This is a genomic window from Patulibacter defluvii (assembly GCF_034096925.1).
GTDB lineage: Bacteria > Actinomycetota > Thermoleophilia > Solirubrobacterales > Solirubrobacteraceae > Patulibacter > Patulibacter defluvii.
Map to the genome: position 1 here is coordinate 56,631 of NZ_JAWZSQ010000001.1, position 57,671 is coordinate 114,301.

General features: G+C 73.2%; 45 protein-coding genes and 1 tRNA gene (2 of these 46 cut by a window edge). 29 read left to right on the forward strand and 17 right to left on the reverse strand.

Translation table 11 applies throughout. The annotated features are described in order from the left end of the window. A protein-coding gene (locus SH587_RS00265; protein ID WP_320668532.1) for a (2Fe-2S)-binding protein crosses the window boundary here: on the reverse strand, positions 1 to 544 show its 5' portion. Its footprint begins 212 nt before the window's first position; 544 of the gene's 756 nt are visible here — the first part of the coding sequence; the start codon lies at positions 542 to 544; its stop codon lies beyond the left edge, outside the window. 136 nt (positions 545 to 680) lie between these two features. On the opposite strand from SH587_RS00265, the gene ahbA reads away from it, so the two are divergent. The 11 genes from ahbA (at position 681) to SH587_RS00320 (ending at position 9,747) form a co-directional block, all read left to right on the forward strand. After that, on the forward strand, positions 681 to 1,772 hold the full coding sequence (gene ahbA / locus SH587_RS00270) for a siroheme decarboxylase subunit alpha (RefSeq protein ID WP_320668533.1): 1,092 nt from the start codon (positions 681 to 683) through the stop codon (positions 1,770 to 1,772). Positions 1,773 to 1,776: 4 nt separating this feature from the next. Then, complete coding sequence (gene hemL, locus SH587_RS00275; protein ID WP_320668534.1) at positions 1,777 to 3,060, forward strand: glutamate-1-semialdehyde 2,1-aminomutase; 1,284 nt, start codon at positions 1,777 to 1,779, stop codon at positions 3,058 to 3,060. Continuing rightward, positions 3,057 to 3,629 (forward strand): hypothetical protein, encoded by a 573-nt coding sequence (locus SH587_RS00280; protein ID WP_320668535.1) that lies wholly within the window; start codon positions 3,057 to 3,059, stop codon positions 3,627 to 3,629. The genes hemL and SH587_RS00280 overlap by 4 nt, the downstream gene beginning before the upstream one ends. A gap of 125 nt (positions 3,630 to 3,754) precedes the next feature. Continuing rightward, the gene (locus SH587_RS00285; protein WP_320668536.1) at positions 3,755 to 4,426 is read left to right on the forward strand and encodes a QcrA and Rieske domain-containing protein; all 672 of its coding nucleotides are present in this window, start codon (positions 3,755 to 3,757) and stop codon (positions 4,424 to 4,426) included. A gap of 11 nt (positions 4,427 to 4,437) precedes the next feature. Beyond that, positions 4,438 to 5,244 (forward strand): cytochrome b, encoded by an 807-nt coding sequence (locus SH587_RS00290; RefSeq protein WP_320668537.1) that lies wholly within the window; start codon positions 4,438 to 4,440, stop codon positions 5,242 to 5,244. Beyond that, positions 5,241 to 5,996: a c-type cytochrome gene (locus SH587_RS00295; RefSeq protein WP_320668538.1), complete on the forward strand. Its 756-nt coding sequence runs from the start codon at positions 5,241 to 5,243 to the stop codon at positions 5,994 to 5,996. Before SH587_RS00290 ends, SH587_RS00295 begins: the two co-directional genes overlap by 4 nt. Positions 5,997 to 6,026: 30 nt before the next feature. Then, positions 6,027 to 7,067: a polyprenyl synthetase family protein gene (locus tag SH587_RS00300; protein ID WP_320668539.1), complete on the forward strand. Its 1,041-nt coding sequence runs from the start codon at positions 6,027 to 6,029 to the stop codon at positions 7,065 to 7,067. A 119-nt stretch (positions 7,068 to 7,186) separates the two neighbouring features. Further along, positions 7,187 to 7,414, forward strand: coding sequence for a twin-arginine translocase TatA/TatE family subunit (tatA, locus tag SH587_RS00305; RefSeq protein WP_320668540.1), 228 nt, complete (start codon positions 7,187 to 7,189; stop codon positions 7,412 to 7,414). A gap of 15 nt (positions 7,415 to 7,429) precedes the next feature. After that, positions 7,430 to 8,836 (forward strand): twin-arginine translocase subunit TatC, encoded by a 1,407-nt coding sequence (tatC, locus tag SH587_RS00310; protein ID WP_320668541.1) that lies wholly within the window; start codon positions 7,430 to 7,432, stop codon positions 8,834 to 8,836. A gap of 54 nt (positions 8,837 to 8,890) precedes the next feature. Then, positions 8,891 to 9,625, forward strand: coding sequence for a hypothetical protein (locus tag SH587_RS00315; protein WP_320668542.1), 735 nt, complete (start codon positions 8,891 to 8,893; stop codon positions 9,623 to 9,625). Positions 9,626 to 9,673: 48 nt separating this feature from the next. Next, positions 9,674 to 9,747: transfer RNA gene (locus tag SH587_RS00320), tRNA-Lys, on the forward strand. 130 nt (positions 9,748 to 9,877) lie between these two features. Here the strand turns inward: SH587_RS00320 and SH587_RS00325 are convergent. Genes SH587_RS00325 through SH587_RS00345 form a run of 5 tightly spaced genes read right to left on the reverse strand, consistent with a single transcriptional unit; the run spans position 9,878 to position 14,586 of the window. Next, the gene (locus SH587_RS00325; RefSeq protein WP_320668543.1) at positions 9,878 to 11,293 is read right to left on the reverse strand and encodes an ATP-binding protein; all 1,416 of its coding nucleotides are present in this window, start codon (positions 11,291 to 11,293) and stop codon (positions 9,878 to 9,880) included. 50 nt (positions 11,294 to 11,343) lie between these two features. Further along, a complete protein-coding gene (locus tag SH587_RS00330; protein ID WP_320668544.1) occupies positions 11,344 to 12,426 on the reverse strand; it encodes a glycosyltransferase in 1,083 nt (360 codons plus the stop codon). Beyond that, positions 12,423 to 12,950, reverse strand: coding sequence for a hypothetical protein (locus tag SH587_RS00335; RefSeq protein ID WP_320668545.1), 528 nt, complete (start codon positions 12,948 to 12,950; stop codon positions 12,423 to 12,425). Before SH587_RS00335 ends, SH587_RS00330 begins: the two co-directional genes overlap by 4 nt. Continuing rightward, a complete protein-coding gene (locus SH587_RS00340; RefSeq protein ID WP_320668546.1) occupies positions 12,947 to 13,783 on the reverse strand; it encodes an ABC transporter ATP-binding protein in 837 nt (278 codons plus the stop codon). The genes SH587_RS00335 and SH587_RS00340 overlap by 4 nt, the downstream gene beginning before the upstream one ends. Continuing rightward, complete coding sequence (locus tag SH587_RS00345; protein ID WP_320668547.1) at positions 13,783 to 14,586, reverse strand: ABC transporter permease; 804 nt, start codon at positions 14,584 to 14,586, stop codon at positions 13,783 to 13,785. Before SH587_RS00345 ends, SH587_RS00340 begins: the two co-directional genes overlap by 1 nt. A 119-nt stretch (positions 14,587 to 14,705) precedes the next feature. Here SH587_RS00345 and SH587_RS00350 point away from each other — a divergent pair, with 119 nt between their 5' ends. After that, a complete protein-coding gene (locus SH587_RS00350) occupies positions 14,706 to 16,226 on the forward strand; it encodes a hypothetical protein (RefSeq protein ID WP_320668548.1) in 1,521 nt (506 codons plus the stop codon). A 24-nt stretch (positions 16,227 to 16,250) separates the two neighbouring features. Here SH587_RS00350 and SH587_RS00355 read toward each other — a convergent pair whose 3' ends face one another. The 3 genes from SH587_RS00355 to SH587_RS00365 all read right to left on the reverse strand — a co-directional run bounded on the left by SH587_RS00355 (position 16,251) and on the right by SH587_RS00365 (position 19,072). Beyond that, positions 16,251 to 17,813 (reverse strand): sugar transferase, encoded by a 1,563-nt coding sequence (locus tag SH587_RS00355; RefSeq protein ID WP_320668549.1) that lies wholly within the window; start codon positions 17,811 to 17,813, stop codon positions 16,251 to 16,253. 106 nt (positions 17,814 to 17,919) lie between these two features. Continuing rightward, positions 17,920 to 18,867, reverse strand: a complete 948-nt coding sequence (locus SH587_RS00360; protein WP_320668550.1) for a UDP-glucuronic acid decarboxylase family protein — start codon at positions 18,865 to 18,867, stop codon at positions 17,920 to 17,922. Between the two features lie 28 nt (positions 18,868 to 18,895). Next, the gene (locus SH587_RS00365) at positions 18,896 to 19,072 is read right to left on the reverse strand and encodes a nucleoside/nucleotide kinase family protein (RefSeq protein WP_320668551.1); all 177 of its coding nucleotides are present in this window, start codon (positions 19,070 to 19,072) and stop codon (positions 18,896 to 18,898) included. Positions 19,073 to 19,167: 95 nt separating this feature from the next. Here SH587_RS00365 and SH587_RS00370 point away from each other — a divergent pair, with 95 nt between their 5' ends. Together SH587_RS00370 and SH587_RS00375 are read left to right on the forward strand one after the other, a co-directional pair. Beyond that, a complete protein-coding gene (locus SH587_RS00370) occupies positions 19,168 to 19,704 on the forward strand; it encodes a ferritin (protein ID WP_320668552.1) in 537 nt (178 codons plus the stop codon). Continuing rightward, positions 19,701 to 21,299 (forward strand): glycosyltransferase family protein, encoded by a 1,599-nt coding sequence (locus tag SH587_RS00375; protein WP_320668553.1) that lies wholly within the window; start codon positions 19,701 to 19,703, stop codon positions 21,297 to 21,299. The genes SH587_RS00370 and SH587_RS00375 overlap by 4 nt, the downstream gene beginning before the upstream one ends. Here the strand turns inward: SH587_RS00375 and SH587_RS00380 are convergent. Then, complete coding sequence (locus SH587_RS00380; RefSeq protein ID WP_320668554.1) at positions 21,296 to 21,964, reverse strand: hypothetical protein; 669 nt, start codon at positions 21,962 to 21,964, stop codon at positions 21,296 to 21,298. The two genes, SH587_RS00375 and SH587_RS00380, sit on opposite strands and share 4 nt — an antisense overlap. Positions 21,965 to 22,046: 82 nt before the next feature. Here SH587_RS00380 and SH587_RS00385 point away from each other — a divergent pair, with 82 nt between their 5' ends. Then, entirely contained in the window at positions 22,047 to 22,523 is a 477-nt protein-coding gene (locus SH587_RS00385; RefSeq protein WP_320668555.1) for a DUF2269 family protein, read from the forward strand. A 52-nt stretch (positions 22,524 to 22,575) separates the two neighbouring features. Here SH587_RS00385 and SH587_RS00390 read toward each other — a convergent pair whose 3' ends face one another. Further along, complete coding sequence (locus tag SH587_RS00390) at positions 22,576 to 26,775, reverse strand: phosphodiester glycosidase family protein (protein WP_320668556.1); 4,200 nt, start codon at positions 26,773 to 26,775, stop codon at positions 22,576 to 22,578. A 262-nt stretch (positions 26,776 to 27,037) separates the two neighbouring features. On the opposite strand from SH587_RS00390, the gene SH587_RS00395 reads away from it, so the two are divergent. From SH587_RS00395 to metX, 4 genes are all read left to right on the forward strand, one after another. After that, positions 27,038 to 28,612, forward strand: a complete 1,575-nt coding sequence (locus tag SH587_RS00395; RefSeq protein ID WP_320668557.1) for an acyl-CoA carboxylase subunit beta — start codon at positions 27,038 to 27,040, stop codon at positions 28,610 to 28,612. A gap of 129 nt (positions 28,613 to 28,741) precedes the next feature. Beyond that, positions 28,742 to 29,254: an OsmC family protein gene (locus tag SH587_RS00400; RefSeq protein ID WP_320668558.1), complete on the forward strand. Its 513-nt coding sequence runs from the start codon at positions 28,742 to 28,744 to the stop codon at positions 29,252 to 29,254. A gap of 137 nt (positions 29,255 to 29,391) precedes the next feature. Further along, positions 29,392 to 30,699 (forward strand): O-acetylhomoserine aminocarboxypropyltransferase/cysteine synthase family protein, encoded by a 1,308-nt coding sequence (locus SH587_RS00405; protein ID WP_320668559.1) that lies wholly within the window; start codon positions 29,392 to 29,394, stop codon positions 30,697 to 30,699. A 76-nt stretch (positions 30,700 to 30,775) separates the two neighbouring features. After that, a complete protein-coding gene (gene metX / locus SH587_RS00410) occupies positions 30,776 to 31,957 on the forward strand; it encodes a homoserine O-acetyltransferase MetX (protein WP_320668560.1) in 1,182 nt (393 codons plus the stop codon). Here metX and SH587_RS00415 read toward each other — a convergent pair. Both SH587_RS00415 and SH587_RS00420 read right to left on the reverse strand, forming a co-directional pair. Continuing rightward, entirely contained in the window at positions 31,880 to 32,215 is a 336-nt protein-coding gene (locus tag SH587_RS00415) for a hypothetical protein (RefSeq protein WP_320668561.1), read from the reverse strand. The two genes, metX and SH587_RS00415, sit on opposite strands and share 78 nt — an antisense overlap. Before the next feature lie 258 nt (positions 32,216 to 32,473). Then, positions 32,474 to 33,427 (reverse strand): ornithine cyclodeaminase family protein, encoded by a 954-nt coding sequence (locus tag SH587_RS00420; protein ID WP_320668562.1) that lies wholly within the window; start codon positions 33,425 to 33,427, stop codon positions 32,474 to 32,476. Between the two features lie 100 nt (positions 33,428 to 33,527). Here SH587_RS00420 and SH587_RS00425 point away from each other — a divergent pair, with 100 nt between their 5' ends. Beyond that, the gene (locus SH587_RS00425) at positions 33,528 to 33,740 is read left to right on the forward strand and encodes a DUF8022 family protein (protein WP_320668563.1); all 213 of its coding nucleotides are present in this window, start codon (positions 33,528 to 33,530) and stop codon (positions 33,738 to 33,740) included. Positions 33,741 to 33,748: 8 nt separating this feature from the next. Next, positions 33,749 to 34,645 (forward strand): FkbM family methyltransferase, encoded by an 897-nt coding sequence (locus tag SH587_RS00430; protein WP_320668564.1) that lies wholly within the window; start codon positions 33,749 to 33,751, stop codon positions 34,643 to 34,645. A gap of 126 nt (positions 34,646 to 34,771) precedes the next feature. On the opposite strand, the gene SH587_RS00435 is transcribed toward SH587_RS00430, so the two are convergent. Further along, positions 34,772 to 35,656 (reverse strand): PHP domain-containing protein, encoded by an 885-nt coding sequence (locus SH587_RS00435; protein ID WP_320668565.1) that lies wholly within the window; start codon positions 35,654 to 35,656, stop codon positions 34,772 to 34,774. A 201-nt stretch (positions 35,657 to 35,857) separates the two neighbouring features. Here SH587_RS00435 and SH587_RS00440 point away from each other — a divergent pair, with 201 nt between their 5' ends. The 6 genes from SH587_RS00440 (at position 35,858) to SH587_RS00465 (ending at position 43,537) form a co-directional block, all read left to right on the forward strand. Next, positions 35,858 to 37,696: an assimilatory sulfite reductase (NADPH) flavoprotein subunit gene (locus SH587_RS00440; protein ID WP_320668566.1), complete on the forward strand. Its 1,839-nt coding sequence runs from the start codon at positions 35,858 to 35,860 to the stop codon at positions 37,694 to 37,696. A gap of 15 nt (positions 37,697 to 37,711) precedes the next feature. Further along, the gene (locus SH587_RS00445) at positions 37,712 to 39,460 is read left to right on the forward strand and encodes an NADPH-dependent assimilatory sulfite reductase hemoprotein subunit (RefSeq protein WP_320668567.1); all 1,749 of its coding nucleotides are present in this window, start codon (positions 37,712 to 37,714) and stop codon (positions 39,458 to 39,460) included. Positions 39,461 to 39,684: 224 nt separating this feature from the next. Continuing rightward, complete coding sequence (locus SH587_RS00450) at positions 39,685 to 40,386, forward strand: phosphoadenylyl-sulfate reductase (protein WP_320668568.1); 702 nt, start codon at positions 39,685 to 39,687, stop codon at positions 40,384 to 40,386. A gap of 15 nt (positions 40,387 to 40,401) precedes the next feature. Then, positions 40,402 to 41,289, forward strand: a complete 888-nt coding sequence (locus SH587_RS00455) for a sulfite exporter TauE/SafE family protein (protein ID WP_320668569.1) — start codon at positions 40,402 to 40,404, stop codon at positions 41,287 to 41,289. Beyond that, positions 41,286 to 42,221, forward strand: a complete 936-nt coding sequence (gene cysD, locus SH587_RS00460) for a sulfate adenylyltransferase subunit CysD (RefSeq protein ID WP_320668570.1) — start codon at positions 41,286 to 41,288, stop codon at positions 42,219 to 42,221. Before SH587_RS00455 ends, cysD begins: the two co-directional genes overlap by 4 nt. 2 nt (positions 42,222 to 42,223) lie before the next feature. Further along, positions 42,224 to 43,537, forward strand: a complete 1,314-nt coding sequence (locus tag SH587_RS00465) for a sulfate adenylyltransferase subunit 1 (RefSeq protein ID WP_320668571.1) — start codon at positions 42,224 to 42,226, stop codon at positions 43,535 to 43,537. Between the two features lie 57 nt (positions 43,538 to 43,594). On the opposite strand, the gene SH587_RS00470 is transcribed toward SH587_RS00465, so the two are convergent. Further along, entirely contained in the window at positions 43,595 to 45,841 is a 2,247-nt protein-coding gene (locus SH587_RS00470; RefSeq protein WP_320668572.1) for a putative bifunctional diguanylate cyclase/phosphodiesterase, read from the reverse strand. A gap of 156 nt (positions 45,842 to 45,997) precedes the next feature. Between SH587_RS00470 and SH587_RS00475 the strand changes: the two genes are divergently transcribed. Together SH587_RS00475 and SH587_RS00480 are read left to right on the forward strand one after the other, a co-directional pair. Continuing rightward, complete coding sequence (locus SH587_RS00475) at positions 45,998 to 47,788, forward strand: acetyl-CoA carboxylase biotin carboxylase subunit (protein ID WP_320668573.1); 1,791 nt, start codon at positions 45,998 to 46,000, stop codon at positions 47,786 to 47,788. A 151-nt stretch (positions 47,789 to 47,939) separates the two neighbouring features. Further along, positions 47,940 to 48,887, forward strand: coding sequence for a VOC family protein (locus SH587_RS00480; protein ID WP_320668574.1), 948 nt, complete (start codon positions 47,940 to 47,942; stop codon positions 48,885 to 48,887). Between the two features lie 87 nt (positions 48,888 to 48,974). Here the strand turns inward: SH587_RS00480 and SH587_RS00485 are convergent, their stop codons facing one another. Both SH587_RS00485 and SH587_RS00490 read right to left on the reverse strand, forming a co-directional pair. Then, positions 48,975 to 53,666, reverse strand: a complete 4,692-nt coding sequence (locus tag SH587_RS00485) for a hypothetical protein (RefSeq protein WP_320668575.1) — start codon at positions 53,664 to 53,666, stop codon at positions 48,975 to 48,977. Positions 53,667 to 53,978: 312 nt separating this feature from the next. Beyond that, on the reverse strand, positions 53,979 to 57,671 hold the 3' portion of the coding sequence (locus SH587_RS00490) for a hypothetical protein (RefSeq protein ID WP_320668576.1). Its footprint extends 537 nt past the window's final position; only the last 3,693 of its 4,230 coding nucleotides appear in the window; its start codon lies off the right edge, out of view — the gene reads right to left on this strand; the stop codon is at positions 53,979 to 53,981.

Genomic DNA, 57,671 nt, shown 5'->3' on the forward strand with positions numbered 1-57,671 from the left:
GCGCCTGCACCACCCGGTCGCCGACCGACCGCCAGGCCACCCGCCGGCGGCGCAGCCCGGCCGCGTCGACGGCGGCCACGATCGGCTCGCAGACCGCCACCAGCTCGTCGCGGGCGGCGGCGGCCAGCGCGGCCTCGTCGACCGCCACCCGGGCGTCGTCGTGGTCGCGGTCGGGGTCGTCGGGCAGGCAGTGGAAGCCGCCGCTCCGCGGCGCCACCGCGGCGGCCTGGCCCTCGGGGCCGATCCGGACCGCGACCGCGTCCGGCGCCAGCCGCGGCACCCGCCGGGCCTCCAGCAGCGTCCCCGCGACCAGCTCGGCCGCCCACCAGGCGCGGGCCTCGACCATCCACAGCGCCCCGGCCCGCCGCCCGGGCGCGTTGCGCGAGGCCGGATCGAGCTGGGCGGCGAACCGCGCCGGGTCGGCGGCGACCGCGTCGGCCGGCTCCCAGCCCGGCTCGTCGGGGTCGTCGAGCGTCACCGTCGACCCGGTCAGGGCGGCGACGTCGTCGAGCGTGCGCACGAGCGGCGGGCGACCGCGTTCCATGTCGGGCACCCTAACTTGTCCCCCTCGCGATTCGGCCCGCGGCGGGCATCCCTACCATGGAGTCACGTGCCCCGGTCCGTCGCGCACCCTCCGTGCGCACGCCCCACGACCGGACGCGCTCGACGCGAGGAGCCTCATGGCCACCAGTGACAAGACGGCGATCCCGAAGGTCCGCAGCCGCAAGGACGGCGCGGCGGTCCCGCTCGACGAGACCGACAAGCGCCTGCTCGACCTGCTCCAGGGGGCCTTCCCGCTGGTCCCGCGCCCCTACGCCGAGATCGCCACCAAGGCCGGCATCGCCGAGGACGAGGTCATCGCCCGCACCGCCCGGCTGGTGCAGGACCGGATCATCCGCCAGGTCACCCCGATCTACGACACCCGCGCCTTCGGCTACGGCTCGATGCTGGTGGCGGCCAAGGTCGACGCCGAGAACCCGTGGCGGGCGGCCAAGGTCATCAACGGCCACCCGGGCGTCAGCCACAACTACCTGCGCAACCACGACTTCAACATGTGGTTCACGCTGGCGGTCGAGGAGGACTCCAACCTCGGCCTCCAGGGCACGCTCGACGTCCTCCAGGAGCTGACCGGCGCCGAGTCGATCCGCCAGCTGCCGACGCTGCAGCTGTTCAAGATCCGGATGGACCTGGAGCTGACCGGCGACACCAAGTCGCTGGCGACCGCGGGCGAGGCCGTCGCCCCGGCCGAGACCGAGCGCCAGCCCTACGACGAGTTCGACAAGAAGGTCGTCCGCGCCACCCAGGGCGACCTGCCGGTGATCGCCGAGCCGTTCCAGCCGGCCGCCGACCAGCTGGGGATCTCCGTCGCGGCGCTGCTGGAGCACCTGGAGGGGATGACCGAGCGGCGGCTGCTGCGGCGGGTCGCGGCGATCCTCTTCCACCGCCGGGCCGGCTTCAGCGCCAACGGGATGGGCGTCTGGCAGGTCGACCCCGACCGGATCGAGGAGATCGGCATCCGGATGGCGGCCTACCGCGGGATCAGCCACTGCTACCAGCGGCCGACCTACGCCGACTGGAAGTACCAGGTCTTCACGATGGCCCACGGCCGCTCGAAGGAGGAGTGCGACGCGATCCTCGACGCGATCGCCGACGAGGTCGAGGGGATCGAGGACCGCGCGACGCTCTACAGCTCGACCGAGTTCAAGAAGATCCGGCTGCTCTACTTCACCGAGGCCTTCAAGGCCTGGGAACGCGAGCACGCCGGCGTCTGAGACCGTGACGATCTCGCTGACCGACGCCAAGTCCGCCGAGCTGTTCGCCCGCGCCGCGCGGGTGCTGCCCGGTGGCGTCAACTCCCCGGTCCGGGCGATGCGCTCGATCGGGCGCGACCCGCTCTTCGTCGAGCGCGCCGAGGGGGTCGACCTGGTCGACGTCGACGGCAACCGCTTCGTCGACTGGGTCTGCTCGTGGGGACCGCTGATCCACGGCCACGCCCACCCGCGGATCCTCGACGCGATCCAGCGGACGGCGACCTCCGGCACCACCTTCGGCGCCCCGACCGCGCTCGAGGTCGAGCTGGCCGAGGAGGTCGCCCGCCGCGTCCCCTCGGTCGAGATGCTGCGGATGACCTCGTCCGGCACCGAGGCCTCGATGAGCGCGATCCGGCTGGCCCGCGCCGCCACCGGCCGCGAGGTGATCGTCAAGTTCGCCGGCGCCTACCACGGCCACGTCGACGGGCTGCTGGCCGACGCCGGCTCGGGCCTGGCCACGCAGGGCATCCCCGCCTCGCCGGGGGTCCTGGAGTCGGCCACGCGGGCGACCGTGATCGTGCCCTGGAACGACGTCGCCGCCGTCGAGCAGGCGTTCGCCCGCCACGAGGTCGCGGCCCTGATCGCCGAGCCCTACCCGGCCAACATGGGCCTGGTGATGCCGGAGCCGGGCTTCCTGGCCCGCCTCCGCGAGCTGACCGAGGCCCACGGCGCGCTGCTGATCTTCGACGAGGTGATCACCGGCTTCCGGGTCGCCCCGGGCGGCGCCCAGGAGCTGTCCGACGTCACCCCCGACCTGACCGTGATGGGCAAGGTCATCGGCGGCGGCCTGCCGGCGGCGGCCTTCGGCGGCTCGCGCGCGCTGATGGAGCGGCTGGCGCCGGTCGGCGACGTCTACCAGGCGGGCACGCTGTCCGGGAACCCGCTGGCCGTCGCCGCCGGGCTCGAGTCGCTGCGGATGCTCGACGAGACCGCCTACCTGCGGCTGAGCGAGACGACCGAGGCGCTGGCCAGCGGCCTCCGCGAGGCGGCCGGCGACCGGCCGGTCCAGATCGCCACCGTCGGTGGCCTGGTGACCGTCTTCTTCAGCGACGAGCCGGTCCGCGACTACGCCGGCGCCCGTCGCTGCGACCACGAGGCCTACGCCCGCTGGTGCCGGGGCCTGCTGGCCCGCGGCGTCTACGCGCCGCCCTCGGGCTACGAGGCCTGGTTCGTCTCGCTGGCCCACGAGCCGGAGCACGTCGCCCGCACCGTCGAGGCCGCCGCGGCGGCCTTCGAGGTCGCCTGGTGAGCGCCCTGGCCGCGCTCGCCACCGCGCTGCGGGACGAGGGCGGCCTGGTCGCGGCCGCGACCGTCGATCCAGCCGACGACGCCGATCGCTCCGCCTCCGACGGCGTCCGCGGCCCGCGCGCCGAGGTCGCCGGCGACGCGCTGCGGCTGGCGGTCGAGGCGACCCGCGAGGCCGAGCTGCTGCACCACGCGCCCGAGCGGGCCCGCGTGGTCCGGACCGACGACCGCGACCTGGCGCTGCTGGCCGGCGACCGGCTCTACGCGCTCGGGCTCGAGCGGCTGGCCGCCGACGGGCTGGTCGACGAGGTCCGGATCCTGGCCGACGTCGTCGCGCTGGTCGCGCGCTTGCACGCCGGCGAGGCGTGGGCGCTCGGTGCCGGCCACGACGGCGGGACCGGCGCGCCGGACGCCGCCGCGGCGCGCACCGCCGCGCTCTGGATCTGCGCCGGTGCCGCTCTGGGACGGGGTTCCCGGTCGCCCGCGGCCGCCCTCCTGCGGACCGCCCGCACGGGGGCGACGCCGACCCCGGACGCGCTCCGCGCCGCCGCGGCCGCCGTCAACGAGGGCTGAGGAACCCCCGCAAAGCGCGGTCCCGGGGCCCTCGATCGACGAGGTCCCATCGCCGGACGCGCGTGGCCGATACGATCCCGGCGTCCCACGCGGCCCCCGTGGGTTCACGCAGGAGCCTCTCACACGTGTCCGATCGCCCAGCGAAGAGCAAGTACACCCTCGACCGCGGCATTCCCGGTGCGTTCGAGGGCGAGACCGTCACCCGTCGCCGGATGATGGTGCTCGCCGCCAACGCGACCGGCGGCATCGCCATCGGCGCCGTCGCCCTCTCGTCGGCCGGCTTCGCGGTCGGACAGCCGTTCGTCGAGGTCGACACCGGCTGGCACGACATGGGCCCGCTCGACGAGATCCCGAACGACACCTACGTGCCGCGCGTGATCACGCTCGATCCGAAGACGGGCCAGGTCGGCAAGAGCACCGTCTACCTGCGGCAGCGGAACCCCGCCGTCGACAAGGAGCCGGCCGACCAGTACAACAAGGTCGTCGCGATCAGCTCCCGCTGCATGCACATGGGCTGCCCGGCCCGCTATGTGCAGGCCGCCCAGCACTTCGTCTGCCCCTGTCACGGCGGGGTCTACGACTTCCGCGGCGAGGTCGCCGCCGGTCCCCCGGTCCGCCCGCTGGATCGCTTCTACACCCGCGTGACCGACGCCGGTCGGGTCGAGGTCGGGCGCCGCTTCTCGGTCAACTCCGAGCTGAAGCGGTTCTCGCCGCGTCCGCCCGGGCAGCCGCTGGACGGCATCGGCCAGTACCTGTACCCGTCGCGTCCGACCCAGCGCAAGCTGCCCGGCACCTGATCCCTCTCACCATGGCGAAGATCAAGCTCCTCCCGTCGCCGCCCGCGGCGCTGCGGCCGCAGCCGAAGCGGCCCGACGACCCGGCGGTCGACGACAAGCCCAAGGACCTCGTCAAGGAGGCGGCGATCAGCGCCGCCGACTGGGTCGACGAGCGGACCTCGCTCTCGGGGACCGTCCGCTGGGTGATGTTCCGGCCGATCCCCAAGGGGACGAACTGGTTCTACACCCTGGGCACGGCGACGATGGTCGCCTTCATCAACCAGGTCATCACCGGCCTCGTGCTGGCGATGTACTACGACCCGTCCGCCACCCGCGCGTACGAGTCGATGAAGTACATCAACAACGAGGTCTTCCTCGGCGAGTTCGTGCACGGCATGCACCGCTGGGGCTCGACCGTGATGGTGATCCTGATCTTCCTCCACATGGCGAGGACGTTCTTCTTCGGGGCCTACAAGTACCCCCGCGAGCTGAACTGGGTGATCGGCGTCGCGCTGCTGGTGCTGACGCTCGCCATGTCGGTCACCGGCTACCTGCTGCCGTTCGACCAGCGCGCCTACTGGGCCTCGGTGGTGGCGATGAACATCGCCGGCAACGCCCCGCTGCTCGGGCCGTTCACGCCCGACATCGCGCTCGGCGGTCCGGACGTCACAGCCGTCACGCTGTCGCGGTTCTACATCATCCACATGATGCTGATCCCGGGCCTGATCATCGGCCTGATCACCGCCCATCTCTACCTGGTCATCAAGCTCGGCACGACGGCGCCGCCGTGGGTCCGCGCCGACAAGGTCGGCGCCGAGCTGAAGGAGCACGACGCATGAATCAGCGCGAGAAGGAGGAGTACCTCCGCGAATACTCCGTCCTGAAGGCGCAGGGGAAGCCGTTCTTCCCCTACATCATCGTCAAGGACGGCGTGATGATGATCGTCGTCATCGGGACGATCATGCTGCTGTCGATCGTCCTCGGCGGCGAGCTGACGGCGAAGGCCGACGCGACGACGACCACCTACGCGCCGCGTCCCGAGTGGTACTACTTCTGGGCCTTCGAGCTGCTGCGCGTGATCAAGCCGCCGCAGTTGGTCTCGCTCGCGGCCGTCGGGGTTCCGACGATCGCGATGCTGCTGCTGTTCCTGCTGCCGTTCTACGACCGCAACCCGGAGCGGCATCCGCTGCGGCGTCCGATCGCCACCACCGCCGGCATCTTCGTGATCGGCGCGATGTTCTTCCTCTCGTACCTCGGTGCCGAGGCCGAGCCGCCGTCGCGGGTCGACATGGAGCCGCCGGCCGCGGTCACCGCCGCGGGCGGGGCGTCGCTGGAGAAGTGGGAGGCGGGCCGCAAGCTCGTCGCGCAGTCCTCCTGCGGCGGCTGTCACAAGATCGGCGCCAACGGCAACGACGGTCCCGGTCCCCAGCTGACGCAGATCGGCGACCGGCTGAAGGAGGGCGCGATCCGCGAGACGCTGATCAACCCGACGCTGCCGATGCCGTCGTTCGCGAAGCTCGGGCCCGAGAAGCTCGACGAGATCGCGTACTTCCTCAGCACGCTGAAGAGCTCCGGCGGCGGGGGCCACTAGGCCCCGGTACCCGCCCGCCCGGCGGCGGTCGTGAACGACGCTGCGACCGCGACGCCGGACGGACCCGATCCGGCCGGCGTCGCCATCCCCGCGGTGGTGGCGCCGATCGTCGCCGTCGCCGGCGACCACGTGCCGCCGCTGCTCGGCCGGATCGAGCGGCGGCTGCGGCAGGTCGCCGCGCCCGGCGCCGCGAGCGACCCGCTCGACGCGGCCGGCGCCGCGACGGTCGCCGCCGGCGGCAAGCGGCTGCGGCCGCTGCTGGCGCTGGTCGTGGCCGGCCCGGCGATCACGGCCGACCCCGCCGCCCAGGACGCGATCGTCCGCGCCGGCGTCGCGCTCGAGCTGACCCACACGGCCACGCTCGTCCACGACGACGTGCTCGACGCCGCGGCGCTGCGGCGCGGTCGCCCGACCACCTTCCACGCCCACGGCCGGGCCGCGGCCACCTGCCTCGGTGACGCGCTCTTCGCCGCCGCCTTCGGCGAGCTGGCCGGCGGCGACGACGAGCGGGCGGTGCGGGTGCTGGCCGCGGCCAGCCGGGCGCTGGCCCAGGGCGAGCTGCTGCAGCGGGCCGACGCCTGGCGCGCCGACGTCGGCGAGGACCGCTACATGACCCGCTGCCGGCTGAAGACCGGCGCGCTGTTCGACGCCGCCGCCCGGCTCGGGGCGCTGGTGGCGGGCAACGAGCCGGAGGCCTTCGCCGCCTTCGCCTCGGCGGTCGGGGTCGCCTTCCAGCTCTTCGACGACGTGCTCGACGTCGTCGGCCCGCCCGAGGTGACCGGCAAGCCGCGCGGCACCGACCTGCTCGACGGCACCGCCACGCTGCCGCTGCTGGTCGCCCGCGAGCGCGACGAGCAGCTGCGGGCGCTCGACGTCCGCTCGATCGTCACGCCCGAGCAGGCGGCCGCGGTCTGCGACCGGATCGTCGCCTGCGGCGCCACCGACGAGACCGAGCGGCGGGCCCGGGCGCTGGTCGAGGACGCCCTGGCGGCGCTGCCGACGGCCCTCGACGACGGCCGCGAGGGGGCGCTGCGGCTGATCGCCCGCGGCGTCGTCGACCGCCGTCTCTGAGCCTCTCCGGGGCCTCCGACGGCCGCCCGTCGGGGTGGTCGGCATCCGATCGTCGTCGATCGTCGTTCCCTTGGTGACCGCTTCGTGGAAGGATTCATCCCATGCCCCTTGGAATCGGCGTGCCCGAGCTCCTCATCATCCTGCTCGTCGTGCTGGTGATCTTCGGGCCGAAGAAGCTGCCCGGTCTGGGCAAGCAGCTCGGCACCGGGATGCGCGAGTTCAAGGACTCGATCTCCGGCAACGACAAGGACGACGCCAAGCCGACGGCCCAGGCGCTCGACGCCGCGCCGGAGGAGACCGTCGACGCGCAGCCGGTCGAGCAGCGCCAGAAGACCCCCGGCGAGTAAGCCGCCCCACCCCCCATGCCGGCCCTTCGCCCCGTCTCGCACGAGGCCCGGCTGACGCTGGTCGAGCACCTCAGCGAGCTGCGGACCCGGCTCTTCGTCTCGCTCGGGATCCTCGTCGTCGCGTTCAGCTTCACGTACTGGCAGCACCAGAACGTCCTCGACATCGTCAACCGACCGCTGGAGAAGGCCCAGAAGGTCGGCGACTGCCGCGCGCCCGGCGACGCGCTGGAGAAGAGCGCCTGCTTCGACCGCGCGGTCGCGAGGGCGCTCGGCCGGCTGGGGCCGGCGATCGAGCAGCTCTCGCGCGACGCGGGCGGCTCGGCCAGCGGGTCGGCGGGCGCGTCCGGCGCCCAGGGCGCCCGCAACGCCGAGCAGGTGGCCGCCGTCCGCCAGGCCGCGGCGGCGCTCGAGGCGGTCTCGAAGCTGGCCCCCACCACCACCAAGCGCCAGCCGGTCACCCTCGGCGTGGCCGAGCCGTTCTTCCAGACGATCAACGTCGCGCTCTACGCGGCGCTGGTGATCGCGCTGCCGCTGCTGCTGTACCAGCTCTACGCGTTCCTGATCCCGGCCTTCACCGAGCGCGAGCGGCGGGTCGTGGTGCCGGTGATGATCGGCGTCCCGTTCCTCTTCTACGCCGGCGTCGCCTTCGGCTACTTCCTGGCGCTGCCACGGGCGGTCGACTTCCTCCAGAACTTCAACGACCAGGCGTTCGACGTCCTCGTCCAGGCCCGCGACTACTACAAGTTCGTGGCGCTCTTCCTGGCCGGGACCGGGATCGTCTTCCAGATCCCGGTGCTGGTGCTGGCGATCAGCCGCCTGGGCGTGATGAACGTGCGCCAGCTGCGCAAGCAGCGCGGGATGGTGGTGCTGATCGCGGCGGTCGTGTCGGCGGTGATCACCCCGACGCCCGATCCGGTGACGATGCTGCTGGTGATGGCGCCGCTGGTGGTGCTGTTCGAGATCAGCGTCCTGATCGCCGCCTACCTGGAGAAGCGCAGCCCGCCGGGCGGTCGCTGGAACTGGGAGGGCGGCGACGACGACGAGGACGACGACGACGGCTTCGGCGGCGACGACGGCTTCGGCGGCGACGAGGGCGGTCCGGTGCCGCCGGGCAGCGATCCGGCGCTCGACGGCTGGGCCGGCCGGATCGACGAGCAGGACGACGAACCGCCGCTCTGGGAGCTGGATCCGGACGAGGGCCACGCCGACGCCGGGGCGGTCCGCCCACGGCCCGACGAGGCTCCGGACGGGGACGGTGATCCGGCCCCGGCGGGCGACGAACCGCCGGTCACGACGGCCACCGAGGCGGGCGACGAGCAGCCCTGGTGGTCGGCCGCCGACGACCTCGACGCCGACGATCCGTTCGCCGGCGAGCGGCCGGCGGACGACGACGAGACCCCGCGCGAGCCGCCCTCGCCCTAGCCCGCGGCGAGACCGCTGGCGGCTCGGCACTCGTTCCTGTCTATCCTGCCGGTCATGCTCTTCGACCTGCGGGCCCCGGGCCGCAAGCGCTTCATCCAAGGCGTCTACCTGATCCTGGCGGTCGTCCTGGTCGGCGGCCTGGTGCTGTTCGGCGTCGGATCCGGCCTTCCCGGCCTGCTCAGCGACGGCAACAGCGGCGGCGGCACCGACATCGCCAAGGAGCAGCGCGAGCGGCAGGAGAAGCTCGAGAAGCAGGTCGTGGCCGACCCCCGCAACGGCAAGGCCCTGGCCAGCCTGGCCTCGGTCCGCTTCGACCGCGCGATGGGCGAGATCAACCCCCAGAGCCTCGAGATCACCGGCGAGGCCCGCCGCCAGCTGAACGGCTCGGCCGACGCCTGGCGCCGCTACCTGGCTACCAAGCCGGACCCGATCGATCCCCAGGTCGCGAAGAAGATGGCCCAGGTCTTCTCGCCCCAGCTGCTGAACAAGCCCGACGAGTGGGCCGACGCCCAGGGCGTGGTCGCCCAGGACGCGGTCACCCGGGCCGAGAAGGCGGGCCAGAAGCCGGCCTACACGATCTACCTCCAGCTGCTCCAGGCCGAGGTCGCCGCCAAGCGCACCCGCCAGGCGAAGATCCACGCCGCGGCCGCGGTCGCCGCCGCCCCCGCCGCCCAGCGCAAGGACGTCGAGGCCCAGGCGAAGGCGATCCAGAAGGGCGAGGACCCGAGCGCCGCTGCCGGTGCCGGCTCGGGCACCCCGACCACGATCACCCTGCCGGACGACAAGTAGCCGCCGGCGAGCCGACGCCACCACCCGGCGATCTTGTACGATCGCCGGGCCCTGGTAGCTCAACTGGTTAGAGCAGCGGACTCTTAATCCGAAGGTTGAGGGTTCGAGTCCCTCCCGGGGCATCCACCCGCCGCCGGCCTCGCGCCGCCGTCGGGGGAAGACTCGAAGGACGAGGCCGGCGTGCGAGCGCCGGCCTCGTTCGTTCTCGGGGTCGGGGCTACTTGCAACAAGACTTATCGGCCTTGTTGCAAGTCACGTCGGCGGTGCGATTCGCCAGAACGCCCGCGGATCGCGGGGCGACTTGCCGACCCACTCGATCACGCCGGCTTCGCGGAGGGCGGCGAGCTCGCGCTGGACGACGGGCCGGGAGAGTTCGAGCAGGTCGACGACCTCTCCGGTGCTGAGGCGGCCGGCCTCGCGCAGCGCGGACGTGATCGCGCGGGCATGGCCCGGAAGCCGTGCCTCGAGCTCTCGGTCGACCGGCTCCGCCAGGAGCGTCAGCTCGACGCTGCCGGAGGTCTGCCGGTAGGACGGGTCGACGAGGCCCGCCTGGCGCATCTCGTCGAAGATCCGACGGACGCCCTCGCCGAGCTCCTGGCCGAAGTGGAGGTCCGAGCAGACGCGGGCGATCCGGGGATTGCGCGCGAAGCGGAGGGTGGCTTCCGGGTTTCGGAGGTCGACCAGGCCGGGGAAGCGCCCCGGGCTGGAGATCTCCAGCCGGTCGTCGAAGATCTCGACGCGGATGTGATCGCCGCCGGCGCTGTAGGAGCGGTGGACGACCGCGTTCACCAGGCCTTCCAGCCAGGCATCGGGCGGGATCAACGGGACCTCTCCGAACCGGCCGTTCGCCTGCAGGGCCCGCCGCTTCGGCTGGAGCTCCTCGATCGTCGCCTGCGCCGCGCCGAGGATCCACGGGATCGGCCCCTCGAGCCGCTCGTCGTGCAGCAGCTGCTGCCGAGCCCCCGAGCCTCGTTCGCGTCCGCGGTAGCGGAGCACCCGCACGAAGCTCTCCGGCAGCGCTCGCTGCGGGTTGCGGGCGAAGAGCAGCGCCCCGGCGACGGTCAGGCGATCGTCGACCGCCAGACCTCGCGCCCGCAGCACCTGCAGGCCGTCGCTGCTGCCGATCGCCGCCGCGTAGTCGGCCAGCAGCTCGACGTCGACGTCCGGCAGGCCGACCTCCGGCAGCACCCGGGACTCGAAGCTCGCCTGCCCCTTGTCGTAGGTCAGCTCCTGCCGCTGGTGGAAGCCAAGCCGGCGGGTCTCGTCCCCGATCCGGAGGAAGACCTCGTCCTTGGTGGTCGCGTGAACGACATCGCTCGTCTCGACGGCGATGACCAGCAGGTGGTCCTCGACGCCGTCGGCGTTGATGCACCTGATCAGCTCGGTCTTCACGTGCACCGGCGGGACGCAGAAGTCGACCCCCGCCTGCATCTGGCCGTTGCGTTGCGTGATCCTGCGGTCGGTGCCCTCGACGGCCCCGTCGTGGAGGCCGACCACGATCACCCCGCCGTCGGCGTTCGCCATGCCGCAGAGAGCCTCGGCCAGGGACCGCGCGGCGATCTTGCTGGACTTGCGATCGAACCACTGGTCCTCGCCGATCGCCAGCAGCGCTGGTCCGACGTTCTCGACCGTCTCGCCGAGCGCGGCGTGCACGGGAACCGTACTCATCTTTACTCGCAATAATTGCAAGTAGAGATGAGCAGGGCAAAGGGTCGGCCCTACCGCCCCGCCGCCGGCGTCAGCGCCACGACCCGCTCGATCGCCGCCTTCAGCGCGCCGGCGGTCGCGTCCTCGTCGTAGACGCCCAGCCGGGCCCGGCCGCGCTCGCGCAGCTGCGCCCGCAGGTCGCCGTCGCCGAGGACCACGTCGAGCAGGCCGGCGATCACGCCCAGGTCCTCGTCCTCGGTCAGGATCGCCGCGTCGCCCGCGACCTCGGCGACGCCGCCCGAGGGCCGGCCGACGACCGGCAGGCCGAAGTGGAAGGCCTCCAGGATCGGCACGCAGAAGCCCTCGTGCTCCGACATGCAGCAGAGCACGTGCGCATGGCGGTAGCGGTCGGCCAGGTCCTCCTGGCTGATCCCCCGCTCCCAGGTGAAGGCGTCGCCCAGCAGCCGCTCGCCGAGCTGCAGCACCATCTCGCCGTAGCTCTCGTTGACCGGCTCGCCGACGATCCGCAGCGTCGCCCGCGGCCGGTGCCGGGCCCGCAGCAGCGCGACCGCGCGGATCAGCGCGTCGTGGCGCTTGTGCGGGCACAGCCGGCCCACGAACAGCACCTCGCCACCATCGGCCGGCGGACCGACCAGGCCCCCCGGCCCCGGCCGCTCGTCCGGTCCCGGCGCGCCGTAGCGCTCGGGCTCGAAGAGGATCGGGATCACCGTGTCGGCGCCGAACTCCTCGGCCGTGTAGCGCGACGCACCGGCCGGCACCGTCGCCGACTCCATCACCCGCGCCGCCTCGCGCCGCCCCAGGTAGCACTGGAGCGCCGTCAGCGGGTCGTAGGCCCAGAACCACTCCGGCGGGGTGATGTTCTGGCACAGCACCAGCGAGCGGTCGTGCCAGCGCAGCAGCTCGCTCAGGCCCGGCGTGTAGGCCGAGTACTGGGCGAACACCACGTCGCCCGCCGCCGGCACCAGCGAGCGCATCGGGCGGAACGCGTCCCCGACCCGCGGATCGATGTGGACCGCCGTGTCCTGGCCGCTCCAGCCCCAGGCGTCGAACAGCTTGCGGTAGCGGATCGCCTGGGTGGTGATTGCGTCGAACGGCCCCGCCCCGCCGATCACCTGGTGGACCGTGATGCTCATCGCGCGCCCTCCCGCGCCGCGTCGTCCTGGGGCGGCAGGCCGTGCTGGGCCCGCAGCGCCTGCTGCTGGCGGCGCGCGGTCGCCTCCTCCTCGGCCTGGCGGACCGCCGAGCGCTCGTCGGCCCGGACGTCGGCCGCGCTGCGCTCGACGCCCAGCTGGCCCTCGACCTCGCGCAGCCGCCGGCGCAGGCCGTCGACCTCGGACCGCAGCTCGCGCAGCTCGTCGCGGACCAGGCTCGACCGCAGCGCCAGGTGCACGTTGACCCGGTTCTGGACCGACAGCACCTGGGCGTGGTACTGGCCCAGCAGCCGCAGCAGCGCCTGCTTGGTGCGCGTCACCGGCGCGCCCAGCCGCCGGGTCGAGCGGACCTCGCGCAGGTCGGGCTCGACCACCGCCCACTGCAGCAGCTGGTCGTCGCTCGGCTGGGAGCTGCGCTCGACGCGCAGGCCGTCGCCGGGGATGGTCGTCGTCGCGTGCTCGGCCGCCAGGCGGCGAGCGGCGTCGAGGGCGTCCTCGGGTCTCACGCGGGCTCCTCGTGGTCGGTGACGGGCACGGTCGCGGCCGTCGGGTGGGTGCCGCGGACCGGCGCCGCCTCGCCCGACAGCAGGTGGCGGTACTCGCCGAGCACCTGGGCGGTCGGGCCGTCGGCCGCCACCACGCCGCTGTCCAGCAGCACGGTGCGGGCGCAGGTGCGCTCGATCAGGGCCAGGTCGTGCGAGACCAGCACCAGCGTCGCGCCGGCGCTGACCTGGGCGGCGATCCGCTCCTCGCACTTGCGCTGGAAGGCGCCGTCGCCGACGGCCAGGACCTCGTCGATCAGCAGCACGTCGGCGTCGAGGAAGGCGACGATCGCGAACGCCAGCCGCACCAGCATCCCGCTCGAGTACGCCTTCAGCGGCAGGTCGACGAACTCGCCCAGCTCGCTGAAGGCGATCATGTCCTCCAGCCGCTCCTCCACCTGGCGGCGGGTCAGCCCGTAGAGGGCGCCGCCCATCAGGATGTTCTCGCGGCCGGAGAAGTCGCGGCTGAAGCCGGCCGCCAGGTCGAGCAGCGCCGCCACCTGGCCGCCGATCCGGACCCGGCCGCTGTCGAGCGGGACGATCCCGGCCAGCACCCGCAGCGTCGAGCTCTTGCCGGCGCCGTTGCGGCCGACGATCGCCACCGTCTCGCCCGGCTCGATCGCCAGGTCGACCCCGCGCAGCGCCGGCACCGCCTCTGGTCCGCCGCGGTGCTCGCGGCGCAGCAGCAGCTCCTTCAGCGTCCGGCCGCTGTCGACCTGGACGTTGAAACTGCGGGTCGCGGCCTCCAGCCGGATCGCCCCGACCGGCACCGCGTCCTGCTCGTAGCCCCCGGCCATCAGAGCATCACCGCCAGGTCGCGCTGGAGCCGGCGGAAGATCAGCCAGCCGCCGACCAGCGCCACGGTCGCCGCGATCGCCATGTAGGCCAGCGCCCCGGCCGAGGGCACGGCGCCGTCGTAGAGGATCGTGCGGAACGACTCGGCGAACGGCGCCACCGGGTTGCCCCACTCCAGCGCCGCGCGGGCGAACGGCTGGTCGGTGATGTCGGTCGGCCGGTAGAAGATCGGCGTCACGAAGAACCACGGCACCAGGATCGCGCCGACGATCGGGCCGACGTCGCGGAAGTGGGCGTGGAGGCCGGAGATCGCCAGCGCCAGCCCCTGGACGAAGAGCAGCAGCAGCACGGTCGCCACCGGCAGCAGCAGCAGCGGCCAGTCGAGGGTGCCGCGGAAGGCGACGGTCAGCACCGCGACGATCCCCATCAGCACCAGGAAGGTCAGCGCCTGCACCGTCACGACCGCGGTCGGGATGATCTCGCGCGGGAAGCGGGACTTGCGCAGCAGCGCCGCCTGGGCCAGCAGGCTGTCGCCGGCCGCCGGCAGGGTCTGGCTGACCAGCAGCCAGACGACCATCGCCGACATGATGAAGAGCGGGTAGGCCGGGTGCTGGAAGCCGGGCTTCAGCACCACCCCGAACATCAGGTAGTACGCCCCCAGCAGCAGCAATGGGTTGACCAGGTACCAGACCAGACCCAGCACCGAGCCCTGGTACTTCTGCCGCAGCTCGCGCTGGACCAGCTGCTGGAAGAGGAACCCGTGGCCGCGGACGTCCGACCAGCGGGTGAGCGAGGTGGAGCTCATCGACGCGTAGGATCATCGCGCGTTCGGCCGGTCGCGCGCGGCGCGGCGGACCCCGCCGACCCCCGGCGGTTCGTCCGCATGCGACGTACGCGCACGGCGGCGGCCGATAGACCGGTGGGATGGACCACGCACCTCACCGATCAGCCCGCGGCCTCGCGCTGCTGGCCCTGCTCCTCGCCGCCGCCCTGCTCGCCCTCGTCGCCGGCCCCGCCGCGCCCCGTGCCGGGGCCGCGTCGGCCAAGGCCGCGGCGACGCCCGGCGTCCTCTACGCCTGCGTCACGCGGACCTTCCGGACCCTCAACCTCTCGACCAGGCGGGCCCGCTGCCCGCGCGGCCAGCTGAAGGTCTCCTGGGCCGTCCAGGGACCGCAGGGCGCCGCCGGCGCGACCGGCCCGGCCGGGACCGCCGGCGCGGCGGGGGCCCCGGGCGCGGCCGGCGCCCCCGGCGTCCCCGGCCCGGTCGGACCCGTCGGTCCGCTCGGTCCGGTCGGTCCCGCAGGCCCCGCGGGCCCGCAGGGCGAGCGCGGCGAGACCGGCGCCCCGGGCCCCCAGGGCCTCGTCGGCCCGCAGGGACCCAAGGGCGACGACGCCGACCTCTCGCTGCCGCTCGCCTTGACCCAGCCGGGCGACGACCCGGTCCTGAGCGCGAAGATCACCAACGGGGCCAGCGGCTCGCGGGTGATCGACGTCGACCACGCGGGCGCCGGCACGGGCATCTTCAGCAACACCCGCGGCGGCAACGCCCTCTGGGGTGTGACCGGCTCGATCTCGGCGGCGGCGGTGGTCGGCGACAGCTCCTCGGGCGAGGCGGTCGTCGCCCGCCAGAACGGGGCGATCTGCGAGAAGAACGTCGGCAAGTGCAACGGCATCGGCGCGATGGTCGGCCGCCACGACGGCCCGGGCGGCTACGGCGTCCGCGGCTTCCAGACCGATCCGCTCGGCGGCATCGGCGTGCTCGGCCAGACCGGCATCAACGGCGGCACCGGCGTCGGCGTCCGCGGCGAGAACGTCAACGCGGGCAACCCGGGCAACGCCGTCGAGGGCGTCACCAACGGCAGCGGCGCCGGGATCTTCGGCCAGGGCCAGACGGCCGGCCTCTTCAACGGCAACGTGACGATCAACGGCAACCTGACCGTCACCGGCACCAAGAGCGGCTTCCGGATCGACGACCCGCGCGCCCCCAGCGAGCGAACGCTGACCCACACGCCGGTCGAGACCGACGCCCTGACCGTCGTCTACACGGGCAACGTCACCACCGACGGCGACGGCCGCGCGGTCGTGCGGCTGCCCGCCTACGCGACCACGCTGGCCGGCGACTGGCGCTACGCCCTGACCCCGATCGGCCGCTTCGGCCAGGCGATCGTGGCCGACGAGGTCGACGACGAGGGGCGCTTCACGATCCGCAGCGAGCACGGCGACACGAAGGTCTCGTGGTCGGTGACCGGCGTCCGCCGCGACCCGCAGGCCCGCCGCGACGCGATCGTGCCGGTGGCTCCGAAGACGGGCGACGAGGCCGGGACCTACCTCGACCCGACGCTCTACGGCGCGCCGGCCAGCGAGGCGAGCGCGCCGAAGCAGCCGCTGGCGACCCGCGCGGACGGCACCGTCGGCGGCCGCCCGACGGCGTCCAGCGGCGACTGAGCGACCGTCAGGTCGTCGCGGCGCTCAGAAGGCGCCGCGGCGGCCGAAGACGGCCGGGACCGTCTTGACCAGGATCGAGAGGTCGAGCGACACCGACCACCGCTCCAGGTACAGGAAGTCGAGCCGGACCATGTCGTCGAAGTCCAGGTCGGAGCGGCCCGAGACCTGCCACAGCCCCGTCACGCCCGGCAGCACGTGGTAGCGCTTCTTGTGCCACTCCTCCAGCCGGTCGTAGTCGCGCTGCGGCAGCGGCCGCGGGCCGACCAGCGACATCTCGCCGCGGAGGACGTTGAACAGCTGCGGCAACTCGTCCAGCGACAGCCGTCGCAGCAGCTTGCCGACCGGGGTCACGCGCGGGTCGTTGCGGATCTTGAAGATCGCGCCGCCGGCCTCGTTCAGCTCCTCCAGCTCGGCCTGGCGGAGGTCGGCGTCCTGGTACATCGTCCGGAACTTGAAGCAGTCGAACGGCCGCCCGCCGACGCCGGGCCGGCGCGAGCGGTAGATCACCGGGCCGGCGCTGGTGAGGCGGATCGCCAGCGCGATCACCAGCAGCACCGGGCTCAGCACCAGCAGGATCGCCGTCGAGACCAGCAGGTCGAAGACCCGCTTGATGGCGAAGTCGACGCCCTCGGAGACCGGCGGCTTGAGCTCGAACAGCGGCAGCGTCTGGCCGGGCAGGAACTCGGCCCGCTTGACCAGGATCTCCATCGTCGAGGGCGCCACCCGCACGTGGACGCCGCGACTGTGGGCCTGGTCGACGACCTCGAGCGCGAGGTCCTGCGGGAAGGCCGGGTCGGCGATGATCACCTCGTCGACGACGCCCTGGCCGAGCAGCGCCGGCAGGTCGCCGACCTGGCCCAGCGAGCGGGCCCGGCGCGGGCGCTCGTCGTGCTCGTCGACGGTCAGCACGCCGCTGACCCGGATCGCCGAGTCGACGTCGTCGGCCAGCGCCGCGGCGACGGCGTCGGCGTGGTGGGCGGGACCGATCAGGATCGCCCGTCGCTGCTGGCCGGTCCGCCGCAGCAGCCAGCCGCTGGCGCTCTCGTAGACCAGCCGCAGCGTGCCGATGAAGACGATCGCCGCGATCAGGCCGCCCCAGAAGATGTAGTAGCTGGAGAACTCCTGGCCGTCGATCAGCGCGAAGAGCATGCAGACGACCATCGCCTGGAAGGTGCCGGTGAGGATCTTCCCCAGCCCCGGCCGTTCGCTGCGGCGGCCGTAGAGCCCCAGGCGGGCGAAGTTGAAGAGCACGACGAGGATCGCGAACGGCGCCAGCTCGCGGGCCTGGTGGGCGTGGGCGCTGGCGTCGAACGAGCCGAGCCAGGCCGCCTTCAGCGCCAGCGCGACGAACAGCGCCACCCAGACGCTGAAGATGTCGATCGCCAGCAGCGCGCCCAGGCGCATGGCGCGCCGCAGCGTCTCCAGCCGCAGCAGGAACAGGATCGCCGTTGGGCGCTTGGCTCGGACGTCGACGGCCGGCAGCAGGGCGGTGACCGATGCCCCGTTCGCCCCGTTCGGGTCGATCGACGACTCCGGCGCGGGCGATCGCCGTTCGGCGGCCTCGTGAGAACGTGTCGCAGGCTGCACCAACGACAAGCGTCGCAGATGTGCGAGCCCGGCGTCGCATCAGCCCGTGCGACGACCACCCGATCCGGCGGCGCGACTCGACGCGCTGTCGAGTCGCTGTCGGGTCCTAGGTCGGGTTGCCGAGCAGGCCGTTGCGGCCGGCGGTGGCGATCGTCCGCTCCAGGCCCTCGCGGAGGGCGACGCTCGGCGCCCAGCCCAGCAGCTCCTTCGCGCGGGTGATGTCGGGCCGGCGCTGCTTCGGGTCGTCGGTCGGCAGCGGCTGGTGGACGATCTCGCTCGGCGAGCCGGTCACCTCGATCACCGTCTTGGCCAGCTCCAGCAGCGTGAACTCGTCCGGGTTGCCGACGTTGACCGGGTCGTGGACGCCCGACTCGGCCAGCGCGATGATGCCGGCGATCAGGTCGTCGACGAAGCAGAAGGAGCGGGTCTGAGCGCCGTCGCCGAAGACGGTGATCGGCCGCTCCTCCAGCGCCTGGCGGAGGAAGGTCGGGATCGCGCGGCCGTCGTGGGGCCGCATCCGCGCGCCGTAGGTGTTGAAGATCCGCACGATCGCGGTGTCGACGCCCTGCTGGCGGTGGTAGGCCATCGTCAGCGCCTCGGCGTAGCGCTTCGCCTCGTCGTAGACGCCGCGCGGGCCGATCGGGTTGACGTGGCCCCAGTAGGACTCCTCCTGCGGGTGGACCTTGGGGTCGCCGTAGACCTCGCTGGTCGAGAAGAGCAGGAAGCGGGCGCGGTGCTTCTTGGCCAGCCCGAGCGCGTGGTGGGTGCCGTGCGAGCCGACCTTCAGCGTGTGCAGCGGCAGCCGCAGGTAGTCGATCGGCGACGCCGGCGAGGCCGCGTGGTAGACGACGTCGATCGGCTCGTCGACGAAGAACGGCTCGATGATGTCGAGCTGCAGGAACCGGAACGCGTCGTCGCGGATGTGCGCGATGTTGCGCAGCGATCCGGTCTCCAGGTTGTCGACGCAGAGCACGCGGTGTCCGCGCCGGAGCAGCTCGTCGCAGAGGTGCGACCCGAGGAACCCGGCGCCGCCGGTGACGAGGCAGGTGGCCATGGCGCCGCAGGCTACCCGGCCGCGCCGTTCAGCGGCGGGCGTCCTTCAGGACCTTCTTCGGCACGGGGCCGAGCGGACGGTACTCGCGCTTGCCGAGCCGCTTGGCGAGCTCCTCGGCCTCCAGCCGCTTCCACACCACCGGGCACTTCTTGCAGCGCGGCCGGCTCTTGCAGCACTTCTTCTTGGTGGTGACCGTGGAGCCCATCCGCGACCAAGGGTAGCGATATCCGACCGTTGCAGTCGCCAATTGCTTCGGGCGGCCGAAGCGGCGGCCGCTGCGGCCCCGGATACGATGGGCGCATGCCCGCCCCCGCCTTCGTCGCCGCCCTGAACGAGCAGATCGCGAACGAGTTCGCCGCCAGCCAGCAGTACGTCGCGGTCGCGGTCCACTACGACGCCGACACGCTGCCGCGGCTGGCCGCGTTCTTCTACCAGCAGGCGGTCGAGGAGCGGGGCCACGCGCTGAAGATGGTCCAGTACCTGCTCGACCAGGACGCCGAGGTCACGATCCCGGCCGTCGCGGCGCCCAAGAACGGCTTCGCCGACATCGTCGAGCCGGTCCAGCTGGCGCTCGAGCAGGAGAAGCAGGTCACCGGCCAGATCGAGCACCTGGCCAAGGTCGCTCGCGACGCCGGCGACTACCAGTCCGAGCAGTTCATCCAGTGGTTCCTGAAGGAGCAGGTCGAGGAGGTCTCGACGATGTCCGACCTGCTGACCACGATCACCCGCTCGAAGGAGAACCCGCTCTGGGTCGAGGAGTTCCTCGCCCGCGAGGGCTTCGGCGGCGGCGACGACGAGACCGGCGCGCCCCCGACCGCCGGCGGTGACCTCGGGTGAGCTCCGCTCCCGTCGACGGCGCCTCGCTGGAGGCGCCGCGTCGGGGCCACGTGGTCAAGGGTCGCGAGGCGTGGGGGCTGGCGGCCGTCGTGCTGCTGGCCCTGCTGCTGCGGCTGCCGACCGCCGGCGGGCAGAGCTACTGGCTGGACGAGGCCTACACGGTCCAGATCCTCTCCGGCTCGCTCGGCGACGCCTGGTCGACGATCCAGCGGACGGAGAACACCCCGCCGCTCTACTACCTGGTCGCCTGGGGCTGGACCCAGCTGACCGGCACCGGCGAGCTGGGCGTGCGCTCGCTCGGGGCCCTGGCCGGTGCCGCGGCGACGGTGCCGGTGGCGCTGCTGGCCGGACGGGTCGGCGGTCGCGACTGGCGCCCGCTTGGCCCGCCGGTGACCGTCGCCGGGCTGCTCGCGGCGCTGCTCTTCGCCGTCAACCCGCTGGGGCAGTGGTTCGCCCAGGAGGCGCGCGCCTACAGCCTGCTGCTGCTGACCGCCGCGCTGGCCTGGCTGGCGCTGGCGGCGGCGCTGGCTGCGCCGACGTCGCGGCGGCTCTGGTGGTGGGCGGGGGCGGCCGTGCTGGCCACCTGGACGCACTACTTCGGCGGGCTGCTGCTGGCGCTCGGATCGCTGCTGCTGGTGGCGCTGATGGTGCGGCCGTCGCTGGCCGCGCGGATCGGGGCGCCGGCCCCGACGGCGGCCGGCGAGGGCGGGCCGCTGGCCCGGATCGGCGCTGCCCGGCTGCTGCCGCTGGCCGCCGCGGCGGTCGGGGCGGCGACGCTGCTGCCGGTCGCGCTGGCCCAGCGCTCGACCTCGATGTACGAGGCGATCGCCGGCGTCAAGAGCCTGCCCGAGCGGATCGGCGAGCTGCCGAAGCAGCTGGCGATCGGCTACGACGCGCCGGCCGAGTACGTGGTCGGGATCGCGCTGGCGCTGGTGCTGGCCGGGCTGGTGCTGGCGGGCGCCTGGCCGCGCGAGCGGCGCCCGACGGCGGCGACGGCGCTGCTGGGCCTGGTGGCGCTGGTCTGGGCGCTGCCGATCGCCGGGGTCGCGCTCGGCTTCGACGTCGTCCTGACCCGCAACTACGTCGTGCTGATCCCGCCGCTGGCGGTGCTGGCCGCGCTCGGGGCGCTGCGGCTGGGCCGTCGCGGCACGTTCGCGGCGGCGGTCGTGGTGGTCGTCCAGCTGGCGGTGATCGTGGCGGTCGCGGCCACGCCCCAGTACCGCCGCGACGACTGGCGGGGCGCGATGCGGGCGGCCACCGCGGGCCAGCCGGGGCCGCAGCTGCTGCTCGTCTCGCGCTTCCAGCCGCTGGTCTCGACGCTCTACGCGCCGGGGCTGCGGACGGTGCCGCCGGAGGCGCCGGTGGCGGTGCGGACGGTGGCGATCGTCGACCGGCCCGTGCGGTCGGGGCGCCAGGCGCCGCCGGCCGTCCCCGCGCCGCCGGTGCCCGCGGGGCTGCGGCTGGTGCGGACCACGCGCAACGCCCAGTACCGGGTCTTCGTCTGGCGCGCCGATCGGCCGCTGACGGTCGCGCCGGCCGCGCTGATCGGGCTGCTGCCCGACGGCGGCGCGCGGACCGCCGCCGTCCGGCCCTAGTCCTCGCCGCCGTGGCCGTCGCCGGCCGAGCGGCGGCGCAGCAGCACCACGCCGAGCGCGGCCAGCACGACCACCACGATGCTGGGGATCGCCCAGCCGGGCGGGCCGTCGCCGTCGCCGCTGACGTCCTCGACCGTGCCGCTGTCGGCCTCCGTGCTCGGCGCCGGCGGCGCCGAGGCGGTGCTGTCGGTGGTCGTGGCGCCGGTGGTCGTCGCCGGGGCCTCGCGCTTCTCGGCCGGCGGCGGCCCGGGCGGGTCGCTCTTGTCGTTGGTCACCCGCAGCGTCTTGCCGGTCGCCAGGGTCACGAACGCCGACACGTCCCAGTCCTGCCAGGCGCCGCGGCCGGCGGTCAGCAGCTCGGCGTGGTGGACGCCGCCCGCGTCGCGGTCGGTGCGGACGCGGAAGCTCTTGCCGGTCTTCGGCCGCACCCAGTAGACGACCTTCGAGCCCTCGCCGCTGCCGGGCCCGTCGAGGACGGTCGACAGGTCGACCCCGGCCCCGCGCTCCGTGTGCGCCTCGGCGCCCTGGACGACGATCCGGGTCCCGCCGCGTCCGCCCTCGGCGATGGTGATCCCGCCGTGGGCCGCGGCCGGTGCCGCGCTCAGCAGCGGCAGGGCCAGCGGCAGCGCCGCGGCGAGCGGGAGCAACGAGCGGACGGCGCGCATCGGCCAGATGCTGGCACCTCGCCGCGGGTCGCGCGTCGCGCGGGGCGGTCGCCGTCCGCGGGCGGGCGGTACCCTCGCCCGCATGCTCGCGCTGGTCACCGCCTACACGGTCGCCAAGGCGATCCACATCATCGGCGTCGTCTTCGCCTTCGGGGCGACGATCGTGACGCCGCCGATCGGGGCCTACCTCCAGCGCCACCAGCCGCAGGCGCTGGGCGCCTTCCACGGCGCGATCGCCCAGCTCGGGCGGACCGTCGTGACGCCGGGGATGACGATCGTGCTGATCGCGGGCCTCTACATGGCCGCCGACGCCTCGGCCTTCTCCGAGCCCTGGGTCTCGGCCTCGCTGCTGATCCTGTTCGTGCTCTTCGGCCTCTACGGGGCGCTGATCATCCCCCGCTCCGAGGAGCTGTCGAAGCGCGCCGCCGCCGTCGAGGGCGACCCGACCGGCGACCCGCAGTACGCGGCGACCGCGGCGCTCGTCGCCCGGCTGCACCTGATCGCGATCACGCTGGTCGTGGTCGCGGTGCTGGTGATGACGCTGAAGCCGGGCAGCTGACGCCGCTCCCCGGGCAGCGGGCCGACGGCCCGCCACCCGGGAGCGGATGCCGCTAGCGGACCGTCGCCGAGCGGCTCGCGCCGGCGCGGACGGTCAGCGTCCGGCTGGCGCCGCCGATCCGGGCGGTGAACCGCACCGGGGCGGCCGTCCGCAGCCGCTTGGCCGCGTTGACCGTGAACGCGAACGAGCGCCCGCTGCGGGTGATCGTCCGCGACTTGCCGGCGACCTTCGCCGTCGCCCGCACCTTCGCCGGGGTGCCGCTCTGGCGGACCGCGCAGCGGACCGAGCGGCGCCGGTTCACCAGCCGGCAGGAGACCGTGATCCGCGGGCTGGCGCCCTTCGGACCGCGATCGCCCTTCGGCCCCTTCGGCCCGGCCGGACCGCTCGGACCGCCCGGCCCCGGGCCACCCGGCGCGCCGCCGGCCCCGTCCTGGCCCTTCGGCCCCTGCGGCCCCTGCGGACCGGCGGTGCCGTCGTCGCCCGGATCGCCCTTCGGCAGCCCGCTGCTGACGCCGGTCAGCGCCACCCGCTGCTCGCGCTCGGCGGTGTTGGTCTGGAACTCGAGCGTCGCGTTCGAGGTCGCGTTGGCGCGGCTCGGCGCGAACCGCACCAGCACCCGGCAGCTGGCGTCGGGCGCCACCTCGGCGTCGCGGCAGGAGTCGGACGAGGCCAGGAAGTCGCCCTCCGAGCCCTCGTCGGCCGCCCGCACGCGGACCTCGCCGATCTTCAGCGGCTGGTCGCCGCCGTTGCGCACCGTCACCCACTGGCCGGGGCTGATCGTGCCCTGGGGCTGGAGGGTGAAGACCGGCGGCGCGGCCGCGAAGCGCGGGCCGGGCCCGGCGTAGGCCACCACGTCGATCCGCTTCTGGGTCACGATCGGGGCCAGCGACGCCTCGTCGCTGAACTCGCGCATCGAGTCGTTGGTCACCGAGACGTCGACCGCGCCCGTCCGCAGACCGGTCAGCTCACGCGTGACCGGATCCAGGATCGCCACCTTGCCGGCCCGCCGCGCGGCGTCGACCGCGGCCGTGCCGCGCCCGATCGCCAGGCTCTCCGAGCCGCCCCAGTGGACCGACATCGGGTAGCGGAGCGGCACGATCCGGGTGCCGTTCTGGACCCCGGAGGGCTGGACGATGCTGCCGCCGAGGGTGGCGCTGGTGGAGACCTCCAGCGTCGCCGGCGCCTGCAGGTCGATCGACTGGGCGAAGGCCCGCACGTCGGCCGTCAGCCACTGGCCGTCGGCGTTCGCGTCGCGGTCGACGGACCACTTCATCCAGCCGGTGAAGCCGCCGCGCTCGGGGGTGCCGTAGGGCGACTTGCCGGACGACGGGAGGACCGTGTACGGCACGCCCTCGACCCGGTGGACGTCGGCGATCTGGGCGTGGCTGCCGGTCATCGAGGCGCCCTTGCCCGACGCGACCCGGAAGTCGGTCAGCAGCTTCTCGATCAGCTCGACCTCGGTCCGGTCGCCGAGCTGGCTCTGGCCGGCACCGCCCGGATCGTCGACCGGGTGGTGGGCGAAGACCGCGACGTTCTTCACGTCGGGATCGGCCTGCGCGTCCTTCAGCGCCGCCTGCAGCATCCCCAGCTGGCCGAAGTCCGAGCCCCGCAGCGAGCCGAGCGCGCTGTTGAGCAGGACGAACCGCGTGCCCTTGTGGTCGAACGTGCCCGAGGTCGGCCCGAACTCGGCCTGGAACGGGGCCAGGTCGCCCTGGCCGCTGGCGCGGTAGGACTCGTGGTTGCCCGGCACGTAGTAGCAGGGGGTCTGCTCGTCGGTCGGCGCCGGGGTGTCGTCGCGGCCGATCTCGGACGAGAGCGGGATCAGGCGGCAGCCGCCGGCCTCGAGCGTCTGGCGGGCGAGGGTCAGGTCCTCGGCCGCGCCGAGGTCGGTGATGTCGCCGTTGAGGACGATCAGGTCCGGGCGCTGCTGGCGGATCCGCTTCAGCGCCGCGATCCCGACCTTCGCCAGCTCGGGGTTGGCGGCGGTGAACTGGACGTCCGAGAGGGTTGCGAACGACCAGTCGTCCTCGCCGTTGGTGCGGCCGTCGGGCGAGAACAGCGGGTCGGGCCGCAGCGGCTCCTGCTCGGGGATGTCGACCGGAGCCGCGTTGTCGGCCTCGATCTTCTGCCAGATCACGTAGCCGTTGCGCTGCTTGGCCGTGTTGGTCTGGATCGCCTGCAGCTGCGTGACCTTGATCGGGAACTTCGTGTCGGCCGGCATCGTCCACTCGAGCGTGGTCCAGCCGGCGGTCTTCGGGCCCGCGGTCAGCAGGTTCTTCGAGGCGCCGGCGGCGTCGACCCAGTACAGCGAGCCGAACTCGAACTCGCCGTCGGAGTACAGCCGCACCTTGACCCGCAGCGGCTGGCCGGGAACGGCCGGCCGGGTCTCGATCGGGGTCTTCGTGATCCCCATGTTGCGGCCGGGCGCGTAGGTCAGGCGCAGGCCCTCGGGGTCCTTCGTCAGCGTCTTGGCGACCCCGGCGGTGCCGTTGGTCGTCCAGCGCGTCGCTTCGTCGTCGTTGTCGAACGCGTAGACGCTGTCGGTGGTGACGCCGACGCTGGTCGGCAGCTTCGCGGTCTGGCCGCCGGCCCTGACCGTGATCACCGTGCCGCCGGTGCCGACGGCGGCGACCTTCAGCGCCGCGCCGGCGGGCGTGATCTTGACCACCTTCGGGTCGTAGTCCAGCTCCAGGTCGGTCGCCTCGACCGGGGCGGTGAAGCCGTGGGCGTCGCGGCCGATCACCCGCAGCGTGGTCGACTTGCTGGCGTCGGCGAACGACAGCCGCTGGGTCGACAGCTCCAGGGTCCGCAGCGGCCCGAGCACCCGCACCGGGGCGTCGGCCTGGGCGCCGTCGGTGGTGGCGCGGGCGCGGATCGTGCCGCGCGCGTCCGCCGGGGCCTTCAGCAGCCCGCCGGAGATCGAGCCGCCGTCGGCCGTCCAGCGGACGTCGCCGCGGCCGATCGCCACCGGGGCCTGGTTCGAGTCGACGCCGTCGGCGCTGAGGGTGCGGTGAAGGCCGGGGAAGATCCGGGCCTCGTCGCCGTCGGGCCGCACCACCAGGTCGCGGACCTGGCCGTCGCCGCGGTTCACGAACACGCCGACGCCGTTCGGGTCGTTGCGCTCGTTGCCGTCGGAGGGGACGTTGCGGACCGTCGCCCGGTCGCCGCCGAGCGGCCGGCCGACCATCGTCGTCGAGCCGCCGCCGTCGAGGTTGACCGCGGTTTCGGCGCCGAGGTCGTCGAGCATCCGCGCCAGCTGCGGCAGCGTCACGCCGCCCTTGCCGGTGCCGCCGGGACCGTCGACCGTGACCAGCAGCATCGTCTTGCCGCCGTCCTTGAAGCCGATCGCCGTCCGCGGCGCGATCGAGTTGCCGGACGCGCCGGCCCCCGACTCGCTGTCCGGCACGGGGTCGCCGCCCCGGACCAGCTGGGCGTCGGTGCCGAGCGCGAACCGGAACTGCCCGGCCACCTCGGGGGCGACGCCGTAGGTCAGCGTCACCGGGTCGCCGACCTGGAGCGTGCGGAGCGCGTCGGCGGCGGCGTCGCGGCCGACCAGCGCCGTGGTGCCGCTCGGCAGCTGGCCGCTGCCCGGAGCGGCGGCGGCCTGGGTGACCTTGCCGTCGGCGATCAGGACCTCGGCGGTGTTGCCGGATCCGGCCTGGACGGCGCGGCTGGCGGCGCCCCACTCGTCGCTGTAGACGCCGATCTTGCCGGCGCCGATCCCGACCTGGTTGAGGCCGCTGACCGGCACGTCGCGGCCGCCGAAGGTGGCCTTGGCGTCGAGCGCCAGGTTGGCCAGCGCGCCGACGCGGTCGTTGGTGACGCCGATCGTCTGGCCGTTGTTGCGGGTGCCGGTCTTGCGCAACCGCCCGCCCTGGTACTCGAAGCCGAGCGCGGCGTTCGAGTTGCCGATGTCGAAGAAGTCGCCGTTGACGCCGGCGACCGCGCCGACGCGGTTGGCCTGCTCGGTCAGGGGCGAGCCCTGGGCGACCTTCTCGGCGTGCAGCAGGTCGGTGCCGACGGCCGGGTTGGCCAGGTCGACGGTCAGCACGTGGCGGTCGATCCAGCCGCTCGACTCCAGGTACTTCTGGTGCTGGAGGACGATCCCGGGGCCGAGTGGCTCCCGGTCGTCGATCACCGACAGCCGGTCGGCCGCGGCGGCGGCTCCCGGCGCGGCGAGCGCGATCGCGGACGTGACGAGAGGGACGCGCCACCAGCGGCGGCGGCGCGCGAGGGTCGATGACTCGGTCACCCGAGCTCCTTGCTGATTCGGGGGGCGAAACGATTTCGACCCACGGCGGGCTGACGCCGACGCCGCGAGGTCGAGACCACCAGCCTGAGCCCGAGTACGCGGTCGACTTGTGACCGGTCGGTGCAGTTCCTGTGAACAACCGGATCGCGTCCCGCGGGCGGCCCGACGGAGGCCGCCTCCGGCTCGCTCCGCCCCCCGTCGGGGGGTCGCCGGTCGAGCGGCCAGCGGCGAACGGGGGTCCGGGGATAGCATCCCCGGCCTGATGAGCCAGCGTCTGCAATCGCCCGAGACGTTCGACGAGAAGCTCGACCTGCTCCGGGACCTGCGCCACCAGGCGATCCACGCCGCCTCGGAGGAGGCGGTCGCGAAGCAGCACGCCAAGGGCAAGTACACCGCGCGCGAGCGGATCGAGAAGCTGCTCGACGAGGGCAGCTTCCAGGAGCTCGACACGTTCGTCCGCCACCGGACCTACGACTTCGACATGCAGAAGCAGCGGCCGTGGGGCGACGCCGTCGTCACCGGCCACGGCACGATCGACGGTCGTCCGGTCGCGGTCTTCTCGCAGGACTTCACCGTCTTCGGCGGCTCGCTCGGCGAGGTCATGAGCGAGAAGATGTGCAAGGTCATGGACCTGGCCGCGAAGACCGGCTGTCCGGTGATCGGCATCAACGACTCGGGCGGTGCCCGGATCCAGGAGGGCGTCGTCTCGCTCGGCGCCTACGGCGAGGTCTTCCAGCGCAACGTCGACTCGTCGGGCGTGATCCCCCAGATCTCGCTGATCATGGGGCCGTGCGCCGGCGGCGCCGTCTACTCGCCGGCGATCACCGACTTCATCGGGATGGTCAAGGAGACCTCCCATATGTTCATCACCGGTCCCGACGTCATCAAGACGGTGACCGGCGAGGAGGTCGGGTTCGAGGAGCTCGGCGGCGCGATGAGCCACAACACGAAGTCGGGCGTCGCCCACTTCGCGTTCGAGGACGAGGATCACGCGCTGGAGGAGACGCGCTACCTGCTCTCGTTCCTGCCCCAGAACAACCTCGAGACGCCGCCGGTGCTGCCGACCAGCGACCCGGTGGATCGCGACGTCCCGGAGCTGAACGACGCGGTCCCGGCGAACCCGAACAAGCCGTACGACATGCGCGAGGTCATCAAGCTCGTGGTCGACGACGGCGACTTCTTCGAGGTCCACGAGCACTTCGCCCGCAACGTCCTCTGCGGCTTCGGCCGGATCGACGGCCACGCGATCGGCGTCGTCGGCAACCAGCCGAACCAGATGGCCGGCGTGCTCGACATCGAGGCGTCGGAGAAGGCCGCGCGCTTCCTCCGCACCTGCGACGCCTTCAACATCCCGATCGTCACCTTCTGCGACGTCCCGGGCTTCCTGCCGGGCACCTCGCAGGAGTGGAACGGGATCATCCGCCACGGCGCGAAGATGCTCTACGCCTACGCCGAGGCGACCGTCCCGAAGGTCACCGTCGTGACCCGCAAGGCGTACGGCGGCGCCTACGACGTGATGGCGTCCAAGCACCTGGGCGCCGACTTCAACTTCGCCTGGCCGCAGTCGGAGTTCGCGGTGATGGGCGCCGAGGGCGCGGTCAACATCATCTACCGCCGCGACATCGGCGGCTCGCCGACGCCGGAGGAGCGCCGCAAGGTGCTGATGGACGACTACAAGGCGCGGGTCATCAACCCCTACGTGGCGGCCGAGCGCGGCTACGTCGACGACGTGATCGAGCCGTCGCAGACCCGCGCGAAGGTCGCCGGCGCGCTGCGGCTGCTGCGGACCAAGCGGGTCCCGCAGCCGAAGCGCAAGCACGGCAACATCCCGCTGTAGGCCGCCGGCCCTCCGCCGATCGTCCGCGACCCCCGCGTGCTGCCGCCGCGGGGGTCGCGTCGTTTCACGGACCGACCGATCACGGGAAATACAAAAAGCCGATCAGGAATCGGTATATAGTCCCGGGGCATGTCCTTCTCCGCCCTGATCGACGAGTACGAGCGCGTCACCACCGCCGAGCCGCAGCGGGCGACGGTGGTCTTCTCCACCCGCGGCGCCCTGACCGGCCCGACCCGGGTCGAGCTGACCAGCCGCGACCACGCCGTGGTCGTCGACGAGCCGCCGACGCTCGGCGGCGAGGACGGCGGCGCCAACCCGGTCGAGCACGCCCTGATCGCGCTCGCCAGCTGCCAGGCGATCAGCTACCGCTTCTGGGCGGCGAAGCTCGGGGTCGAGCTGGACGCGATCGAGATCGAGGCCGAGGGCGACCTCGACGTGCGCGGCTTCTTCGGCTTCGACGACCAGGTCCGCGCCGGCTACACCGGCGTCCGGCTGCGGGTGACCCCGCGCGGGCCCGAGAGCGCCGAGCGCTACCGCGAGCTGGCGGACGCCGTCGACGCCCACTGCCCCGTCCTCGACCTCTTCCGCAACCCGACGCCGGTCGCGCGCGAGCTGGTCGCGCCGGCCGCCGCGGCGGCGTGAGCGAGCCGCTCCGCGGGGGCCTGATCGGCCGCCTGCGCCGGGCCCTCCGGGGCGGGTACGCTCCGCCGACCGAGCCCGAACGACCTGCCGCTCCCGCCGCCGGGAGCCCGACCACGACCACGACCGAAAGCAGCTCCGTGTCCGCCGATCCGCAGTACCGCCCCGAGACGATCGCCCTCCACGGCGGCCAGGAGCCGGACGCCGCCACCAACGCCCGGGCGGTGCCGATCTACCAGACCACGTCCTACACGTTCAACGACACCGAGCACGCGGCGAACCTGTTCGCGCTCTCGGAGCCGGGCAACATCTACACCCGGATCATGAACCCGACCTGGGACGTGCTCGAGCAGCGGCTGGCCCAGCTCGAGGGCGGCGCGGCGGCGCTGGTGACCGCCTCGGGGATGGCGGCGACCACCTACGCGATCCTCAACGTCGCGTCGGCGGGCGACAACATCATCTCCGTCTCGCAGCTCTACGGCGGCACCTACAACCTCTTCGCGCACACGCTGCCGCAGTACGGGATCGAGGTCCGGTTCGTGGACGCCGACGATCCCGGCGCGGTCGCCCGGGTCGCCGACGAGCGCACGAAGCTGGTCTTCGGCGAGACGATCGGCAACCCGAAGCTGAACGTGCTCGACATCCCCGCCTGGGCCGAGGCGGCGCACGCGGCGGGGCTGCCGCTGGTGGTCGACAACACCGTCCCGAGCCCGGTCGGCGCGCGGGTCTTCGAGCAGGGCGCCGACATCGCCGTCCACGCGCTGACGAAGTTCCTCGGCGGCCACGGCAACTCGATCGGCGGCGCGATCGTCGACGCCGGCACGTTCGACTGGGCGGCCCAGCCGGATCGCTACCCGACGCTGGCCAAGCCCGATCCGTCGTACCACGGCGTGGTCTGGACCGAGGCCGTCGGCCCGGTCGCCTTCGTGCTCCGCGCCCGCACCGTGCTGCTGCGCAACACCGGCGCGGCGCTGTCGCCGTTCAACGCCTTCCTGATCCTCCAGGGCGTCGAGACGCTGACGCTGCGGATGGAGCGCCACAACCAGAACGCGCTGGCCGTGGCCAAGCACCTGGAGGCGCACCCCGACGTCGCCTGGGTCGCCTACCCCGGCCTCGAGTCGAGCCCCCACCACGAGGTCGCCCAGCGGGTCCTGCGCGGCGGCGGCGGGGCGCTGGTGACGTTCGGCGTCAAGGGCGGCTACGACGCCGGCCGCGCCTTCATCGACAGCCTCGGCCTCTTCAGCCACCTGGCGAACATCGGCGACGCCAAGTCGCTGGCGATCCACAACGCCTCGACCACCCACTCGCAGCTCAACGAGGAGGAGCTGGCCGCCGCCGGCGTCACGCCCGACACCGTCCGGCTGTCGGTCGGGATCGAGCACATCGACGACCTCCTGGCCGACCTCGACCAGGCGCTGGCGAAGTCGCGCACGGCGGTCGCGGCCTGAGCGCCGATCGCCCCCGGTCGCCGACGGGCGGCCGGGGCGCGACCCGCCGATCGCGCCCGACGCGTACGTTCGACCGATGACGCACCAGACGCTCGAACCGGACGGTCGCGCCGCGGTCGTCGGCGCGGGGCTCGGCCGCGTCGAGACCCAGCGGATCGTGCTCTTCGACGAGCAGCGTCCGCTGCGGCTGGACAACGGGTCGACGCTGGCGCCGGTCGAGGTCGCCTACGAGACCTACGGGACGCTCGACGCCGACGGCGCCAACGCGGTCGTCGTCTGCCACGCTCTGACCGGCGACGCCCACGCGGCCGGTCACCACGGCGATCCTGAGCGGCGTGGCTGGTGGGACGTGCTGATCGGGCCCGGGCGGCCGGTCGACAGCGACCGCCGGTTCGTCGTCTGCGCCAACCTGCTGGCCGGCTGCCGCGGCACCACCGGCCCGTCGTCGGTCGATCCGCGGACCGGCGAGCCGTACGGGCTCGACTTCCCGGCGCTGACGATCGCCGACCTGGTGCGGGTCCAGCGGGCGCTGCTCGAACGGCTCGGCGTGCGGCGGATCCACGCGCTGGTCGGCGGCTCGCTCGGCGGGATGCAGGTGCTGGAGTGGCTGCTGCAGGCGCCCGAGCAGGTCGATCGAGCGGTGATCGTCGCCGCCAGCGCCCGCCTCAGCGCCCAGAACATCGCGCTCTCGACGGCGGCCCGCGAGGCGATCCTGCGCGATCCCGACTTCGACGGCGGCCGCTACGTCGGCCGTGGCCCCGGCCCGCGCGCGGGCCTGGCCGCGGCGCGGATGCTGGGCCACGTCACCTACGTCTCCGAGCAGGCGCTGGAGCGCAAGTTCGACCGCGCCCGCCGCGATCCCGCCGGGCCGCCGCCGCGCGACGGCCACGACTGGTTCCGGCCCGACTTCGAGGTCGAGCACTACCTGCACCACCAGGCGGCGAGCTTCCTGGAGCGCTTCGACGCGCTCAGCTACCTGTACCTGACGCGGGTGATGGACGCCTTCGCGCCCTTCGAGCAGGAGGACGCGGCCGCGCGCGTGGCCGCGGTCGCGGCGGCGGGCACGCGGGTGCTGGTCGCCAGCTTCGACAGCGACTGGCGGTTCGGCCCCGAGCACAGCGACCACCTGGCCGCCGGGTTGACGGCGGGCGGGGTCGCGGTCGAGCGGCGAGCGTTCAGCTCACCGTGGGGTCACGATTCGTTCCTGCTTCCGATCGAGCAGTACCTGGCGGACGTCGCGCGACTGCTCGAAACCTGACCACCAGGCCAGGCCGGAGCCGCCGCCCGGTCGCCGGGCGAGCCCGGCGACGAGGACGACGGCACCGATCCCGAGCGACGCGAGCAGCCACGCGGCCACGATCCCGAGGGCGACCGGCAGGGTTCCGACCAGCGCCGCGCAGGCGGCGAGGGTGGCGACGATGCCGGAGGCGACGGCAACGTCGAGCCGATGCGCCCAGCGGGCGTCGATGGCCAGGATGGCCGACACGACCGCCAAGAGGACGGCGAGCGACAACATTGGGGGACCTTGTGGATGGGGGATTGGGGGCCGGACGCCGAGGCGCCCGGGAGAAACGACCGGATGGGGACGGTCACGACCGAGAGGCCGATACCCCATGTTCCCCGTTTCGGTAACGCCAGGACAACTCCTGGGCGCCGGTTCCCGGACGGTCTCGGGACGAAAGTCCCCGATTCACAAGCCGCGTCGGGACAGTTTCGCCGCGAGTGCACCGGCGTACGGCGTTCCCGCGGCGTACGCCGTGTGCCGCGGCGCCGCTCAGATCGTCGTCTGCGGGGCGGCGATCCGGCCCGCCTCCCAGGCTCGCAGCGCCGCCAGCGCGACGGCCAGGTCCTGGATCGCCAGCCCGGTCGAGTCGAAGAGCGTGACCTCCCCGTCGTCCTCGCGGCCGCCGGCGTCGCCGGCCAGCACCGCCCCGAGGTCGCGGACGTCGTCGCGGCCGATCGCGCCCGCCTCGACCGCCGCGGTCAATTCGCCGCCGTGGCTGGCCTGGGCCCACTCGTCGCAGAACAGCCGGCAGCGGCGCACGGCCTCGACGGTCGCCTCCTGCTTGCCCGGACCGTCGGCGCCGAGCATGTTCAGGTGCAGGCCGGGGCGCAGGTCGTCGACGGTCACCACCGGCGCCGCGCCCGGGGTGACGCAGCAGACGACGTCCTGGGCCAGCGCCTGCTCGCGCGTGCCGCTGCGCCAGCTGTCGCCCAGCTCGGCGGCGAGCGCGTCGGCGGCCTCCGGGCGCGGATCGCTCGCCACCCCCGGGCCGTAGCCGGCGGCGGCCAGGCAGCGGGCGGCCCAGCGGCCGTGGAGGCCGGCCCCGATCACGCCGACGGTGCGGGCGCCGGCGGGGGCCAGCGCGCGGGCGGCGACCGCGGCCACCGCCCCGGTCCGCAGCGCGGTCACCGCGCGCGCGTCGAGCAGCGCCCGCGGCTCCGAGGTCTCGGCGTCGGAGAGCACCACGATCCCTTGGACGGTCGCCAGCCCGCGCGCCGGGTTGCCGGGGAAGGACGAGATCCACTTCAGCATCGCGTAGCCGTCGCCGAGCGCCGGCATCGCCCGGAAGTCGCCGAACGGCGGGCTCTCCAGGTAGACCTTCGACGGCATCCGCCAGGCGCCCTCGTGGTGGCGCAGGAAGCCGTCGCGGACGTGGTCGACGGCGTCGGCGGGCGTGACGGCCGCCAGCACGGCGTCGTGGTCGAGGACGGGCACGCTCGGCATCGGGGGCGAGACTAGATGGTCGATGCCTCGCCCCACGGCCGGCGGGGTCGCGCTCGCCCGCGCTCCGGGCCGGCGCGGTCCGCCGGTAGCCTTCCCGCCCATGGCCGCCGACCCCGACCCCGATCCCGTCCGCATCGACGTCCCGGCGTCGGCCTCGCCCGAGGAGGCGGCGGCGCTGGTGGCGGCGGTCGAGCAGTTCCTGCGCGACACGGCCGTCGCCGTCGAGGGCGGACCGCGGCTCGATCCGTGGACCCGGGCCGCGCGGCTGGAGGGCGTCCACCGCGCCCCCGACGCCCACCCCTGGGCCGGCTGACCGCCGCGATGGCCCTGCCCGGCGAGCTGCCGGTCCCGCCCGCCCCGCGGGTGCGGCCGCTGCGGACGCTCGTCCGCTCGCGCGTGCTGCGGCTGGCCACCCGCGTGCCGAGCGCGCGGATGGCCGAGTGGCGCGCGGCCGAGCGCGGCCTCGGCCCGGCGCTGCTCGACGTCGCCGAGCGGATCGTCCGCTCGGGCCCGATCCAGGTCGCCGCCGGGCCGGCCGTCGGCGGGCTGCTGCCGACCGGGCTGCTGACCGTCGACCACGCCCAGGCCGGGCTGCTCGTCCGCGGCTCGGTCGAGCCGCCCTTCGCCGAGGCCCTGCGCCGCCACCTGCCGGCCGGCGGCGCCTTCTGGGACGTCGGCGCGAACCTCGGCTACTTCGCCCTGCTCGGCGCCCGGCTGGGCGGCGAGGGCACCCAGGTCGTCGCGGTCGACCCGGTCCCCGCGCACGCCCGCTCGGTGGTCGAGATCGCCGCCCTCAACCGGCTCTCCGACATCCACGCCCTGCAGCTGGCGGCCTGGCGCGAGCCGGGCGAGGTCGAGCTGGTGCTGCCCGCCGACGGCGCCTGGGCGCACCTGGCCGCGACCGTCGCCGGCCGCGCCCCCGGCGACCGGCTGACCGTCCAGGCGATCGCGCTCGACGCGCTGCTCGACCCGGCGCTCGGGCTGCGGCCGCCGGACGTGGTCAAGATCGACGTCGAGGGCGCCGAGCTGGGCGTGCTGGCCGGGCTCGAGCGGACCGTCGCCGCGCACCGCCCGGTGCTGCTGGTCGAGACCCACGACACCGCCGACCCGGTCGCCGCCTGGGCCGCCGAGCACGGCTACCGGGTCGAGAATCTGGAGCGGCCGGCGCCGATCGCCGGTCTCGGCGGCCAGCTCGCCGCGCTGGTCCCCGCCGCCTGAGGGGTGAACGTCACCCGCCGCCGACCCCCGCCGGCGCCATGTCACGTTCACCGTCACCGGCGGGGGCGAACGTCGCACGGCGCCGGCGGGCGGCCCCGGCGTGTGACGTTGGCCCCCCGGCCGCCGCTACGCCTCGGCCGGCGCGATCGGACCCAGCCGCGGCGTCCGGCCGTGCAGCCGGAAGGCCCGGAAGCGGGAGAAGACCGGGTGCTCCGGACCGTGGAAGTCGGCCGAGCCGGTCGTCAGCAGCCCCAGCCGCTCGGCCTCGTCGGCCAGCAGCCGGGTCTGGTCGCCGTCGAAGCTGGGGTAGAACGCCTCGACGCCGTCGAGCCCGAGGGCGGCGAACCGCTCCAGCGTCGCCCGCACCGCCGCCGGCTCGTCGACGTCCCAGAACGGGTGCGCCCAGACCGCCACGCCGCCGGCGGCGTGGATCGCCTCGATCGCCTCGGCCACCGTCGGCCGCGTCCGCTCGCGGAAGGCCGGCGCCCCCGGGGTCAGGTAGGCCACCAGCAGGTCGGTCGCCGTCCGCAGCCCCTCGGCGGCGACCCGCGCGGCGTTGGCGGGGTGCTCGAAGGCGGCCGCGGCGACGTGCGGCCGGCCGATCGCCCCGCCGGCGGCGCGGCGCGCCCGCAGCGGCCCGTCGTCGACCGTCCAGCCCAGCTCGCGCAGCGCCTCCACCATCCGCTCGCCGCGGGCGGCCCGGTCGGCGCGCCACTCCTCCAGCAGCGCCAGCAGCGGCGGCGAGCGGTGGTCGATCCCGTAGCCGCAGACGTGCAGGTCGGTCCGCTCGCCGTCGAGCGCCGAGACCTCGATCGCCGGCACCAGCGCGATCCCGTCGAGCGCGGCCGCGGCCTCGAGCGCCTCCTGGACCCCGTCGACCGAGTCGTGGTCGGTCAGCGCAAGCAGCCGCACGCCGGCCGCGTGCGCGGCCCGCACCACCGCCGCCGGGGCCAGGGCCCCGTCGCTCGCCGTCGAGTGCGCCTGCAGGTCGAAGGTCGGTGCGTCGTCCATCCGCGTTGCGCGGGAACCCTACGCGCCCCGACGTCCTATTCCGGAACGGAATGGCTAAATGCTGCATCGGAATGCCGAATCGCCCCAGATCACGCGGGATCGTCCTAAACTCGGGAAGTCGTATCCTCTTTTTCCCTCTTCCGTGTCGCGCCCTCCGGGGCCGCTGGGCGCGGAAATCCCTCTCCGTCCCCGGCGGCCGACGTGTCCTCTCCTCTCCCGACTCTCACGACCGATCAGCAGGAGCACGTGCAGCGGCTGGCGGCGGCGCTCGACCGCGACCAGGCGATCTGGGTCAGCGGCTACTTCGCCGGCCTCGCCGCGCAGGCGGACGCCCCCGCGGTCGCCGCCGGGGCGTCCGCTCCCGGGCTGGCCGAGCCGGCGCCCGCGGCGCCGGTGGCGGCCCCCGCCACCCGGCTGGTCACGGTCCTCTTCGGCACCGACACCGGCAACAGCAAGGAGCTGGCCGGCGAGCTGGCCGCGGCCGTCGGCGCCCAGGGCGTCGAGGCGACCGTCGTCGACATGGCCGATTACAAGCCGCGGGCGCTGAAGGACGAGCAGGACCTGATCGTCGTCACCGCCACCCACGGCGAGGGCGACCCGCCGCCGAACGCGCTCGGCTTCTTCGAGTTCCTCCAGGGCCGCAAGGCGCCGAAGCTGCCCGGCGTCCGGTTCGCGGTCCTGGCGCTCGGCGACTCCACCTACGAGCACTACTGCTCGGCCGGCCGCCAGGTCGACGAGCGGCTGGAGGCACTGGGCGCCGAGCGGCTGCTCGACCGCGTCGAGTGCGACGTCGACTACGAGGACGACGCCGCGGCCTGGATCGCCGACCTCGCCGCCCGCCTGGCCCCGACCGAGCCGGCGCCGGCGGCCAACGGGGTCGGTCCGGTCGCGACGGCCGGCGCGGCGGCCCCCGCGCCCGCCACCGCCTTCGGCAAGAAGAACCCGTTCGTCGCGCCGATCCTCGACAACGTCGTCCTCACCGGCCGCGGGTCGACCAAGGAGACCCGCCACGTCGAGCTGTCGCTGGAGGGCTCGGGGCTGACCTTCGAGCCGGGCGACGCGCTCGGCGTCGTGCCCCAGAACGACCCGGCCCTGGTCGAGCGGCTGCTCGACCGGCTGTCGCTGCCGGCCGAGGCCGCGGTCGCGACCAAGCAGGGCGAGCTGCCGCTGGTCGACGCCCTCACCCGCACCTTCGAGATCACCGCCGCGACCCCGCGCTTCCTCGACCAGTGGGCGCAGCTCAGCGGCGCCGACGAGCTGGCCGCGCTGCGCGACGGCGACGCCAAGACCCGCACCGCCTACTTCCACCAGCACCACGTGCTCGACATCGTCGAGCGCTACCCGGTGCCGGGGCTCGAGCCGGAGCAGTTCCTGGCCGGCCTGCGCCCGCTCCAGCCGCGGCTCTACTCGATCGCGTCGAGCCTGGCCGCCGCCCCCGACGAGGCCCACCTGACGGTCAGCACCGTCCGCTACGAGCTGCACGAGCTGCTGCGGACCGGCGTCGCCTCGGGCGACCTGGCGCGGCGGACCGGCGAGGACGACACGGTCCCGGTCTACGTCCAGGCCAACGAGCACTTCCGGCTGCCCGCCGACGACGTGCCGATCATCATGGTCGGCGCCGGCACCGGCGTCGCGCCCTACCGCGCCTTCGTCCAGGAGCGCGAGGCGCGCGGGGCCGAGGGCCGCTCGTGGCTGTTCTTCGGCGAGCGCAACTTCCGCAGCGACTTCCTCTACCAGGTCGAGTGGCAGCAGTTCCTCAAGGACGGCGTGCTGACCCGCCTGGACCTGGCGTTCTCGCGCGACAAGACGCCGAAGACCTACGTCCAGGACCGGATCCGCCGGGCCGGCAAGGACGTCTACGCCTGGCTCGAGGAGGGCGCCCGGATCTACGTCTGCGGCGACGCCAACGCGATGGCCCCGGACGTCCACACCGCCCTCGCCGAGCTGGTCGCCGAGCACGGCGGCCATGACGCCGACGGGGCGGAGCAGTACCTGACCGACCTCAAGCGCGACCACCGCTACCTGCTCGACGTCTACTAGGCCGAGGTGCCCGCCATGACCCCGAAGACGACGAACGCTCCCCAGATCGACCGCAGCCGCGACATCTCCCAGCCGCTGGAGAAGCTCGCCCCCGAGGAGACGCTGAAGTTCAACAGCGACTACCTGGCCGGCACGATCGCCGACGACCTGATCGACGAGATCACCCTCGCCGTGGACGAGGGCAACAACAAGCTCATGAAGTTCCACGGGATCTACCAGCAGGACGACCGCGACATCCGCGACGAGCGTCGTCACCAGAAGCTGGAGCCCGCCTACTCGTTCATGCTCCGCGGGCGGATGCCGGGCGGCGTCTGCACCGCCGAGCAGTGGCTGAAGATCGACGAGCTGGGGCGCCGCTACGGCAACGAGCAGTTCCGGCTGACGACCCGCCAGACCTTCCAGTTCCACTACCTGATCCGCGACACCCTGCGCGAGGTGATGCTCGGCCTGCGCGAGGTCGGGCTCGACTCGAAGGCCGCCTGCGGCGATGTCGCCCGCACGGTCATGAGCGGGGTCCACCCGGGGCTCTCGAAGCTGCACAAGCAGGTCTACGAGCAGGCGCGGATCGCGAGCGACCACGTCATCCACCGGACCAGCGCCTACGAGGAGGTCTGGTTCGGCGAGAAGCCGAAGCAGCCCCGCGGCGAGAACGAGGAGCCCTTCTACGGCAAGCAGTACATGCCGCGGAAGTTCAAGATCGGCTTCGCGATCCCGCCCAGCAACGACATCGACATCTACAGCCAGGACCTGGGCTTCGTGGCGATCGCCAGCCGCGGCAAGCTCAAGGGCTTCAACGTCGTGATCGGCGGCGGCATGGGCCGTACCGACCGCGCGCCCGAGACCTACCCGCGGCTGGGCGACGTGATCGGCTACATCGACGTCGAGCAGCTGGTCCCGACGCTCGACGCGGTGATGGGCGTCCAGCGCGACCACGGCGACCGCACCACCCGCGCGCACGCCCGCTTCAAGTACACGATCGACGACCTCGGCCTGGACGTGGTCAAGGCCGAGATCGAGCGGCGGCTGGGCTTCGCCTTCGCCCCGGCCAAGAAGTTCGCCTTCAGCTCGAACGGCGACCAGCTGGGCTGGACCACCGGCGACGACGGCCTCGAGCACTTCACGCTCTTCGTCGAGAACGGGCGGATCATCAACCGCCCCGAGCGGCCGCTGATGGACGGCCTGCGCGCGATCGCCGAGACCGGCAAGTGCGTCTTCCGCCTGACGCCGAACCAGAGCGTGATCCTCTCCGACATCGCGCCCGCCGACCGCCCGCAGATCGAGGCGCTGATGGCGGAGCACGGGATCGACAACGCCACCACCGGCCGCAGCGCCCTGCGACTGAACTCGATGGCCTGCGTGGCGATGCCGACCTGCGGCCTGGCGATGGCCGAGAGCGAGCGCTACCTGCCGGACTTGATCACGAAGATCGAGGCCCAGCTGGAGGCCCACGGGCTGACCGAGGAGCCGATCACGATCCGGATGACCGGTTGCCCGAACGGCTGCGCGCGTCCGTACATCGCCGAGATCGCCCTCACCGGCCGCGCGCCCGGCAAGTACAACCTGTACCTGGGCGCCGGCTTCCACGGCCAGCGACTGAACAAGATGGTCCGCGAGAACGTCGGCGAGGACGTGATCCTCGAGGTGCTCGACGACGCGCTCGGCCGCTACGCGAAGGAGCGCGAGACGGACGAGCGGTTCGGCGACTTCGTGATCCGCGCGGGGATCGTCGCCGAGGTCACCGAGGGCCGCTTCTTCAACGACTGAGGGCGGGGTCCGCGGCGGGGCGCCGAGGGGCGCGAACGCCGCGGGCCGCCGAACGCGGATCGCCCGTCGCCGCCGGGTGGCGGCTGCCCGGTGAATTCCTATCGGGAATGGAATGAAGAAGCATTGGAATGCCCGGAATTCGGGTAGTGCTTTGCTACTTTTGATGGTCCCGCCGCCGCGCGTCCCTCCCGCGACGGCCCTCCCTCCTCGGACCGACCGTCGCCATGAGCCTCACCTCCAACGACCCGGCGACCGCCGCTCCGGCCGACCTGGTCCTCCCCGACCTCGAGGCCGCCACCGCCGGCGAGGTCGTCGCCTGGGCCCTCGAGCGGTTCCAGCCGGGCATCGCGCTCGCCTGCTCGTTCCAGAAGGAGGAGGCGGTCCTGCTCGACCTGCTGTTCGAGGCCCGGGCCGACGCCCGCGTCTTCGCGCTCGACACCGGCCTGCTCTTCGATCAGACCTACGAGCTGTGGAAGCAGGTCGAGGAGCGCTACGACACGAAGATCGAGCGCTGGCAGGGCCCGACCCTGGCCGAGCAGGCCGCCCGCTACGGCGACCAGCTGTGGGCCAGCGACCCCTCGCAGTGCTGCGGGATCCGCAAGGTCGAGCCGCTGCGCCGCGGCCTCGCGACGCTCGACGCCTGGATCACCGGCATCCGCCGCGACCAGTCCCCGGCCCGCGCCGGCGCGGCCAAGGTCGAGTGGGATCCCCAGTTCGGCCTGGTCAAGGTCAACCCGCTGGCCGACTGGAGCGACAAGGACGTCTGGCGCGAGATCGCCAAGCGCGACCTGCCCTACAACCAGCTCCACGACCAGGGCTACGCCTCGATCGGCTGCGTCCCCTGCACCCGCCCCGGCGAGGGCCGCGCGGGCCGCTGGGCGGGCAGCGACAAGGTCGAGTGCGGACTCCACCAAGAGGACGCGTAGCGTCGGGAGCCCTGGATGGAGCCGCAGTACATCGGCTTCGGTCTGCTGGTCGGCACCCTCGTCGGGCTGACCGGGATCGGGGGCGGCTCGCTGATGACGCCGCTGCTGATCCTCGGCGGCGGCGTGCCGCCGGCGATGGCGATCGGCACCGACCTGGCCTACGGCGCGATCACGAAGACCGTCGGCGGCTGGCGGCACCTGCGGATCGGCACCGTCGACCTCGGGGTCTCGAAGTGGCTGGCCTTCGGCTCGGTGCCGGGCTCGCTGATCGGCGTCTGGCTGACCCACCAGCTGGAGCGCTGGGTCGGCAAGGACTTCGACAGCGTGCTGCTGGTCGGGGTCGCGATCGCGCTCTCGATCGTGGCGATCGCGATCCTCTACCGGGTCCTCTTCATGCCCGGGGCCGCCGACCGCGAGCGCCACTCGGTGGAGCTGTCGCGGCGGGTCAAGGTCCAGGCGGTCACCATCGGCCTGGTGATGGGCGCGATCCTCGGCATGACCTCGGTCGGCTCGGGCGCGCTGATCGGCCTGGCCCTGATCCTCGTCTTCCGGCTGACCCCGCACCGCGTGGTCGGCACCGACGTCTTCCACGCGGCGATCCTGCTGTGGACGGCGGCCCTGGCCCACGGGGTCGCCGGCAACGTCGATCTCGTCCTGGCCGGCACGTTGCTGATCGGCTCGGTCCCGGGCGTCTGGCTCGGCACCTGGCTGCTGCCGCGGATCCCCGCCGCCGGCCTCCGCCCGGCGCTCGCCTGCGTGCTGCTGGCCAGCGCGCTGGCGGTGCTCTCGAAGGCCGGCGCCGAGATCCCCCCGTGGGTCATCATCAGCGCCCCGCTCGCGGCCGGTTGCGCCGCGGCGATCGTCCACCGTCGACGCACCCGCCTGGAGGCGGTTCCCGCATGAGCATCTCGACCGCACCCGTCACCGGCGGGCTCTCCAAGATCCGCGCGCTCGAGGCCGAGGCGATCCACGTGATGCGCGAGGTCGCCGCGGAGTTCGAGCGCCCGGCGCTGCTGTTCTCCGGCGGCAAGGACTCGATCGTGCTGCTGCGGCTGGCGGAGAAGGCCTTCCGTCCCGGTCGCTTCCCGTTCCCGCTGGTCCACGTCGACACCGGCCACAACTTCCCCGAGGTGCTCGACTTCCGCGACCGCCGCGTGGCCGAGCTGGGCGAGCGGCTGATCGTCGCCAAGGTCCAGGACACGATCGACGCCGGCCGCGTGGCCGACGGCTTCGACGCCGGCGCGCTGAAGGGCTCGCGCAACCAGCAGCAGACCCAGACGCTGCTCGACTGCATCGAGGAGCACCGCTTCGACGCCTGCTTCGGCGGCGCCCGCCGCGACGAGGAGCGGGCGCGGGCGAAGGAGCGGATCATGAGCTTCCGCGACGACTTCGGCGGCTGGGATCCGAAGAACCAGCGGCCGGAGCTGTGGAACCTGTTCAACGGCCGGCTGCGCCAGGGCGAGAACGTCCGCGTCTTCCCGATCTCGAACTGGACCGAGCTCGACGTCTGGCAGTACATCGCCGAGGAGCAGCTGGAGCTGCCGCCGATCTACTTCGCCCACGAGCGCGAGGTCGTCCGCCGCGACGGGATGCTCTACGCGGTCAGCGAGTTCCTGCAGCCGCGCGAGGGCGAGGCGGCCGAGCGGCTGAGCGTTCGCTACCGGACCGTCGGCGACCTGACGATCACCGGCGCCGTCGAGTCGACGGCCTCCTCGCTCGACGACGTGGTCGCCGAGATCGCCGCCACCCGGGTCACCGAGCGCGGCGAGACCCGCGCCGACGACCGGGCGTCCGAGGCCGCGATGGAGGACCGCAAGGTCCAGGGGTACTTCTGATGATGACCACCGCCTCGGGCGCGCCCGACCTGCTGCGCGTCGCCACCGCCGGCTCGGTCGACGACGGCAAGTCGACCCTGATCGGGCGGCTGCTCTACGACACCAAGCAGGTGCTCGCCGACCAGCTGGCCCAGGTCGAGGAGGCCTCCGTCCGTCGCCACGGCGAGGGCGTGGTCGACCTCTCGCTGCTGACCGACGGCCTCCGCGCCGAGCGCGAGCAGGGGATCACGATCGACGTCGCCTACCGCTACTTCACCACCGGCGACCGCAGCTTCATCCTGGCCGACACCCCGGGCCACGTGCAGTACACGCGCAACATGGTCACCGGCGCCTCGACCGCCGACCTGGCGATCGTGCTGGTCGACGCCCGCAACGGGGTGGTCGAGCAGACCCGCCGCCACACCTTCATCTCGGCGCTGCTGGGTCTGCGCCACGTGACCTTCGCCGTCAACAAGATGGACCTGGTCGACTGGGACGAGGCTCGCTTCCGCGAGATCGAGGCGGAGACGACGCGGATGTCGGCCCAGCTGGGGATCCCCGACATCCACGTGATCCCGATCAGCGCGCTCCACGGGACCAACGTCGTCGAGCGCGGCGACTCGCCCGACTGGTACAGGCCGTCCCACCCCGCCTCCCCCGACGGCGAGCACCCGACGCTGCTGGAGCACCTGCAGACCGTCGAGGTGGCCAGCGACCGCAACCTCAGCGACCTGCGGTTCCCGGTCCAGTGGGTGATCCGACCGGGCGAGGCCGACAGCCACGAGCTGCACGACTACCGCGGCTACGCCGGCCAGGTGGCGGGCGGCGTCCTGCGGCCCGGCGACGAGGTCCAGGTGCTGCCCTCGGGCGCCCGCTCGACGATCGCCCGGATCGAGACCCTCGACGGCGACCTCGACGAGGCCGCTTCGCCGCTCTCGGTCACCGTCCACCTGAGCGACGACGTCGACGTCAGCCGCGGCGACATGATCGTGGCTGGCGATCCCGAGCACGAGCCGTCGGTCCTGCGCGAGCTCGAGGCCGATCTCTGCTGGATGAGCGAGCGGCCGCTGCGGCCCGGGGCCCGGCTGCTGATCAAGCACACGACGGCGACGACGGTGGCCCGCGTCGACGCGCTGCTCGACCACGTCGACCTGCACACGCTGGAGCGTCACGCCGACGCCCCGGCCGAGCTGGGCCTGAACGACATCGGCCGGGTCCGGCTGCGGGTCAAGCGGCCGCTGATCGCCGACCCCTACGACCGCGATCGCCAGACCGGCGCGTTCATCCTGATCGACGAGGGCACGAACGACACGGTCGCCGGCGGGATGATCCGCTAGGCGCGCCGAGCGCGCGCTGTTCGGTACCGCAGCGGTACCGAACGGCGCGCGGTCGGCCTAGGAGCGCCGTTCCATCCGGGCGCTGATCGCGTCGGCGTCGCCGGGGCGCGCGAGGGCGTGGCCCTGGCCGATCTCGACGCCCAGCTCCAGCAGCGCGGCGATCGTCTCCTGGCGCTCGATCCCCTCGGCGGTGACCGCGGCGTCCAGCTCGGCCGCCACCTGGACGATCGCGCGCACGATCGCGCGGTCGGTGCCCGACTCGGTCACCCGCTGAACCAGGTCGCCGTCGAGCTTGATGTGGTCGAGCCGCACGTTGCGCAGGTGGGCGAGGCTGGAGAAGCGGGCCCCGAAGTCGTCGAGCGCCAGCCGCACGCCGGCCTCCTGCAGCCGCCGCAGCGTGTCGATCGCGTCGGCGTCGTGCTCCAGCATCGTCGCCTCCGAGATCTCGATCTCGAGCGCGTCGGCGGGCAGGCCGTGGTGCTCCAGCCGCTCCAGCACCAGCGTCGCGTAGTCGAGCGAGCGCAGCTCCTCGGCGCTGACGTTGATCGCCGCCGGCGCCGCGGTCCCGGCCGCCCGCCAGGTCGCCGCCTGGCGCAGGGTCCGGTCCAGCACCACCCGGCCCAGCTGGGCGATCGCCCCGGTCGCCGCCGCCACCGGGACGAAGTCGGAGGGGGCGACCGGGCCCAGGTCCTCGTCGACCCAGCGAGCCAGCGTCTCGACCCCGACCACCGCGCCCGTCACCAGGTGCACCAACGGCTGGTAGACCACCTGCAGCCGGCCCTCGGCCAGCGCCCGCGGCAGCCGCTCCTCGATCGCCATCCGCACCCGCGCGCGGTCGGCCAGCCGCGGCGCGAAGACCTCGCTGCCCGATCCGGCGTCCTGGGCGGCCAGCATCGCCAGGTCGGCGGCCCGCACCAGGTCGTCGACCGTCGTCCCGTCGCGGGGACCGAGCGCGATCCCGCTGTTCGTCCGCACGGCCACCTCGTGGTTCTCGTCGAGCACCACCGGGCGGGTCAGCTCGGCCTCGATCTGGGCCACCACCGCCCGCGCCCGCTGCTCGTCGGCGCCCGGCAGCACCAGCACGAAGTCGTCGCCGCCGTAGCGGAAGGCGGCCGCTCCCTCGGGCGGCGCCGCGGGCCCGAGCACCGTCCGCAGCCGCTCGCCGATCTCGCTCAGCAGCCGGTCCCCGGTCTGGTGGCCGAGCGCGTCGTTGACCCGCTTGAAGGCGTCCAGGTCGAGGAAGACCACGGCCACCGAGCCGTCCTCGGCGGCCTCGCCGAGCGCGCCCGCCAGGTGCTCGCCCATCGCCGCCCGGTTCCCGAGCCCGGTGACCGGGTCCAGGTAGGCCAGGCGGTGCATCGAGGCGGCCGCCTCCTGCCGCTCGCTGACGTCGCGGAAGAGCCCCTGGAGCACCCGCCGGCCGTCGTGCTCGACGATCCCGGCGGTGATCTCGACCGGGATCCGCCGCCCGTCGCGGTGCAGCACGGTGCCGCGGGTCGGCGCCCCGGTCCGGCCCCGCGCCCGCTTGGTGAAGGCCGCCGCCCGCGACGGCTGGTCGTCCTCCGGGTGCAGATCGAGGAACGGCCGTCCGACGATCTGGTCGCGGCCGCTGCCGATCAGCTCCTCGCCGGCCGCGTTGACGTCGACGATCACCCCGCTGCCGGGATCGGCCAGGAAGATCGCGTCGCGCGCGTGGTGGAAGAGCGCCTGGTGCCAGCGGTGGCTCTCGGCCGCCGCCTCGAGCGCGCGGGCGTACGAGTAGGCCGCCGCGGCGATCCGGCCGGCGGCCTCCAGCACCGTCCGCTCCTCGTCGCTCCAGTGTCGCGGCCCGCGGGTGCTGTCGACGGCCAGCGCGCTGTGGCGCGACAGCCGCCGCTCCGGTCCGGGGGCGTTCGGCGTCCGTCCCAGCGGCACGACCACGCAGGCGGCGACCCCGCCGGCCTCGAGCAGCTCGCGCTCGCGGGCGGCCTCGGCCGGCAGCGCGGTCACGTCGTCGATCACGACCGGCTCGCCGGCGTCGAAGCGGGCGTCGCGCCAGGCCAGCGGCTCGCGGATCGCCCGCGGCGCCTCGTCCATCCGCGGCGCGACGCCGTCGGCGGTCCACTCCACCAGCACCGCCCGGTCGGTCCCGTCGCGGGCCAGGTAGAGGATCACCCGGTCGACGTCGAGCCCGGCGGCCAGCGCCGCGGCGGCCTCGCGCGCGGCCTCGGCGAAGCGGTCGGGGCCGGCCTCGGAGAAGCGGATCGCCCAGCCCGCGATCAGCTCGGCCCCGCGGGGGGTCGGTGGCGCGGCACCGCCGTCCATGCGGGAAGTTCTACTGCACGGGTCAGCCCGGCCGGTGCGCCCGGCGACGGTGGGCGGCGGTTTGCAGCGGCCGTCCGGCCGCCCCCGCCGACCGGTGGGGACCCGCTCGTCCCGCGCGGCGGCCGACGCCGACGATCGAATAGCCTTGCCCGGCTCATGTTCGGCAAGATCCTGATCGCCAACCGTGGCGAGATCGCCATCCGCGTCATCCGTGCCTGTGAGGAGCTGGGGATCAAGACGGTCGCCGTCTACTCCGAGCTCGATCGCGACGCGCTCCACGTGCAGCGGGCAGACGAGGCGTACCTGCTCGGCCCGGCGGAGGCGTCCGCCAGCTACCTGAACGTCGACCGGATCATCGAGGTCGTCAAGGAGTCGGGGGCGGAGGCCGTCCATCCCGGCTACGGCTTCCTGGCCGAGAACGCGCCCTTCGCCCAGCGGCTGGCCGACGAGGGGATCGTCTTCATCGGTCCGCCGGCGTCGGCGATCGACGCGATGGGCTCGAAGACGAAGGCCCGCGAGCTGATGCAGGCCGCGGGCGTCCCGATCGTCCCGGGCACCACCGACTCGGTCGACACCTACGAGGACGCGCTGCGGATCGCCAAGGAGGAGATCGGCTACCCGGTCGCCGTCAAGGCGGCGTCGGGCGGCGGCGGCAAGGGCTTCCGGGTCGCGCTGACCGAGGACAAGCTGAAGGACGCCTACGAGGGCGCCTCGCGCGAGGGCGAGAAGTTCTTCTCCGACGGCACGGTCTACCTGGAGCGGTACCTGCCGAACCCGCGCCACGTCGAGGTCCAGATCATCGCCGACACCCACGGCAACGTGATCCACCTGGGCGAGCGCGACTGCTCGATCCAGCGCCGCCACCAGAAGCTGATCGAGGAGGCCCCGGCGCCGCCGTGGGTCGTCGACGAGGAGCTGCGGGCGAAGATCGGCGAGATCGGCATCAACGCCGCCAAGGCCGTCAACTACGTCGGTGCGGGCACGATCGAGGGCATGCTCCAGGACGGGGAGTACTTCTTCCTCGAGATGAACACCCGCGTGCAGGTCGAGCACTGCGTGACCGAGATGGTCACCGGCATCGACATCGTCAAGCAGGGCATCAAGGCCGCCGCCGGCCAGCCGCTCGACTACAAGCAGGAGGACGTCGTCCTCCGCGGGCACGCGATCGAGGCCCGGATCAACGCCGAGTCGGCGCCGATGAACTTCGCCCCGACCCCGGGCGCGATCGGCGACTACCTGGAGCCCTCGGGTCCCGGCGTCCGCGTCGACTCCGGCGTCGGTGCCGGTGGCGTCGTCTCGCCCCAGTACGACCCGATGGTCGCCAAGCTGATCGTCTGGGACGCCGACCGCGAGCAGGCCACCCAGCGGATGCTGCGGGCCCTGGACGAGTACAAGATCGAGGGCCTGACGACCCTGATCCCCTTCCACCAGAAGATCTTCGCGACCGAGAACTGGGCCAAGGCCTCGACCTGCTCCGAGCTGCTCGAGGACAAGGAGTGGCTGAAGTCGACCGCTCCCGCCGAGCCGGTCGTCCCGATCGACCAGGACGAGGACGAGACGGTCACCCGCGACTACACCGTCGAGGTCTCGGGCCGCAAGTTCGACGTCAAGGTCCACGGCGCCGCCTTCGGTCCGGTCGCCTCCGCCAACGGGGCCGGCGCGGCCCCGGGCAAGAAGGCCAAGCGCTCCGAGCGCAAGAAGTCCGGCGGCGCCGGCGCGGACGACCTGCCCTCCCCGATCCAGGGCAACATGTGGAAGGTCGTCGCCAAGGAGGGGCAGGAGGTCGCCGAGGGCGATCTGATCTGCATCATCGAGGCGATGAAGATGGAGAACGAGATCACCGCCCACAAGGCCGGCACGATCACCACGCTCGCCGCCAAGGAGGGCGAGCCGATCAACACCGGCGACCTGATCGCGACGATCAAGGGCGCCGAGGCGGCCGAGTAGCCCGCGGGCGCTCACCCGATCTGCTTCGCGAACGGCGCCCGGCGGGCGCCGTTCGTCGTTCTGGGGCTCCGCCCCACCCCTTGACGGATCCACCGATCGGCGTATTGTTGAGTACGCAACAAATCTCCCTCCGAACCGAATCGGGGACACCATGCAGATCGACGGCATCCACCACATCTCCACCATGACGGCCGACGGCCGAGCGGCGACCGAGTTCGCCACCGGGGTCCTCGGTCTGCGCCTGGCGGCCAAGACGGTCAACCAGGACGCGCCCGACATGTACCACCTGTTCTTCACCGACGAGGACGCGCAGCCGGGCTCCGACCTCACCATGTTCGAGATGCGGGGGTTGCCGAAGGGCCGCGCCGGGGCCGGGATGGTCCACCGGATCGTCTACCGGGTCGCCGACGCCGCGGCGCTCGACTTCTGGGCCGCGCGGCTCGATCGCTACGGCCTGCCCAACCGTCGCGACGGCGAGACGCTGCTGTTCGAGGATCCCGAGGGCCTCGGCTTCCAGCTCGTGATCGACGACAGCGGCGACCCGCCGCTGCGCGCCCGCCATCCCCAGATCCCCGACGAGGTCGCCCTGCTCGGCTTCGGCGGCGTCCGGATCCACAGCCGCACGCAGGAGCGGTCGGCCGCCGTCCTCACCGACGTGCTCGGCGCCACCGCCCTCGACGGCGACCGCTACGAGCTGCGCAGCGACCGTCGCGGCGGGATCGTGACCTTCGACGCGCCGCCGGCCGCGCGGGCCCTCCAGGGCGCCGGCACCGTCCACCACGTCGCCTTCGGCATCCGCGAGGCCGACTACACCGCCTGGGATCCGCACGTCGTCCAGTCCGGCCTGCACACCTCGGGCCTGGTCGATCGCCACTACTTCCACTCGATCTACTTCCGCGAGCCGGGCGGCGTGCTCTACGAGCTGGCCACCGACGAGCCGGGCTTCGAGGCCCGCAACCCGAAGGACGAGTGGGGCCGCAAGATCATCCTGCCGCCCTGGCTGGAGTCCCAGCGGGCCCAGGTCGAGGCGCACCTGCAGCCGATCCCCGACCCGCGCGAGGAGTGGGACCCGGCCTTCCTGGCCGGGGCGTCCGCCTAGCGCGCAGCCCCCGAACGACCACCGGCCGGCCCCCTCGCGGGAGCCGGCCGGTCGGCAGCGGGCGGGCGGCGCGGCGGCCGCGCGACCTCAGCCGTCGCAGAGGTCCTTGAACAGGTCGGCCAGGCCCAGCACCGAGAGGCCGTCGACCCGCACGCTGAGGTTGGCCGCGTCGCAGGTCAGGTGACCGTCCTTGGCGTGGGTCTCGTACGGCGGCGCCTGGAACTTGTCGAGGTCCTGCAGCAGGTTGAACATCGGCTCGACCCGTCCCTTGATCTTCAGGGGCGAGACCCGCTGGCCGTTCTTCCAGCCGGCGCCGACGATCGTCTCCTTGTCGGTCCGCTTGTTCTCGACCGCCAGCCGCCGCACGGCCAGCCCGGTCGCGCTGTCGATCCGCATGTGGAGCATCAGGATGTTGTCCTCGAGCGGCCCGTCACCGCTGCTGTTGCGCTGGATCGTGTCGCCGGAGAAGACCGCGAACGTGACGTCCTTCAGCTCCAGGTCGTCGAGCGTCAGGCGGTTGCTGGCGGACCGGTCGAGGCAGTCGTCGTAGACCCCGCCGTTCGGGTTCCCGTCGTCGTCGGTCGGCGGCAGGCAGATCCAGCCGTTGAGCTTCAGCGGCCCGCTGGCGGTGGTCGTGAGCGAGGTGACGCCGGTGTCGAACCGGACCTCCTTGTCGCGGATCGAGAACCGCAGGATGTACGGCAGGCACTGGTGGTCGCCGGCGACGCAGACGTCGGCCGAGGCCGGCAGGTCGCTCACGTCCAGGTCGGTGCCGAGCTTCTCGGTCGACACCTGGACCTTCAGATCGGTGCCCGGCTCGTTGCTGCGCCAGCCGATCCGCATCCCCTTGCGGTCGAGGAGGGTGAACTCCTGCGTCCGCTTGAGGTCGCTGGCGTTGACCCGGATCAGCGAGCGGTCGACGCCGATCCCGCTGCGCAGCTCGATGTCGAGCGGCGCCGGGTTGCGGGCGAAGCCGGTCTTGACCGCCAGCTTGTCGTCCGCGGTGCCCGAGCTGCCCGGCAGGGTCAACCGGGCCGACTCGAGGCCGGGCAGCAGGCGACCCTGGACATGGAGGCCGGTGCGCTTGTCGAACCGCAGCTTGTTGCGACCGCCCTCGGGCAGCGCCTCCCAGGGGGCGCCGACGTCCCACAGCTCGACGTCGACCCGTCCCAGCTCGCCGTTCGGCGTCAGCCCGATCGTGGTCGGATCGCTGGCCTGCGCGGGCTTCGGCATGTCGACCGTGAGCTCGGTCGGGATCTGCTCGATCGTGGCCCGGACGTTCTGCGGCTTGCCCGTCAGGTCCTCGCCCGGCTTGCCCTGGGGCAGGTTGCGGGCGTCGATCGCGACCTTCGGGATCTTCGTCGACGACGTGAAGTGGATCCGCTCGGCGTCGAGGTCGAGGGTCATGTCGTCGGGGATGTCGTCGATCCGACCGGTCAGGTTCAGCGGCCGCTCGGTCGCGTCGTCGGGCTTGTCGGCCTGGACGTCCAGATCGACGTCCTGGCGCTCGTTCCCGGCCAGCGGCCCCAGGTGCAGCTCGGCCGCGACCCGGGTCGACTTCTCGTCCGGCTTCGTCGGGTCGGGCGCGTAGCTCTTCAGCCCGATCTTGCCGCCGCTGATCTCGAACAGCTGGGCGGCGATCGCGAACTGGCCGGGCAGCTTGCGCAGCGCGACCTTCGCCTGGCCGTCGACCAGCTCCGGCGCCGTGGTGGTGCCGTCGGTGATCTTGGCCTTGATGCTGCCGACGCGTTCGTCGGTCGAGACGTCGACGCCGTCGTCGAAGCCCTCGGCCGGCTTGAACCCGACCGTCACCTCCTTCGGCAGCCGCTCGATCCGCGCGTCGATCTTGCGCGCCTCGCCGAACAGCGGCGACGCGGACTCGACCCGGGCGCCGAGGCTGTCGATCGGGGCGCTGGCGTCGTAGGTGATCGCGCCGTTGGGCCGGTCGAAGGTCACCCGCACGTCGTCGGGGATCGTCGACAGGTCACCGTCGAAGCAGACGCCGGCCGTCGGTCGCGTCGCGGGATCGCCGTCGGCACAGGCCGGGTCGGCGGCGTAGCGGACCACGATCGGCTGCGCGGCCACCTGCAGGTGCGCGTCGAGCTTCTGCAGCTCGTCCTTGGTGGTGCCGTCGCCCTGCTGGACCGGCGCCTCGGTGATCGCGACGTGGGCCTGTCGCAGGCCCTTGATCCGGGCGTGGGCGACGAACGCGGCCGGCGTGTTCACCAGGTCGACGCCCTGCTCGCCGGCGGCCAGGCCACCGTCGGGGCCGCTGGTCAGCAGCACCTCCGCGTTGCCGATCGGCGTGTCGGTCGTCAGGTCGACCCCGCCGCCGCCCGGCGCCGCGACGACGTCGGCCTTCGCGGGCAGCCCCTGGATCGTGCCGCGGATCCGGGTGGCCCGACCGAGCAGCGGCTTCGGGTCGGTCGCCGGGTCGCCGTCGGTGTCGAGTGCCTTCGCGTCGACGGTGATCGTGTCGATCGTGCCGCCGGAGGCGTCGTAGTTGACGCGGCCCTCGCGCGGGAGGAAGCCGAGGTGCAGCTCGCCGGGAACGTCGCGGACGGTGGCCGCGGCGGTGATGTCGTCGCTGCGGTAGCGGAGGGCCAGCGGCTGCTGGGCCATCTGCAGGCTGCCGCGCAGCGCGGTCATCTCGTCCTGGCCGTTGCGGTCGATCTCGACCTGGGCGCCGCGGAAGCCGTTGATCCGGCCGTGGGCGACGAACCGCTCGGTCGTGTCGACGATGTCGGCGCCGGTCTCGTCTGGCGCCAGGCCGCCGTCGGGGCCGCTGGAGAGCAGCGCCTCGATCTGGCCGATCGCCGCCGTCGTGCGGAGGTCGATGCCGCCGTTCTCGGGTCGGATGACGATCTCGGCCTTCGGCGGCAGGTCGCGGATCGTGCCGTCGACGCGGGTCGCGCGGCCGATGAACGGCTTGTTGCCGGTCGCGGTCACCGAGATCCGCTGGATCGCCTCGCCGAAGGCGTCGTAGTTCACCGTGCCCTTGCGCGGCGAGAAGCCGATCCGCAGGTGCTTCGGCAGGTCGCGGATCTGGGCCTGCGCGTCGATCCCGTCGCTGCCGCGGTAGCGGAGGTCGATCGGCTGGGTGGCCAGCTCGACGTCACCGCGGAAGCCGTCGAAGGCGCCCTGCTGATCCTTGTCGATCGCGAGCTTGACCGCCTGCAACCCCTCGACGCGGGCGTGGGCGACGAACCGCTCGTCGGTGTCGACGATGTCGGCGCCGAGCTGGTCCGGCTCGAGACCGCCGTCGGGACCGGACGAGAGCAGCGCCTCGACCTGGCCGATCGGCGCGGTGGTGCGGAGGTCGATCCCGCCGCTGCCGGGGGTGATCGCGATGTCGGCCTTCGGCGGTAGGTCGCGGATCGTGCCGTCGACCCGGATCGCCCGGCCGATCAGCGGCTGGGGCGCGGTGGCCTTGGCGGTGATCTGCTGGATCGTCTCGCCGAAGGCGTCGTAGTTGATGGTCCCCGTCGACGGCGCGAACCGGAAGCCGATCTTGCGCGGTAGGTCGGAGACCTGGCCCGCCACGTCCAGCTCGGGCGTGTTCACCACCGCGTCGAGCGGCTTGCGGGGACCGTTGCCGAGCTGGAGGTTGGCGACGATCCCGTCGGCGGCGTCGAAGCTGGCGCTCTGGAGGTCGTCGATCCGGCCGGCGAACGAGTGCACGGGGCCGTCGGTCTGGACGTTGACGTACGGGTGGTCCTTGGCCAGCAGCTGCGGGTCGCCGTTGGCGAAGCCGGCCTCGACCGAGCCGAGGGTGCCGCCGGTGGCCGTGAAGCTGCCGCTCTTGGCGCTGGTCTGCTCGACCGTCATCCCGGTCGGCAGGCCGTGGGCCTTGGCCACGACCTTCGTGTCGACGGCGCCGTCGACACGGTCGACGTAGCGGGCGGCGACGTCCTCGACCGGGGCGCTGGCGGCGTAGACGATCTTGCGCTGGTCGGGACCGAGGTCGTCGAAGGCCACCTGCAGCGTCTCGGGCAGCGGGCCGACGTGGACGTCGATCTCCTTGCGGGAGGGGCCGTCCTCCAGCTCGGCGCTGGCGTCGAGGGTGGTCGGGGTGCCGGAGCCGGCGCGGACCACCGTGCGGGTCGGCCCCAGGCTCAGGCCCATCCGCGAGAGCGACGGGGCGGGGGCGAACTTCAACCGCGCGCCCATCGGGCTGGTGCGGCGATCGGCGCTGCCGTCGTAGAGGCCGCCTAGCGTCGTCAGCTCGGGGCCGGCACCGGTCTGGGTGACGCGGATGTCGATGTCGGTCGTGCCCTCGGCCGTCTTCGGCAGCTCGGCCGTCGCGGTCCAGCGCTGCGGCGCGCGCGAGTTGCGGGCGTCGTAGCCGACGTTGATGTGCTCGCGCGGAATCCCACCGTTGAGCGGATCGTCGATCAGCGCCTCGACCTGGAGCGGCAGCTCGGCCTTCTCCCCGGGCAACCGCTCGATCCGGATCTCGAACTTCTTGAGGTTGATGACGCTGATCGTGCCGATCACGTCCGGCTCGGGGTCGGCGTCGACGTTGAGCTTCGTCGGCACCGCGACCAACGCGAGCTGCTTGCGCACGATCTCGCCGCTGGGCGTCTTCAGCTTCGTCACGAACTGGTAGTCGACCGCGTTGTCGCCGCAGCCGACCGTCTCCAGCGTCGCGACCGAGGCACCGAGGACCGGCTTGAGCACGTCGACCACGCCCTGCGTCAGCGGACAGGTGACGGTCTTGACCTCGTCGAAGAGCTGCTTCTGGCCGGTCAGCACCCCGACCAGATCGAGCTTCGTCACGGCCGTCAGCGTCTCCGCCAATCCGAGGAACGACCGCGGTCGCGCCGCCTCCGCTCCCGCCGGTAGCGTCAACGCCGTCGTCGCTGCGACCGCAGCCATCGCTGCGGCCCATCTCCTGCCTGGCATCGAATGCCCCCCATCTCTCTTGACCGGGCGGCAGGCTAGTGCGAGTTCGCCAGCGATCGAAACAGTGAGACCCCCCTGTGCTACCCCGCATGTTTGGCCGCGGAACGCCGAACGGCCGGCCCGCGGGAAGTGCGGACCGGCCGTTCGGGTGTGGTCACCGGCCCACGGGCCGGGGTCGGTGGCGGATCAGCCGCAGACGCCCGTCACCCAGCCGGCCGCGGGGAAGATGTTCGTCGTCCCCAGGATCGGCAGCTGGACGGTCGTCACCAGGTGCGACGCGCCGCAGTTGATCTTGTTCGTCGAGTCCTCGACCGTCGGCGGGAAGCTCAGGTCCGCCAGCAGCGTGAACTGCGGCGGCAGGCCCGGCGCGCGCGGGATCGCGTAGAGCGGCTGACCCTCGCGGACGTAGTTCGGGTGCGATCCCGTCCAGCCCGCGCGGATGATGTTCAGCTTGCCCGCCGTCGTGTTGCGGATGTTGATGTTCCGCGCCCGGATGCCCGCCCCGTCGGTGACGAGGTGGAGCAGCAGCAGGTCGTCCTCCTCGGGACCGTCGCCGTCTTCGTTGCGCTGCGGCGTGTCGCCGGTGAAGACGCCGAAGGTCATGCTCTGGACCTCGAGCTGATCCAGCTCGACCCGGTTCCGGGCGTTGCCGTCGATGCAGGAGTCGTAGACCGCGCCGTTCGGGTTGCCGTCGTCGTCGGTCGGCGTCAGGCAGATCTGGCCGCTGATGTTCAGCGGACCGTTCGCCTGCGTGCGGACCGTCGTCGACAGCGGCACCTCGACCAGCTTGCCGTTGAGCGGGAACCGGCTCATCACGTAGCCGTTCAGGCAGTCGTCCTCGCCGACGGCGCAGATGAAGGCCTCCGTCGGCAGGTCGGAGATGTCCAGGTTGGTCCCGACCTTCTCGGTCGAGACGCCCAGGTGGACGTCCGTGCCCGGCTCGTTCGAGGCCCAGTTCACCCGCAGCCCCTTGCGGTCGATGAACTGGAACTCCTGCTCGGTCTTCAGCTCGCTGGCGGTCAGCTCGACCCGCGAGCGGTCGATCCCGAGCCCGCTCCGCATCACCACGTCGAGCGGCGCCGGGTCGGCCGCGAACTTCGTCCTCACCTTCAGCTTGCCGGTCTCGGCGCCGTCACCGCTCGGCAGCGTCAGCGTCGCCTCGCGGAGGCCGGCCAGCAGCCGTCCCTGCACGTGCAGGTTGTCCGCCCGCTTGTCGAAGTCGAGCTTGTTGCGCCCGTCCTCCGGCAGCGCGGCCCGCGGACCGCCGACGTCCCACAGCTCGAAGTCGATCCGGCCGAGCGCCGAATTCGGGCTGATGACCAGCTTCTTCAGGTCGACCGTCAGCTCGGTCGGGATCTGCTCGATCGTCGCCTTGACGTTCTGGGGCTTGCCCTTCAGATCCTCGCCCGGCTTGCCCTGGGGCAGGTTCCGCGCGTCGATCGTGACCCTCGGGATCTTCGTCGACGAGGTGAACTTCACCTGGTCCGCGTCGAGGTTGAGGGTCATGTCGTCGGGGATGCCGTCGATCCGGCCGGTCAGGTTGAGCGGCTGGTCGACCGCGTCGCCCGGCTTGTCGGCCTGGAAGTCGAGGTCGACGTCCTGGCGCGAGCCGTCGGGACGCGGCCCGAGGTGCAGCTCGGCGGCGACCCGGGTCGAGGTCTCCTCTGGCTTCGACTGGTCGGGCGCGTAGCTCTTCAGCCCGACCTTGCCGCCGGCGATCTCGTAGAGCTGGGCGGCGATCGCGAACTGGCCGGGCAGCTTGCGCAGGCCGACCTTCGCCTGGCCGTCGACCAGCGCCGGCGCCTCGGTGGTGCCGTCGGTGATCTTGGCCTTGATCCGGCCGACGCGCTCGTCGGTCGAGACGTCGACGCCGTCGTCGAAGCCCTCGGCCGGCTTGAACCCGACCGTGACCTTCTTCGGCAGCCGGTCGATCCGCGCGTCGATCTTCCTGGCCTCGCCGAACAGCGGCGTGCCCGACTCGACCCGGGCGCCGAGGCTGTCGATCGGGGCGCTCGCGTCGTAGGTGATCGCGCCGGCCGGCCGGTCGAACGTCACGTGGACGTCGTCCGGGACCGCCGACAGGTCACCGTCGAAGCAGACCCCCGCGGTCGGCCGCGTCGCCGGATCGGCGTCGGTGCAGGCCGCGTCGGCGGCGTAGCGGACGGCGATCGGCTGGGCGGCGACGTTCAGCCGCGCGTCGAGCTTCTGCAGCTCGTTCTTCGTGGTCCCGTCCTCCTGCTGGACCGGTGCCTCGGTGATCGCGACGTGCGCCTGCCGCAGACCCTTGATCCGGGCGTCCGCGACGAAGGCCGCCGGCGTGTTCACCAGGTCGACGCCCAGCTCGTCCGGCTTCAGCCCGCCGGCGGGACCGCTGGTCAGCAGCACGTCCGCCTGGCCGATCGGCGCGTCGGTCGTCAGGTCGACCCCGCCGCCGCCCGGCGCCGCGACGACGTCGGCCTTCGCCGGCAGGCCGCGGATCGTGCCGGCGACGCGGGTCGCGCGGCCGAGCAGCGGCTTGGGACCGGTCGCCGGATCGGCGTCCGCGTCGAGCGCCTTCGCGTCGACCGTGATCGTGTCGATCGTGCCGCCGTGGGCGTCGTACGAGATCTTGCCCTCGCGCGGCAGGAAGCCGATCTCCAGCTGCTCGGGCACGTCGACGATCCCGGCCGAGGCCTGGATGTCGTCCGAGCGGTAGCGCAGCGCCAGCGGCTGCTTGCCGATCCGAAGCGTTCCGTGCAGGCGCGACATCTCCAGGACCGTCTCGCCGGTCGGGCTCGTCACCGGCGTCTTGTCGATCGCCAGCTTCGCCTGCTGCAGGCCCTCGATCCGGGCGTGCGCGACGAACTCCTTCTTGGTGTCGACGACGTCGGCGCCGAGCTCGTCCGGCTGCAGTCCGCCGTCCGGGCCGCTGGAGAGCAGCGCCTCGGCGCGACCGATCGGCGCGGTGGTCCCGAGCTCGATCCCGTTGCCGCCCGGCGTGATCGCGATGTCGGCCTTCGGCGGCAGGTCGCGGATCTCGCCCTCGACGCGGGTCGCGCGGCCGACGAGCGGCTGGGGCGCGGTGGCCTTGGCGGTGATCCGCTGGATCGTCTCGCCGAAGGCGTCGTAGTTGATGGTGCCGGTGGCCGGGGCGAACCGGAAGCCGATCTTGCGCGGCAGGTCCGAGACCTCGGCGTTCAGGTCCAGATCGGGGGTGTTCACCACGGCGTCGAGCGGCTTGCGCGGGCCGTCGCCGAGCTGGAGGTTGGCGACGATGCCGTCGGCGGCGTCGAAGCTGGCGCTCTGGAGGTCGTCGATCCGGCCGGCGAAGGACTGGACCGGGCCGTCGGTCTGGACGTTGACGTAGGGGTGGTCGCGGTCGAGCAGCTGCGGGTCGCCGTTGGCGAAGCCCGCTTCGACCGAGCCGAGCGTGCCGCCGGTGGCCGTGAAGCTGCCGCTCTTGGCGCTGGTCTGCTCGACCGTCATCCCGGTCGGCAGGCGGCGCGCGTTGGCGACGACCTTGGTGGTGACGGCGCCGCCCGCGGTGTCGGTGTACGTCGCGCCGACGCGGTCGACGGGGGCGCTGGCCTGGTAGGTGATCTTGCGGCGGTCGGGCCCGAGGTCGTCGAGCGCGAACGAGAGCGTCTCGGGCAGCGCGTTGAGCTGGACGCCGATGTCCTTGCGGCTGGTGCCGTCGTCGAGCACCGCCGTAGCGTCGAGCGCGGTCGGCGTGCCCGATCCGGCGCGGACCACCGTGCGGGTGGGTCCGAAGCTGAGGCCGACGCGCGACAGCGACGGGGCCGGCGCGAACTTCAGGCGGCCACCCATCGGGCGCGTGCGCCGATCGGCGCTGCCGTCGTAGAGGCCGCCGAGCGTCGTCAGCTCGGGGCCGGCGCCGGT

Bases quoted from the DNA above. Each gene is read 5' to 3' on its own strand.
- metX (WP_320668560.1), top strand. From the start codon at position 30,776: ATGACGCACCAGACGCTCGAACCGGACGGTCGCGCCGCGGTCGTCGGC.
- SH587_RS00380 (WP_320668554.1), bottom strand. From the start codon at position 21,964: ATGCGCGCCGTCCGCTCGTTGCTCCCGCTCGCCGCGGCGCTGCCGCTG.
- cysD (WP_320668570.1), top strand. From the start codon at position 41,286: ATGAGCATCTCGACCGCACCCGTCACCGGCGGGCTCTCCAAGATCCGC.
- SH587_RS00340 (WP_320668546.1), bottom strand. From the start codon at position 13,783: ATGGCCGGGGGCTACGAGCAGGACGCGGTGCCGGTCGGGGCGATCCGG.
- SH587_RS00450 (WP_320668568.1), top strand. From the start codon at position 39,685: ATGAGCCTCACCTCCAACGACCCGGCGACCGCCGCTCCGGCCGACCTG.
- SH587_RS00435 (WP_320668565.1), bottom strand. From the start codon at position 35,656: ATGGACGACGCACCGACCTTCGACCTGCAGGCGCACTCGACGGCGAGC.
- SH587_RS00470 (WP_320668572.1), bottom strand. From the start codon at position 45,841: ATGGACGGCGGTGCCGCGCCACCGACCCCCCGCGGGGCCGAGCTGATC.
- SH587_RS00370 (WP_320668552.1), top strand. From the start codon at position 19,168: ATGCCCGCCCCCGCCTTCGTCGCCGCCCTGAACGAGCAGATCGCGAAC.
- SH587_RS00480 (WP_320668574.1), top strand. From the start codon at position 47,940: ATGCAGATCGACGGCATCCACCACATCTCCACCATGACGGCCGACGGC.
- SH587_RS00400 (WP_320668558.1), top strand. From the start codon at position 28,742: ATGTCCTTCTCCGCCCTGATCGACGAGTACGAGCGCGTCACCACCGCC.
- ahbA (WP_320668533.1), top strand. From the start codon at position 681: ATGGCCACCAGTGACAAGACGGCGATCCCGAAGGTCCGCAGCCGCAAG.
- SH587_RS00350 (WP_320668548.1), top strand. From the start codon at position 14,706: ATGGACCACGCACCTCACCGATCAGCCCGCGGCCTCGCGCTGCTGGCC.
- SH587_RS00425 (WP_320668563.1), top strand. From the start codon at position 33,528: ATGGCCGCCGACCCCGACCCCGATCCCGTCCGCATCGACGTCCCGGCG.
- SH587_RS00365 (WP_320668551.1), bottom strand. From the start codon at position 19,072: ATGGGCTCCACGGTCACCACCAAGAAGAAGTGCTGCAAGAGCCGGCCG.
- SH587_RS00325 (WP_320668543.1), bottom strand. From the start codon at position 11,293: ATGAGTACGGTTCCCGTGCACGCCGCGCTCGGCGAGACGGTCGAGAAC.
- SH587_RS00415 (WP_320668561.1), bottom strand. From the start codon at position 32,215: ATGTTGTCGCTCGCCGTCCTCTTGGCGGTCGTGTCGGCCATCCTGGCC.
- SH587_RS00360 (WP_320668550.1), bottom strand. From the start codon at position 18,867: ATGGCCACCTGCCTCGTCACCGGCGGCGCCGGGTTCCTCGGGTCGCAC.
- SH587_RS00295 (WP_320668538.1), top strand. From the start codon at position 5,241: ATGAATCAGCGCGAGAAGGAGGAGTACCTCCGCGAATACTCCGTCCTG.
- SH587_RS00345 (WP_320668547.1), bottom strand. From the start codon at position 14,586: ATGAGCTCCACCTCGCTCACCCGCTGGTCGGACGTCCGCGGCCACGGG.
- SH587_RS00475 (WP_320668573.1), top strand. From the start codon at position 45,998: ATGTTCGGCAAGATCCTGATCGCCAACCGTGGCGAGATCGCCATCCGC.
- SH587_RS00420 (WP_320668562.1), bottom strand. From the start codon at position 33,427: ATGCCGAGCGTGCCCGTCCTCGACCACGACGCCGTGCTGGCGGCCGTC.
- SH587_RS00455 (WP_320668569.1), top strand. From the start codon at position 40,402: ATGGAGCCGCAGTACATCGGCTTCGGTCTGCTGGTCGGCACCCTCGTC.
- SH587_RS00395 (WP_320668557.1), top strand. From the start codon at position 27,038: ATGAGCCAGCGTCTGCAATCGCCCGAGACGTTCGACGAGAAGCTCGAC.
- SH587_RS00315 (WP_320668542.1), top strand. From the start codon at position 8,891: ATGCTCTTCGACCTGCGGGCCCCGGGCCGCAAGCGCTTCATCCAAGGC.
- SH587_RS00430 (WP_320668564.1), top strand. From the start codon at position 33,749: ATGGCCCTGCCCGGCGAGCTGCCGGTCCCGCCCGCCCCGCGGGTGCGG.
- tatC (WP_320668541.1), top strand. From the start codon at position 7,430: ATGCCGGCCCTTCGCCCCGTCTCGCACGAGGCCCGGCTGACGCTGGTC.
- SH587_RS00385 (WP_320668555.1), top strand. From the start codon at position 22,047: ATGCTCGCGCTGGTCACCGCCTACACGGTCGCCAAGGCGATCCACATC.
- SH587_RS00290 (WP_320668537.1), top strand. From the start codon at position 4,438: ATGGCGAAGATCAAGCTCCTCCCGTCGCCGCCCGCGGCGCTGCGGCCG.
- SH587_RS00445 (WP_320668567.1), top strand. From the start codon at position 37,712: ATGACCCCGAAGACGACGAACGCTCCCCAGATCGACCGCAGCCGCGAC.
- SH587_RS00330 (WP_320668544.1), bottom strand. From the start codon at position 12,426: ATGAGCATCACGGTCCACCAGGTGATCGGCGGGGCGGGGCCGTTCGAC.
- SH587_RS00465 (WP_320668571.1), top strand. From the start codon at position 42,224: ATGACCACCGCCTCGGGCGCGCCCGACCTGCTGCGCGTCGCCACCGCC.